The organism is Pantoea sp. JGM49, from assembly GCF_018257655.1.
Classification (GTDB): Bacteria; Pseudomonadota; Gammaproteobacteria; order Enterobacterales; family Enterobacteriaceae; genus Pantoea; species Pantoea communis.
This window is the reverse complement of the sequence record NZ_JAERJM010000010.1, coordinates 1-57,671: the sequence shown is the minus strand read 5'-3', so window position 1 is coordinate 57,671 and position 57,671 is coordinate 1. Positions and strand designations below refer to the sequence as shown.

Annotated in this window: 51 protein-coding genes and 1 pseudogene (1 of these 52 running past the window's edge); 34 read left to right on the top strand and 18 right to left on the bottom strand. The window is 53.9% G+C overall.

Annotated features, from left to right (window positions below; translation table 11 throughout):
• The 6 genes from hrpB to fhuB all read left to right on the top strand — a co-directional run.
• On the top strand, window positions 1–772 hold the 3' portion of the coding sequence (hrpB, locus tag JK231_RS17300) for an ATP-dependent helicase HrpB (protein ID WP_097118378.1). It extends 1,700 nt beyond the left edge of the window; the window shows 772 of its 2,472 coding nt (coding positions 1,701–2,472); its start codon lies beyond the left edge, outside the window; it ends in the stop codon at window positions 770–772.
• A gap of 98 nt (window positions 773–870) precedes the next feature.
• Entirely contained in the window at window positions 871–3,417 is a 2,547-nt protein-coding gene (mrcB, locus tag JK231_RS17295; protein ID WP_058960863.1) for a bifunctional glycosyl transferase/transpeptidase, read from the top strand.
• Between the two features lie 213 nt (window positions 3,418–3,630).
• On the top strand, window positions 3,631–5,844 hold the full coding sequence (fhuA, locus tag JK231_RS17290) for a ferrichrome porin FhuA (protein ID WP_211729120.1): 2,214 nt from the start codon (window positions 3,631–3,633) through the stop codon (window positions 5,842–5,844).
• A 93-nt stretch (window positions 5,845–5,937) separates the two neighbouring features.
• On the top strand, window positions 5,938–6,732 hold the full coding sequence (fhuC, locus tag JK231_RS17285) for a Fe3+-hydroxamate ABC transporter ATP-binding protein FhuC (protein WP_038648971.1): 795 nt from the start codon (window positions 5,938–5,940) through the stop codon (window positions 6,730–6,732).
• Window positions 6,733–6,741: 9 nt separating this feature from the next.
• The gene (gene fhuD, locus JK231_RS17280; protein ID WP_097118381.1) at window positions 6,742–7,620 is read left to right on the top strand and encodes a Fe(3+)-hydroxamate ABC transporter substrate-binding protein FhuD; all 879 of its coding nucleotides are present in this window, start codon (window positions 6,742–6,744) and stop codon (window positions 7,618–7,620) included.
• Entirely contained in the window at window positions 7,620–9,596 is a 1,977-nt protein-coding gene (gene fhuB / locus JK231_RS17275; RefSeq protein WP_211729119.1) for a Fe(3+)-hydroxamate ABC transporter permease FhuB, read from the top strand. Before fhuD ends, fhuB begins: the two co-directional genes overlap by 1 nt.
• Before the next feature lie 240 nt (window positions 9,597–9,836).
• Here the strand turns inward: fhuB and hemL are convergent, their stop codons facing one another.
• Complete coding sequence (hemL, locus tag JK231_RS17270; protein WP_097118383.1) at window positions 9,837–11,117, bottom strand: glutamate-1-semialdehyde 2,1-aminomutase; 1,281 nt, start codon at window positions 11,115–11,117, stop codon at window positions 9,837–9,839.
• Window positions 11,118–11,339: 222 nt separating this feature from the next.
• On the opposite strand from hemL, the gene erpA reads away from it, so the two are divergent.
• Window positions 11,340–11,687, top strand: coding sequence for an iron-sulfur cluster insertion protein ErpA (gene erpA, locus JK231_RS17265; RefSeq protein WP_034829523.1), 348 nt, complete (start codon window positions 11,340–11,342; stop codon window positions 11,685–11,687).
• A 36-nt stretch (window positions 11,688–11,723) separates the two neighbouring features.
• Here the strand turns inward: erpA and JK231_RS17260 are convergent, their stop codons facing one another.
• The 3 genes from JK231_RS17260 to mtnN form a co-directional block, all read right to left on the bottom strand.
• A complete protein-coding gene (locus JK231_RS17260; protein ID WP_034829521.1) occupies window positions 11,724–11,975 on the bottom strand; it encodes a hypothetical protein in 252 nt (83 codons plus the stop codon).
• Between the two features lie 107 nt (window positions 11,976–12,082).
• Window positions 12,083–12,892, bottom strand: a complete 810-nt coding sequence (btuF, locus tag JK231_RS17255) for a vitamin B12 ABC transporter substrate-binding protein BtuF (protein ID WP_211729118.1) — start codon at window positions 12,890–12,892, stop codon at window positions 12,083–12,085.
• Window positions 12,885–13,583, bottom strand: coding sequence for a 5'-methylthioadenosine/S-adenosylhomocysteine nucleosidase (gene mtnN / locus JK231_RS17250; protein WP_045813812.1), 699 nt, complete (start codon window positions 13,581–13,583; stop codon window positions 12,885–12,887). The genes btuF and mtnN overlap by 8 nt, the downstream gene beginning before the upstream one ends.
• Before the next feature lie 98 nt (window positions 13,584–13,681).
• Between mtnN and dgt the strand changes: the two genes are divergently transcribed.
• From dgt to JK231_RS17230, 4 genes are all read left to right on the top strand, one after another.
• Window positions 13,682–15,175 (top strand): dGTPase, encoded by a 1,494-nt coding sequence (gene dgt / locus JK231_RS17245; RefSeq protein ID WP_160833511.1) that lies wholly within the window; start codon window positions 13,682–13,684, stop codon window positions 15,173–15,175.
• 136 nt (window positions 15,176–15,311) lie between these two features.
• The gene (gene degP / locus JK231_RS17240; RefSeq protein ID WP_211729117.1) at window positions 15,312–16,757 is read left to right on the top strand and encodes a serine endoprotease DegP; all 1,446 of its coding nucleotides are present in this window, start codon (window positions 15,312–15,314) and stop codon (window positions 16,755–16,757) included.
• A 241-nt stretch (window positions 16,758–16,998) separates the two neighbouring features.
• Window positions 16,999–18,156, top strand: coding sequence for a CdaR family transcriptional regulator (locus JK231_RS17235; RefSeq protein ID WP_034829508.1), 1,158 nt, complete (start codon window positions 16,999–17,001; stop codon window positions 18,154–18,156).
• Window positions 18,157–18,181: 25 nt separating this feature from the next.
• Entirely contained in the window at window positions 18,182–19,453 is a 1,272-nt protein-coding gene (locus JK231_RS17230; RefSeq protein WP_211729116.1) for an alginate lyase family protein, read from the top strand.
• An 8-nt stretch (window positions 19,454–19,461) separates the two neighbouring features.
• Here JK231_RS17230 and JK231_RS17225 read toward each other — a convergent pair whose 3' ends face one another.
• The 5 genes from JK231_RS17225 to map form a co-directional block, all read right to left on the bottom strand.
• Window positions 19,462–20,166: a FadR/GntR family transcriptional regulator gene (locus JK231_RS17225; protein WP_211729115.1), complete on the bottom strand. Its 705-nt coding sequence runs from the start codon at window positions 20,164–20,166 to the stop codon at window positions 19,462–19,464.
• 142 nt (window positions 20,167–20,308) lie between these two features.
• Window positions 20,309–20,701, bottom strand: a complete 393-nt coding sequence (locus JK231_RS17220; protein WP_034829501.1) for a DUF3461 family protein — start codon at window positions 20,699–20,701, stop codon at window positions 20,309–20,311.
• Between the two features lie 294 nt (window positions 20,702–20,995).
• The gene (dapD, locus tag JK231_RS17215; protein WP_038648942.1) at window positions 20,996–21,820 is read right to left on the bottom strand and encodes a 2,3,4,5-tetrahydropyridine-2,6-dicarboxylate N-succinyltransferase; all 825 of its coding nucleotides are present in this window, start codon (window positions 21,818–21,820) and stop codon (window positions 20,996–20,998) included.
• Between the two features lie 76 nt (window positions 21,821–21,896).
• Entirely contained in the window at window positions 21,897–24,551 is a 2,655-nt protein-coding gene (gene glnD, locus JK231_RS17210; protein WP_211729114.1) for a bifunctional uridylyltransferase/uridylyl-removing protein GlnD, read from the bottom strand.
• A 67-nt stretch (window positions 24,552–24,618) separates the two neighbouring features.
• A complete protein-coding gene (map, locus tag JK231_RS17205; RefSeq protein WP_034829494.1) occupies window positions 24,619–25,413 on the bottom strand; it encodes a type I methionyl aminopeptidase in 795 nt (264 codons plus the stop codon).
• Between the two features lie 320 nt (window positions 25,414–25,733).
• Between map and rpsB the strand changes: the two genes are divergently transcribed.
• The 21 genes and pseudogenes from rpsB (at window position 25,734) to JK231_RS17100 (ending at window position 50,064) form a co-directional block, all read left to right on the top strand.
• Window positions 25,734–26,453, top strand: coding sequence for a 30S ribosomal protein S2 (rpsB, locus tag JK231_RS17200; protein WP_034829491.1), 720 nt, complete (start codon window positions 25,734–25,736; stop codon window positions 26,451–26,453).
• Between the two features lie 181 nt (window positions 26,454–26,634).
• Window positions 26,635–27,486 (top strand): translation elongation factor Ts, encoded by an 852-nt coding sequence (gene tsf / locus JK231_RS17195; protein WP_034829489.1) that lies wholly within the window; start codon window positions 26,635–26,637, stop codon window positions 27,484–27,486.
• A 154-nt stretch (window positions 27,487–27,640) separates the two neighbouring features.
• Window positions 27,641–28,366, top strand: coding sequence for a UMP kinase (pyrH, locus tag JK231_RS17190; protein WP_034829488.1), 726 nt, complete (start codon window positions 27,641–27,643; stop codon window positions 28,364–28,366).
• Window positions 28,367–28,509: 143 nt separating this feature from the next.
• On the top strand, window positions 28,510–29,067 hold the full coding sequence (frr, locus tag JK231_RS17185) for a ribosome recycling factor (RefSeq protein WP_034829486.1): 558 nt from the start codon (window positions 28,510–28,512) through the stop codon (window positions 29,065–29,067).
• A gap of 115 nt (window positions 29,068–29,182) precedes the next feature.
• The gene (ispC, locus tag JK231_RS17180) at window positions 29,183–30,385 is read left to right on the top strand and encodes a 1-deoxy-D-xylulose-5-phosphate reductoisomerase (protein WP_176505770.1); all 1,203 of its coding nucleotides are present in this window, start codon (window positions 29,183–29,185) and stop codon (window positions 30,383–30,385) included.
• Between the two features lie 166 nt (window positions 30,386–30,551).
• Window positions 30,552–31,304, top strand: a complete 753-nt coding sequence (gene ispU / locus JK231_RS17175; protein ID WP_034829480.1) for a (2E,6E)-farnesyl-diphosphate-specific ditrans,polycis-undecaprenyl-diphosphate synthase — start codon at window positions 30,552–30,554, stop codon at window positions 31,302–31,304.
• A gap of 18 nt (window positions 31,305–31,322) precedes the next feature.
• A complete protein-coding gene (gene cdsA / locus JK231_RS17170) occupies window positions 31,323–32,180 on the top strand; it encodes a phosphatidate cytidylyltransferase (RefSeq protein ID WP_034829478.1) in 858 nt (285 codons plus the stop codon).
• A 12-nt stretch (window positions 32,181–32,192) separates the two neighbouring features.
• Entirely contained in the window at window positions 32,193–33,542 is a 1,350-nt protein-coding gene (gene rseP, locus JK231_RS17165; RefSeq protein ID WP_038648921.1) for a sigma E protease regulator RseP, read from the top strand.
• A gap of 51 nt (window positions 33,543–33,593) precedes the next feature.
• Window positions 33,594–36,005, top strand: a complete 2,412-nt coding sequence (gene bamA / locus JK231_RS17160; protein WP_211729168.1) for an outer membrane protein assembly factor BamA — start codon at window positions 33,594–33,596, stop codon at window positions 36,003–36,005.
• A 95-nt stretch (window positions 36,006–36,100) separates the two neighbouring features.
• On the top strand, window positions 36,101–36,601 hold the full coding sequence (locus JK231_RS17155; protein ID WP_034829472.1) for an OmpH family outer membrane protein: 501 nt from the start codon (window positions 36,101–36,103) through the stop codon (window positions 36,599–36,601).
• Between the two features lie 3 nt (window positions 36,602–36,604).
• Entirely contained in the window at window positions 36,605–37,630 is a 1,026-nt protein-coding gene (gene lpxD, locus JK231_RS17150; RefSeq protein WP_045813806.1) for a UDP-3-O-(3-hydroxymyristoyl)glucosamine N-acyltransferase, read from the top strand.
• Between the two features lie 196 nt (window positions 37,631–37,826).
• Entirely contained in the window at window positions 37,827–38,282 is a 456-nt protein-coding gene (gene fabZ / locus JK231_RS17145) for a 3-hydroxyacyl-ACP dehydratase FabZ (protein WP_013507953.1), read from the top strand.
• Window positions 38,283–38,285: 3 nt separating this feature from the next.
• Window positions 38,286–39,074 carry an acyl-ACP--UDP-N-acetylglucosamine O-acyltransferase gene (gene lpxA / locus JK231_RS17140; RefSeq protein ID WP_034829465.1) on the top strand — a complete coding sequence of 263 codons (789 nt, stop codon included), beginning with the start codon at window positions 38,286–38,288 and terminating at the stop codon, window positions 39,072–39,074.
• Window positions 39,075–39,077: 3 nt separating this feature from the next.
• Window positions 39,078–40,226, top strand: coding sequence for a lipid-A-disaccharide synthase (gene lpxB, locus JK231_RS17135; protein WP_211729113.1), 1,149 nt, complete (start codon window positions 39,078–39,080; stop codon window positions 40,224–40,226).
• Window positions 40,219–40,845: a ribonuclease HII gene (rnhB, locus tag JK231_RS17130; protein ID WP_034829460.1), complete on the top strand. Its 627-nt coding sequence runs from the start codon at window positions 40,219–40,221 to the stop codon at window positions 40,843–40,845. Before lpxB ends, rnhB begins: the two co-directional genes overlap by 8 nt.
• Window positions 40,846–40,876: 31 nt before the next feature.
• Window positions 40,877–44,359 carry a DNA polymerase III subunit alpha gene (gene dnaE, locus JK231_RS17125; protein WP_097118391.1) on the top strand — a complete coding sequence of 1,161 codons (3,483 nt, stop codon included), beginning with the start codon at window positions 40,877–40,879 and terminating at the stop codon, window positions 44,357–44,359.
• Window positions 44,360–44,371: 12 nt separating this feature from the next.
• A complete protein-coding gene (accA, locus tag JK231_RS17120) occupies window positions 44,372–45,331 on the top strand; it encodes an acetyl-CoA carboxylase carboxyl transferase subunit alpha (protein WP_034829454.1) in 960 nt (319 codons plus the stop codon).
• A 442-nt stretch (window positions 45,332–45,773) separates the two neighbouring features.
• Window positions 45,774–47,924: pseudogene (locus JK231_RS17115) on the top strand (lysine decarboxylase LdcC).
• Between the two features lie 72 nt (window positions 47,925–47,996).
• Window positions 47,997–48,386, top strand: a complete 390-nt coding sequence (locus JK231_RS17110) for a VOC family protein (RefSeq protein ID WP_058962058.1) — start codon at window positions 47,997–47,999, stop codon at window positions 48,384–48,386.
• Between the two features lie 53 nt (window positions 48,387–48,439).
• Window positions 48,440–49,741, top strand: a complete 1,302-nt coding sequence (tilS, locus tag JK231_RS17105) for a tRNA lysidine(34) synthetase TilS (RefSeq protein WP_182057906.1) — start codon at window positions 48,440–48,442, stop codon at window positions 49,739–49,741.
• 14 nt (window positions 49,742–49,755) lie between these two features.
• Window positions 49,756–50,064, top strand: a complete 309-nt coding sequence (locus JK231_RS17100) for a cytochrome c (RefSeq protein ID WP_034829444.1) — start codon at window positions 49,756–49,758, stop codon at window positions 50,062–50,064.
• Window positions 50,065–50,104: 40 nt separating this feature from the next.
• Here JK231_RS17100 and rof read toward each other — a convergent pair whose 3' ends face one another.
• Window positions 50,105–50,368 carry a Rho-binding antiterminator gene (gene rof, locus JK231_RS17095; RefSeq protein WP_038648888.1) on the bottom strand — a complete coding sequence of 88 codons (264 nt, stop codon included), beginning with the start codon at window positions 50,366–50,368 and terminating at the stop codon, window positions 50,105–50,107.
• Window positions 50,355–50,555, bottom strand: coding sequence for a YaeP family protein (locus JK231_RS17090; RefSeq protein ID WP_211729112.1), 201 nt, complete (start codon window positions 50,553–50,555; stop codon window positions 50,355–50,357). The genes rof and JK231_RS17090 overlap by 14 nt, the downstream gene beginning before the upstream one ends.
• A gap of 216 nt (window positions 50,556–50,771) precedes the next feature.
• Here JK231_RS17090 and arfB point away from each other — a divergent pair, with 216 nt between their 5' ends.
• On the top strand, window positions 50,772–51,182 hold the full coding sequence (arfB, locus tag JK231_RS17085) for an alternative ribosome rescue aminoacyl-tRNA hydrolase ArfB (protein WP_097118394.1): 411 nt from the start codon (window positions 50,772–50,774) through the stop codon (window positions 51,180–51,182).
• A gap of 30 nt (window positions 51,183–51,212) precedes the next feature.
• Here the strand turns inward: arfB and proS are convergent, their stop codons facing one another.
• The 6 genes from proS to metN form a co-directional block, all read right to left on the bottom strand.
• Complete coding sequence (proS, locus tag JK231_RS17080; protein ID WP_097118395.1) at window positions 51,213–52,931, bottom strand: proline--tRNA ligase; 1,719 nt, start codon at window positions 52,929–52,931, stop codon at window positions 51,213–51,215.
• A 90-nt stretch (window positions 52,932–53,021) separates the two neighbouring features.
• Complete coding sequence (gene tsaA, locus JK231_RS17075; protein WP_097118396.1) at window positions 53,022–53,726, bottom strand: tRNA (N6-threonylcarbamoyladenosine(37)-N6)-methyltransferase TrmO; 705 nt, start codon at window positions 53,724–53,726, stop codon at window positions 53,022–53,024.
• A complete protein-coding gene (gene rcsF / locus JK231_RS17070) occupies window positions 53,723–54,124 on the bottom strand; it encodes an Rcs stress response system protein RcsF (protein ID WP_058962053.1) in 402 nt (133 codons plus the stop codon). The genes tsaA and rcsF overlap by 4 nt, the downstream gene beginning before the upstream one ends.
• A 115-nt stretch (window positions 54,125–54,239) precedes the next feature.
• Window positions 54,240–55,055, bottom strand: coding sequence for a MetQ/NlpA family lipoprotein (locus tag JK231_RS17065; RefSeq protein WP_034829430.1), 816 nt, complete (start codon window positions 55,053–55,055; stop codon window positions 54,240–54,242).
• A gap of 37 nt (window positions 55,056–55,092) precedes the next feature.
• On the bottom strand, window positions 55,093–55,746 hold the full coding sequence (locus JK231_RS17060; protein WP_034829428.1) for a methionine ABC transporter permease MetI: 654 nt from the start codon (window positions 55,744–55,746) through the stop codon (window positions 55,093–55,095).
• Window positions 55,739–56,770, bottom strand: a complete 1,032-nt coding sequence (gene metN, locus JK231_RS17055; protein WP_097118397.1) for a methionine ABC transporter ATP-binding protein MetN — start codon at window positions 56,768–56,770, stop codon at window positions 55,739–55,741. The genes JK231_RS17060 and metN overlap by 8 nt, the downstream gene beginning before the upstream one ends.
• 188 nt (window positions 56,771–56,958) lie before the next feature.
• Here metN and gmhB point away from each other — a divergent pair, with 188 nt between their 5' ends.
• Window positions 56,959–57,519 (top strand): D-glycero-beta-D-manno-heptose 1,7-bisphosphate 7-phosphatase, encoded by a 561-nt coding sequence (gene gmhB, locus JK231_RS17050; protein ID WP_097118398.1) that lies wholly within the window; start codon window positions 56,959–56,961, stop codon window positions 57,517–57,519.
• Here the strand turns inward: gmhB and JK231_RS17045 are convergent.
• Window positions 57,487–57,671: hypothetical protein (locus JK231_RS17045; protein ID WP_211729111.1), on the bottom strand; the 185-nt coding region annotated here is incomplete at its 5' end. The genes gmhB and JK231_RS17045 overlap by 33 nt on opposite strands.

The window sequence follows — 57,671 nt, the reverse complement described above, 5'->3', positions numbered from 1 at the left end:
AGAGATAAGTGCGTTACGCCAGCAATGTCCTGAACTGGTGTCGCAGCGCATTGATGTGGAATGGGATGAGGAGAAAGGGACATTGCGCGCCTGGAAACGGGAACTCGTGGGTGCGCTGGTCCTAAAAGCACAGCCGCAGGCGCGACCGGAACCGGAGATTTTACACCCGGCGATGTTGCGCTGGATCCGCGAAAAAGGGCTCTCGGTACTCGGCTGGACCCCCGAAGCGGAACAGCTGCGTTTGCGTTTGCATTGTGCCGCCGAGTGGCTGCCGGAAGAGGCGTGGCCGCCATTGGACGATGAGAGCCTGCTCGACTCGCTGGAGCGTTGGCTGTTACCCGAGATGGGTTCCGTGCGCGATCTCAAGAGCCTGCAGGCCGTCAATCTTGTCAGCGCATTATTACATTTGCTGACATGGTCACAACGTCAGCGGCTGGATACTGTGCTGCCAACTCATTACACTGTGCCGACCGGAAGTCGCCTGCCTATTCGTTACGATGCTGAAAAGCCTCCAGCGTTGGCAGTGCGTATGCAGGAGATGTTTGGGGAAGCGCAAAATCCCGCGGTGGCCGAAGGCCGCATTCCGCTGGTGCTGGAGTTGTTGTCACCGGCGCAGCGTCCGTTGCAGATCACCCGTGATCTCGCTGCGTTCTGGCGCGGAGCGTATCCAGAAGTGCAGAAAGAGATGAAAGGGCGCTATCCCAAACATCCCTGGCCCGACGATCCGGCAAACGCCTTACCGACAAGGCGCACCAAGAAATTTTCATCGTGACACTCTGTGGATCGAATTCAGAGGGTTCTGCCATGCGCAGCACGAGAAAGCAGTTAGAGTAACGGCCGTAGCCGTAGCTATGCCTGGAGAATAAAAGCATGTCTGGGAACGATCGCGAACCTATTGGGCGTAAAGGAAAAGCGCCAAAGCCGCCGCGCAGCACTGCGCGCCGGGGTCGCCGCAGGGAGCTTGATGATGATATCGATCAGGACGATTTTGACGAAGACGATGAGGAGAGCACACCGGTGCCACCAAAAGGTAAAGGGAAAGGAAAACGTCCGCCACGCGGCAAACGTCGTTGGTTAGGCTGGTTAATTAAGCTTTTCCTGGTCTTTGTGGTCGTGATGGTGGCCTGGGGCATCTATCTCGACTCTGAAATCCGCAGCCGCATCGACGGTAAAGTGTGGCAGTTGCCTGCTGCTGTCTACGGCCGCATGGTGAGCCTTGAGCCGGGGATGTCGTACGACAAAAAAGAGATGATTGCGCTGCTGGAAGGCACGCAGTATCGCGAAGTGTCGCGCATTACCCGTCCGGGCGAATTTAGCGTCAAAGGCAACACCATCGATCTGCTGCGTCGTCCGTTTGACTTCCCGGACAGCAAAGAGGGGCAGATCAACGCCCGTCTGACGTTCAGCAACAACGAACTGAGCGAGATTAAAAACCTCGATACCGGACGTGATTTTGGCTTCTTCCGCCTTGATCCACGTTTGATCACCATGCTGCAATCGCCGAACGGTGAGCAGCGTCTGTTCGTGCCGCGTGCGGGCTTCCCGGATCTGCTGGTCAGTACGCTGATCGCGACCGAAGACCGTCACTTCTATGAGCATGATGGTATTAGCCCGTATTCGATTGGCCGTGCATTCCTTGCCAATATCACGGCAGGTAAAGCGGTACAGGGCGGCAGTACCTTGACGCAGCAGCTGGTGAAAAACCTGTTCCTGACCAACGAGCGTTCACTGTGGCGCAAAGCGCGTGAAGCTTACATGGCAGTGATCATGGATGCGCGTTACAGTAAAGATCGCATCCTTGAGCTGTACCTCAACGAGGTTTACCTCGGTCAGGCGGGCAACGATCAGATCCGTGGCTTCCCGCTGGCGAGTTTGTATTACTTCGGTCGTCCCGTCGATGAGCTGAGCCTCGATCAGCAGGCGATGCTGGTCGGTATGGTGAAAGGTGCTTCGCTGTATAACCCGTGGCGCAACCCGAAACTGGCCCTCGAGCGCCGCAACCTGGTGCTGCGTTTGCTGCAACAGCAGAACGTCATCGATCAGGAGCTGTACGATATGCTCTCGGCGCGTCCGCTGGGTGTGCAGCCGAAAGGGGGCGTGATCACGCCGCAGCCTGCCTTTATGCAGATGGTACGTAACGAGTTGCAGGCCAAACTGGGCGACAAGATTAAAGATCTGTCTGGCGTGAAGATCTTCACCACGCTCGATCCTATCTCTCAGGATGCGGCGGAAAAAGCGGTCGAAGATGGCATCCCGGCGCTGAAAAAACAGCGTGGCTTGAAGGATCTGGAAACCGCGATGGTGGTGGTGGATCGCTTCAGTGGTGAAGTGCGTGCCATGGTGGGCGGTGCCGATCCGCAGTTCGCGGGCTATAACCGTGCGCTGCAGGCGCGTCGTTCTATTGGCTCACTGGCTAAACCGGCGACCTATCTCACCGCATTGAGCCAGCCGAATACCTATCGGCTGAACACCTGGCTGGCGGATGAGCCGATTGCGCTGAAACAGCCGAACGGTTCCATCTGGAAACCGATGAACGACGACAAGCGTTTCAGCGGCAAAGTGATGCTGGTGGATGCCTTAACCAACTCCATGAACGTGCCTACCGTAAATCTGGGGATGACATTGGGTCTGCCTTCGGTGGTGGATACCTGGACGAAGCTGGGCGTGCCGAAAGATCAGCTGAATCCGGTGCCAGCGATGTTACTGGGAGCACTTAACCTGACACCTATCGAAGCGGCACAGGCGTTCCAGTCGATCGCCAGCGGCGGTAACCGCGCCGACCTGTCGGCGGTACGTTCGGTGATTGCTGAAGATGGCACGGTGTTGTACCAGAGCTTCCCGCAGGCGCAACGCGTTGAGCCGGCGCAGGCTGCTTATATGACCTTGTACACCATGCAGCAAGTTGCCGATCACGGCACCGCCCGTGCGCTGGGCGCGCGTTACCCGAATGCTCATCTGGCGGGTAAAACCGGTACCACCAATGATTTAATCGATAGCTGGTTTGCGGGTATTGATGGCAAAGAGGTGGCGATCACCTGGGTTGGCCGCGACAACAACCAGACGTCGAAGCTGTACGGTGCGAGCGGTGCGATGCAGATTTATCGCCGTTATCTCGACAACCAGGCGCCAATGCCGCTGGTGCTGACACCGCCAGAAGATATTACGCAGATGAACGTCGACTCTGCCGGTAACTTCGTGTGTGGTTCTGGCAGCAGCACTTGGCGTTCGCTGCCGGTGTGGACGTTGGATCCTAACGCGCTGTGCCAGCAACAGCAGCAACAGATCCAGCAACAGCAGCAGATCCAACAGCAGCAAGAGTCGCAACCTCAGCAGCAGTCACCTCAGCAGCAGCAGGGTGAGCAGAAAGATGCTGACGGCGTGGCGGGCTGGATTAAGGATATGTTTGGCAGCAAATAGTTAGCTGCAGAAAACAGAGGGCGCTTCGGCGCCCTTTTTTACGTCTGCACGATTGTTATTCGCGATCATGGATATGCACGATCTGGTGGCAAACGCACCGCCATCAGGCATTACATCTTGCGGATCTCGCCAAACTTCGCCTAAAATCCGTGCGTCTAATAATCATTCTCGTTTGTATTCACCTGCGTCGTTTTCTTTCCGAGAGATCCTTTTATGAATACGCGAATTTCAAATCCTTGTTCTGCCCGTGCTGCGACTTCCCGCCGTCCGCTCGCTTTATTAATTTCTTTAACTCTGGGTACGCTGAACGCACAGGCGCTGGCAGAAGATACCGTGGTGGTCACCGCCAATGGCGGCAACACCGTCAAGCAGGAAAGCGCATGGGGTCCGGCTCCTACCATTGCCGCGAAACACAGTGCTACCGGCACCAAAACCGATACGCCGATTGAGAAAAACCCACAGTCGGTTTCGGTGGTGACGCAGGAAGAGATGGCGATGCACGCTGTAACCAGCGTAAAAGGTGCGTTTAACTACACGGCTGGCGTGCTGACGGGTAACCGCGGCAGCTCAAGCGTAATCGATGCGCTGTCGATTCGTGGCTTTAGCGAAACCAACACTAACCAATATCTTGATGGCCTGAAGCTGCAGGGGGATAACTACTCCGAGTTCGCCATTGATCCTTACTTCCTTGAGCGTGCGGAACTGCTGCGTGGCCCGGTTTCGGTGCTGTACGGCAAAAGCAACCCAGGCGGCGTGGTGTCGCTGGTGAGCAAGCGCCCGACGCAGGAAACACTGCGTGAAGTGCAGTTCCAGATGGGCACCGATAACCTGTACTCAACAGGCTTCGATTTTGGCGGTTCGCTGGATGATGACGGTGTATACAGTTACCGCCTGACGGGTCTGGCTCGCAGTGCAGACGCGCAACAGGAGATGAACAAAGAGAAGCGTTATACCATCGCGCCGTCGTTCAGCTGGCGTCCGGATGCCAATACCCGCTTTGATTTGCTGACCTATTTCCAGAACGAGCCGGAAACCGGTTATTACGGCTGGTTGCCGCGTCAGGGCACCGTGGTGGGCATTACCCGCCCGGACGGCAGCAGCTACAAACTGCCAACCAACTTTGATGAAGGCGAAGACAGCAACAAGATTTCGCGCAACACCAAGATGGTGGGTTACAACTTCGAGCACAGCTTTAACGATACCTGGACGGTGCGCCAGAATCTGCGTTATGCGGATTTAAGAACCAATTACCGCAGTATTTATGGTAATGGCTTCAACGCTGCCACCAATGAAATTACCCGTGGTTCGGCGGTGTCAGATGAGAAGTTAAATCAGTTTGCGGTAGATACGCAGGCACAGGCCAAATTTGGCACTGGCGCAGTGGATCATACTTTGCTGATGGGTGTGGATTACCAGCGCACCCGTAATGATATTGATGCGGCGTTTGGATCAGCATTCCCAATTAGTGCGTTCAATCCTCAGTATGGTAACGATGCGCTAGATGGTGCTGCGTTCCCTTACCAATATCTGAATCGCCAAGAGCAAACCGGTCTGTACTCTCAAGATCAGATGGAATGGAACCGTTGGGTGCTGACCTTAGGTGGACGTTACGATTATGCGATGACTTCAGCACTGAATCGTAACGGCAATACCGAAGTGAAAAATCACGATCAGGCCTTCACCTGGCGTGGTGGTCTGAACTATGTGTTTGATAACGGCATTGCGCCGTACTTTAGCTACAGTGAGTCCTTTATTCCGAATTCTGGGACTACCGCCTCGGGCCAGCCGTTTGATCCATCGCGTGCTAAGCAGTATGAAGCCGGTGTGAAGTATGTTCCTAAAGATCGTCCGGTTGTCGTAACTGCTGCGGTGTATGAGCTGACCAAAACCAAAAACCTTACCGCCGATCCAAACAACCTTAACTTCAGCGTACAGAGCGGTGAAATCCGTTCTCGCGGTGTTGAATTGGAAGCCAAGGCAGCACTGAACGCCAACATCAACATGACTGCGTCTTACACCTATACCGATGCCGAATACACTGAAGACACAGTGCTGAAAAGTAGAACACCAGTGCAGGTGCCGAAGCATATGGCATCGCTGTGGGGGGATTACACCTTCCACGAAACGGCATTGTCAGGTGTGACACTGGGTGCGGGTGTGCGTTATGTAGGTGAAAGCAAAGGGTTATATGCAGAGAATACGCAGAATGGCAGTAACTCAAACCAAAACTTCGACGTAGCGGGTTACACCACCGTCGACGCAGCGCTGAAATATGACCTCGGCCGTTTCGGTCTGCCGGGCTCTTCTGTGGGTGTTAATATCAACAACCTGTTCGATCGTGAATACGTTGCCAGCTGCTACCGTGATTACGCTTGCTACTGGGGCGCTGAACGTCAAATCGTTGGTACCGCCACCTTCCGCTTCTGATTCGTCAGGGCGAATATGTTGTGATTTTGGGCGGCCTCAGGGCCGCCCCCTTCAGAATCAGATCGGTTTTGTGCTAATTAACCAGGGATCACCATGCAGCATCCGCACCACGAAGAAACCACCTTCACGCTGGATAATGTCAGCTTTCGCGTACCTGGACGCACGTTGCTGCATCCACTTTCACTCACCTTTGCGCCGGGTAAAGTGACGGCGCTGATTGGCCACAACGGCTCGGGTAAATCCACCTTGCTGAAAATGCTGGGGCGTCACCATGCGGCAAGTGAAGGTCAGGTGCTGTTGAACCGCGATGCGGTGGAGAACTGGGGCAGCAAAGATTTTGCGCGCCAGGTGGCCTATTTGCCGCAGCAGTTACCGGCGGCAGAAGGGATGACGGTGCGTGAGCTGGTGGCGATTGGTCGTTATCCGTGGCACGGGGCGCTCGGGCGCTACGGCCAGGAAGATCGCGATCGCGTGGAAGAAGCGATTACGCTGGTGGGCTTGAAACCGTTCGCCGGGCGTCTGGTGGATAGCCTGTCAGGCGGCGAACGCCAGCGCGCGTGGTTAGCGATGCTGGTGGCGCAGAACAGCCGATGCCTGCTGCTGGATGAACCCACTTCCGCACTGGATATTGCGCATCAGGTGGATGTGCTAGCTCTGATTCAACGTCTCAGCCGCGAGCGTGGCTTGACGGTGATTGCGGTACTGCACGACATCAACATGGCGGCGCGCTATTGCGATCGCCTGGTGGCGCTGCGCGGCGGCGAAATGATTGCGGAAGGCGGGCCTGATGTCATCATGCAGGCCGATGTGCTGGGCAATATCTACGGTATTCCGATGGGCATCTTGCCCCATCCACAAGGCGGTGCTCCCGTCAGTTTTGTTTACTGAGGCCTCGCCATGTTCGACATTTCACGCCGTCGCTTGCTGACGGCGCTGGCACTGACGCCACTGATGAACGTTGCCCCATTGCGTGCGGCAACACCCGATCTGCAGCGCATCCTGGCGCTGGAATGGCTACCTGTTGAGCTACTGATGGCGCTCGGTGTATCGCCGCTCGGTGTGGCTGATTTGCGCAACTACAACATCTGGGTTGGCGAGCCGATGCTATCCGCCAGCACCATCGATCTCGGCTTGCGCACCGAACCCAATCTGGAACTGATGACGCAGCTCGAACCTTCCTTAATCCTGCACTCCAACGGCTACGGTCCGGGATTAGATAAACTCGATCGCATCGCGCCGACCATGGGCTTTGATCTGAATAGCGGGGACGGTAAACCGTTAAGTACTGCCCGTAAATCACTGCATGCGCTCGGTGCCCGGCTGGGCCGGGAAGCGCAGGCGGTACAGCATCTGCAATTCCTGGATGAGCAGCTAGCGGCAGCGCGCGAACGTCTCAAACCCTGGGCAGATCGTCCGGTGCTGCTGATGTCATTGATGGACAGCCGTCACGCCATCACGTTTGGCACCAACAGTCTGTTCCTCGAAGTGATGGAAATCCTTGGCCTGAGTAACGCCTGGCAGGGTGAAACCAATTTCTGGGGCAGTGCCGTGGTTGGGCTTGAGCGGTTAGCCGATGTCGGCGATGTGCAGGTGATCTGTTTTGATCACGATAACGATCGTGACATGCAGCAGGTGATGAAAACTGCGCTGTGGCAGGCGCTGCCGTTTATCCGCGCGGGCCGCTTCAAGCGTGTGCCTGCCGTCTGGTATTACGGCGCGACCTATTCAGCGCTGAAATTTGTTCGCGTGCTGGAACACGCGCTGGAGTCGCACTGATGCGCCATCGTCTCTTTCCTGTGATGCTGTTAAGCAGCATGTTTTTACTGGCGCTGGCGCTGACCTTTATCAATCTGCGTGACGCGCTGCCAACGGCGCAGTGGTCACAAGCCTTCTTTGCGCCGGACATCAACAGTATCCAACAGGTGGTGTTCCATCACAGCCTGTTATCGCGTCTGGCGCTGGCGCTGTTGGTGGGGGCGGGTCTCGGATTGGCCGGTTTACTGTTTCAGCAGGTGCTGCGTAATCCGCTGGCGGAACCGACCACGTTGGGTGTGTCATCCGGTGCACAGCTCGGTATTACGGTCGCCACGCTCTGGCATTTACCGGGTGGTGAGCTGACACAGCAATTTGCTGCGATGGCGGGCGCAGTGCTGGTGGGCATCCTGGTATTTGGCGTGGCCTGGGGCAAACGGCTGTCACCCGTGACACTGATCCTCGCCGGGCTGGTCCTGAGCCTGTATGCCGGTTCGGTGAATCAAATCTTTGCCATCTTCAATCATGATCAGCTGCTGAATATGTTCTTGTGGAGCACCGGCACACTGAATCAGATGGATGGGCACAACGTCGCCATGCTGTGGCCGCGTCTGCTGTTGGCTTTTGTCGTGGCGCTGGCATTGCTGCGCCCCTTGACGCTCATGGGGCTTGATGACGGCGTAGCAAAAAATCTCGGTCTGGCACTGTCTGCTGCGCGTGTCGGCGCACTCGCTCTGGCGATTCTGTTAAGTGCGCAATTGGTGAACGTCGCCGGGATTATCGGTTTTATCGGGCTGTTTGCACCACTGCTGGCGAAAATGCTCGGGGGGCGTCGCTTACTCAGCCGTATGCTGCTGGCTCCGCTGATTGGTGCCTTACTGCTGTGGCTGGCCGATCAGTGCGTATTGTGGCTGACCAGCCACTGGCGCGAGGTTTCCACCGGCACAGCGACCGCGTTAATTGGCGTACCGATTCTGCTGTGGCTGTTGCCGCGTTTACGTACCGGCTCGGTTCCACCGGCGATGAATATGGGCGACAAGGTGCCGGCAGAGCGCCAGAAGGTGGTGCTGTGGTGTGGCATTGGCCTTGGGGTGCTGGCGCTGCTGAGCGTTATCGGCATCTCCTTTGGTCGTGATGCACACAGCTGGACGTGGGTGAGTGGTGAGATGCTGCATCAACTGCTGCCGTGGCGTGCACCTCGCGTGCTGGCGGCGTTAGTCGTGGGGATGATGCTGGGTGTTGCAGGTGCGTTGATTCAGCGCCTCACTGGCAACCCGATGGCCAGTCCGGAAGTGTTAGGCATCAGTTCCGGCGCGGCCTGTGGTGTGGTTGTGATGATGTTCTTTGTGCCGGGTGACGCCGTGGCGTGGTTGCTGCCCGCTGGCGCATTAGGCGCGGCGCTGACGCTGCTGGTCATTATGCTGGTCGCCAGTCGCGGAGGTTTCTCACCGGAGCGTATGTTGCTGGCGGGCATGGCGCTTAACAGTGCGTTTGTCACCTTAATGATGGTGTTAATGGCGAGTGGCGATCCGCGCATGGGCGGCCTGCTAAGCTGGATTTCCGGTTCGACGTACAACATCAATATGCCGCAGGCAGTGCAAAGCGCCGTGGTGGGTATCGTATTTATTGCGCTCGCGCCACTGGCGAGCCGCTGGCTCACACTGCTGCCGCTGGGTAGTGCGACGGCACGTTCAGCGGGGATGGCATTAACAGGTTCGCGTCTGGCCCTGCTGCTGCTGGCGGCGGCGTTAACGGCTACGGCGACCTTGACCATCGGCCCGTTGAGTTTTGTCGGTTTGATGGCGCCGCATATCGTGCGCATGCTGGGCTTCAGGCGCGCATTACCGCAGGTGTTGATGGCGGGATTATTAGGCGGCGGATTGATGGTGTTTGCAGACTGGTGCGGCAGGATGCTGGCCTTCCCGGATCAGATCCCTGCAGGTTTAATGGCGACCTTCTTCGGCGCGCCGTATTTTATCTGGCTGTTGCGTCGCGCATAAACGCGCAGCCTACGTCAATCGGTGCTTACAGGGCAGCTGCGCATAAACGCGCAACCTACGTCAATCGGCGCTTACAGGGCAGCTGCGCATAATTGTGCAACCTAACGGAAATGGGTGTATGCGTGTAGCTGAGCATTACGATGCGAACGAACGGCAAGGGTGCCTTTAGGGGACGTTGTGCCTCAAGGGACAGCCGGGCACATCAATGAAGGGGCGCCATTCCTGGCGCCCGCTAATGGCTTACAGCTTCGCAAAGCTGCGGCGTGCCGCATCAATGGTGCGCTGAATATCTTCCTGGCTGTGTGCCAGCGACATAAAGCCCGCTTCAAAAGCAGAAGGTGCGAGGTAAACACCTTCTTCCAGCATCAGATGGAAGAAGCGCTTAAAGCGCTCAACGTCGCATTTTGTCACGTCGGCATAGCAGGTTACGCTTTCGGCATCGGTAAAGAAGATACCGAACATGCCGCCAACGTGGTTGATCACAAGCGGAATGTTTTCTGCTTTTGCCGCTGCCAGCAAGCCTTCAGACAGTTGGGTGGTGAGGTCGGTCAGAGTGCTGTGCGTGCCCGGTTGAGCAATCTGCGTCAGGCAAGCAAAACCGGCCGCCATGGCAATCGGGTTACCGGAAAGCGTGCCCGCCTGGTAAACCGGACCCGTTGGTGCCAGTGCAGCCATCACATCACGACGACCACCAAATGCGCCCACCGGCATGCCGCCACCGATGATTTTGCCGAGACAGGTCAGATCCGGCGTGACATCGTAATAAGCCTGAGCACCGCCCAGCGCCACACGGAAGCCGGTCATCACTTCATCGATGATCAGCAGCGCACCAAACTCATCACAGAGTGCACGCAGGCCCGGCAGGAAGTCCGGTTGCGGTGGGATGCAGTTCATATTGCCCGCAACGGGTTCAACGATGATACAGGCGATATCTTCTGGATATTGCTCGAAGGCTTCGCGTACTGACGCCAGATCGTTGTAAGTGCAGGTCAGGGTGTGTTTAGCGAAATCAGCCGGAACACCCGGCGAGTTCGGTTGGCCCAGGGTCAATGCGCCGGAACCCGCTTTCACCAGCAGACAGTCGGCGTGGCCGTGGTAGCAGCCTTCAAATTTGACGATCTTGTCACGATGGGTAAAGCCACGAGCCAGACGAATCGCGCTCATGGTGGCTTCGGTGCCGGAGTTCACCATGCGCACCATATCCATACTTGGCACCAGCTCACACACCAGCTCGGCCATTTTCACTTCCATTTCGGTTGGGGCACCGAAACTTAAACCACGAGATGCCGCTTCAATCACCGCATTGCGGATATTGGCGTTGTTATGCCCCAGCACCATTGGGCCCCATGAACCGACGTAGTCGATGTAGGCTTTGCCATCGGCGTCATACAGATAAGCGCCGTCGGCGCGTTCGATGAACAGCGGCACGCCGCCCACACCGGTAAAAGCACGTACCGGGGAGTTCACACCGCCAGGGATCAGGCGTTGCGCTTCGGCATACAGGTTTTCAGACTTACTCATTGCTCGGCTCCTGCTGTTCTGGAAAAAAATTCTGGCGCCATTCTAAGGGAAGAGTCGCCCGATTAGAAAGGCAAGCGGGTGCGAAAGCCTTTTAAAGCTATACTTTAGCGCAGCGCAGGCGGCACACAGTGTCAAGCGCAGTACTTGATTGCACTGGGCGGCTGGCAGATAATAGTGAAATTAAGGTCGTTTTCTGACCTGGACGTTTACCCGGAGTAAAACATGAGTGACGACGTAGCAGCGCTGCCTTTGCAATTCACTGAAGCAGCAGCGAAAAAAGTGAAAAATTTGATCGCGGATGAAGAGAATCCTGAGCTGAAACTGCGCGTGTACATCACCGGTGGCGGTTGCAGTGGTTTCCAGTACGGTTTTACTTTTGACGATCAAATGAATGACGGCGACATGACCATTGAAAAGCAAGGCGTGGCGCTGGTGGTTGATCCAATGAGCCTGCAGTATCTGGTGGGCGGTTCGGTTGATTATACCGAAGGTCTTGAGGGTTCACGTTTTATCGTGACAAACCCGAACGCGAAAACGACTTGCGGTTGTGGTTCTTCCTTCAGCATCTGATCCCCTTTTCTGACCGCCGTTCTGGCGGTCAGAACGTTACCACTCTACGGTCACTAATCGTGACGACTCACGACGCTTCGCATCGCGCTTTAACACGCTTTCGGTCACGCGCGGCTGTGCACTGAAGTGACGTCCACAATCAATCGATGGCAATGTTTGTTCGCTTTGCCGTGAGATATCGCAGCGGGAAAATATGGTCAACGTGACGGCAATAGAGCCGGTGGAGGTCGCCGCGCCAATTGGCGCAGCCATCGCAAGCCCTATGGCCAGGAGCAGTGCTCTGGTCATTGATAATTCCTGGTGAAGTCAAAAGTTGCGCGTTGCGCAAAAAGGGCACTGAGCATACGTGGCCGCAGTGCCTTGTATTTTGATTTTCGACAATTTTTGCCGAATCTTTAATCTTTTTTGGTGCTATTTTTCGCCGGATGTAAATCTGCACACAGCTGTTTGGCTGCCAGCAGGATACGTGGACCCGGTCGACTCAGCCAGTCATCGTTAATGGCAATCACCGGCACCGTCAGTTGTGGCTGCCAGAATTTCACGATATTCGCGGCTTGCGCGGGGCCACCGCCGATCACAATCGCCTGAGGATGACGTGCTAATACTTGCTCACGACTCACCTGCGGCCAGCTGACACGGCTGTCGGCAAAGATATTTTTGCCACCGCACAGGGTGATTACCTCGTTTTGCAACGTATTACGCGATGCAGTAAACAGCGGCTGTTGACCAAACTGCAAAAACAGAGGGATCGGCGTGCGTTGTTGATACTGTTTACGCAGATCATCCTCTTGCTGGCGCAGCGCCTGTGCGGCAGCCGCCGCCTGCTGAGGTTGTGGACTCCACGGTTTGAGCGCTGCTAACGCATCAATCATCTGATCAATGGTCTGCGGATCAATCCATTCGACTTTAATGCCCAGACGTTGCAGTTGATCGATCTGCCGCTGCGGATTGCCGCCGCGCCAGGCCAGCACCACATCCGGTTTCAGTTGCAGGATGCGTTCAACGTTGATGCCCTGCCAGTTTGCCACCTGCTCCAGCTGATTGGCCTGCGCCGGGAAATCCGAATAAGCACTCACCGCCACCGGCGTAATGCCCGCTGCAAAAGCCAGTTCAGTGAGATGGGGCGATAGCGTGATAACGCGTGGGGCAGCAGCAAACAGGCTATTGCCGATCAGCAATAGCCCCAGTAGCCAATATTTAGCCACGCGCCAGCTGTGCCAGCAGGTTTTCAACCATCAGTGACGATTGTTTAGCGGCAACGACGAGGAACTCATCAAAGCTCAGGTGGGATTCTTTGTCCGCGACATCGGAAATTGCACGCACCACAACAAACGGCACCTTGAACTGATGGCAAACGTGACCAATGGCGGTGGCCTCCATCTCCACGGCGATCGCCTGTGGGAAGGTGGTGCGAATGCGTGCCAGAGGTTCAGCACCGTTGATGAAGGCATCACCGCTGACCACTAAACCGCGCACTGCGTTGAGATCCAGCTGCTTAATCACTTGCTCCGCAGCGGCGATCAGTTTTTCATCCGCCACAAAGGCGGCCGGGCAACCGGCCATCTGGCCAGGTTCGTAACCAAAAGCGGTGACGTCGGCATCGTGATAGCGCACTTCATCGGAAACCACGATATCGCCCACTTTCAGTGAAGCGGCCAGACCACCCGCAGAGCCGGTATTGATCACCAGGTCGGGTTTGCACAGCTCCAGCAACAGGGTCGTGCCGAGCGCCGCCGCTGTTTTACCAATGCCTGATTTCAGCAGAGCAACCTCAACACCGTTCAGCGTGCCGGTATAAATTTCACAACCAGCCAGCGTCAGCGTCTGACGGTTTTCGATTTTGTCACGCAGCAGGGTGACTTCCTGCTCCATCGCGCCAATAATGCCTGCTTTCATAAAGAATCTCGCTGTAGTTATGGATGTAAAGCTTAAAAGTGAGGCATAGTCTACCATGGCTGGCAGAGGATGAATTCACCAAAAAATAAGGGGTAATGATGGCGACGATCAATTTCAAAAATAAGATCAGTTTCACCCGCCCTTATACCAGCCGCAAAGATCCAGAGGGCGAATACTTTATTACACGGCACTTTGAGAGTGACCGTGGCCGCATCATCAATTCTGCCGCGATCCGCCGCCTGCAACAAAAGACTCAGGTTTTTCCTCTGGAGCGTAATGCAGCGGTGCGTTCACGTTTGACCCACTCGCTGGAAGTGCAGCAAACCGGGCGCTATATCACCAAAGAGATCCTGCAATACCTGAAAACGCAGGGCGGTGGACTGGCAAATTACGGGCTGGAGGAGTTTGAAGGCGCGTTTGAGAGTCTGATTGAGATGGCCTGCCTGCTGCATGATGTGGGTAATCCGCCGTTTGGTCACTTTGGTGAAGCCGCGATCAATGACTGGTTTGACGACAATCTGCCTCTTGAACTCGTGGACCCGCTGGTGGCGGGCGTGGCAGATGAGCATCAGCGCACTGATTTTGACCAGCTAAATGCAATGATTCGTCAGGATTTGTGCCACTTCGAAGGCAATGCGCAGGCGATTCGCCTGGTGCATACGCTGCTGCAGCTTAATCTTAGCTATGCGCAGGTGGCCTGTATTTTAAAATATACCGCCCCCGCATGGTGGCAGGGCGATAAGCCGGCAGAATTTAGCGTGCTGATGAAGAAGCCGGGCTTTTATTTGTCCGAGCGTGAATATGTCGCTGACTTACGCGCAGCCACCGATATTAAAGAGCATCATCGCTATCCACTCACCTGGATTATGGAAGCCGCTGACGATATCTCATACTGTATTGCCGATTTAGATGATGCGGTCGAAAAAGACATTTTTGATGTTGAGACCTTGTATAAGTCTCTGCTCAAAGCCTGGGGGACGGTAAATAGTGGTGATGCGTTCAGTCGCACAGTGAGCGAGGCATGGAAAGAAGCCAACCAGAAAAAACGCCGTAGCCTGAGCGATCAATTTTTCATGTCATTACGGGTTAACGTGCAAAATGTGTTGGTTAGCCATGCCGTGCGCCGTTTTGTCGATAATCTCCCGGCTATTTTTGAAGGAAACTTCAATCATGCGCTGCTGGAAGATGACGGTGATGAAGGCCGTCTGTTGAAATTATTTAAAACCGTGGCGCGCCAGCAGGTATTTAATCATCCGGAAGTTGAGCAACTCGAATTACAAGGTTATCGGGTAATAAAAGGGTTGCTGGAAATCTATCAGTCATTAATGTTGCTGGATTATGAACAATTTACTACGCTGATGAACGACGATTTTCTGCCGAAATATCCGATAGAAACGCGACTGTTTCATAAGCTTTCAGGAAAACATCGCAAAGCTTATCAGCAGCAGATGCGTACACTGATTGTCGAGCATAAATATCAACGTTTGTTGTGGGAACGTTATTACCGTTCGCGCTTGATTCAGGACTATATCAGCGGAATGACAGACAATTATGCGTGGGATGAGTATCGTCGTTTGATGGCCGTGGAATAAGCCGAGTTTTGTAAAGATGAAGAATAAATTTTTACCTTTGCCCAAAACTTTATTAGGAACTTCGCGCTAAAAACTTAATCTCATCATCACGACCACAGCAATGGTCTGGCCGTAAATCTTAGAGAGACACAGACAAATGAAAAAAAGCACATTAATGTTAAGTGCGCTGGCGCTTAGTCTGGGCATGGCATTGAGCCCTGTCAGTTTCGCGGCGGAAAGTGCTTCCTCCTCGAACCAACAGTTGCCAAGCCTGGCGCCGATGCTGGAAAAAGTGATGCCTTCCGTGGTGAGTATTAGCGTTGAAGGTAGCACCACGGTGAAAACCCCGCGCATGCCGCAGCAATTCCAGCAATTCTTTGGTGACAACTCGCCATTCTGCCAGGACGGTTCGCCATTCCAAAGCTCGCCAATGTGCCAGGGCGGCGGTGATGGCAGCCAGGGCGTTGACAACGGCGGCGCCAATACTCAACAGCAAAAATTCCGTGCACTCGGTTCGGGTGTCGTGATTAATGCCGATAAAGGCTATGTCGTCACCAACAACCATGTGGTAGATAACGCCACCAAAATTCAGGTGCAGCTGAGCGATGGTCGTCGCTATGACGCCAAAGTGATTGGCAAAGATCCACAGTCTGATATCGCTCTGATTCAATTGCAGGACGCGAAAAACCTGACGGCAATTAAGATCGCGGACTCCGATGACCTGCGCGTCGGTGATTACACTGTCGCAATCGGTAACCCGTACGGACTCGGTGAAACAGTAACCTCCGGTATCGTTTCAGCGTTGGGCCGCAGCGGCTTGAACGTCGAGAACTACGAAAACTTCATCCAGACCGATGCTGCCATCAACCGCGGTAACTCCGGTGGTGCGCTGGTGAACCTGAACGGTGAACTGATCGGGATTAACACCGCGATTCTGGCGCCAGACGGCGGCAATATCGGTATCGGCTTTGCTATCCCAAGCGCGATGGTGAAAAACCTGACGGCGCAGATGATCGAGTATGGTCAGGTGAAGCGTGGCGAGCTGGGCATTATGGGTACCGAGCTTAACTCTGAGCTGGCGAAAGCGATGAAAGTCGATGCCCAGCGCGGTGCCTTTGTGAGCCAGGTCCTGCCTAACTCGTCAGCGGCAAAAGCGGGTGTGAAAGCCGGCGATGTCGTGGTGTCGATGAATGGCAAACCGCTGACCAGTTTTGCCGCGCTGCGTGCAGAAGTGGGTTCACTGCCGGTAGGCACTAAACTGCAGCTGGGTCTGTTACGTGATGGTAAACCGGTGACGATTACGGTTGAACTGCAGCAGAGCTCGCAGGAAAAAGTACAGTCCGCCACGATTTACACCGGCATTGAAGGTGCCGACCTGAGCAACATCGACAGCAACGGCCAGAAAGGCGTGCGCGTGGATAATGTGAAGGCAGGCAGTGCTGCAGCGCGTATTGGTCTGAAGAAAGGTGACGTGATTAGGGGCGTTAACCAGCAGGCGATTGCCAACCTTGGTGAACTGCGCAAAATCCTCGACACCAAACCGTCCGTGCTGGCCCTGAACGTGCAGCGTGGCGACAACAGCCTCTATCTGCTGATGCAGTAAGTCTGAGATGATTGAACACTGGCGAGCTTCGGCTCGCCTTTTTTGTTTTTGTCTGGCGCAGCTGCGCGATTGGCTAGCATCAACACCTTTTTAGTGTGGTCCACATTGTGCAGATGTCCGTTTCGCAATGTGACGCCTACCGCAATTCCCGTATTCTCTATCCGGCTATGTGCAGTTGCACAATGCCAGGCGTGCGTGGGATGCGTATTCTGTCACTTCTTCCCTTTCTCTGGAGTGATTGATGGCCACCTATCATCTCGATGCGCGACTGGCTCAGGATATTGTTGCCCGCACCATGCAAATTATTGACAGTAATGTCAACGTGATGGATGCACGCGGCCGCATTATTGGCAGCGGCGATCGTGAGCGTATTGGCGAATTGCACGAAGGTGCGTTGCTGGTGTTATCGCAGGGAAGGGTAGTGGACATTGATGAGGCCGTGGCGAAACATCTGCACGGCGTGCGTCCTGGTATTAACCTGCCGTTGCGTATTGATGGTGAGATTGTCGGTGTAATTGGCCTGACCGGCCAGCCGGCAGCGCTGCGTCACTACGGTGAACTGGTGTGTATGACCGCCGAAATGATGCTGGAACAAGCGCGGCTGTTGCATATGCTGGCGCAGGATAGCCGTCTGCGCGAAGAGCTGGTGCTGAACCTGATTCGCAGCGATACGCTTTCACCGGCGTTGAGCGAGTGGGCGCAGCGCCTGGGCATCGATCTCAATCAACCGCGCGTGGTGGCGGTGGTGGAAGTCGACAGCGGCCAGCTTGGCGTTGACAGTGCGATGTCGGAATTGCAGCATTTACAAACTCTGCTGACAACGCCGGATCGTGACAACCTGATTGCTATCGTTTCACTCACTGAAATGGTGGTGTTGAAGCCGGCGCTCAACGCCCACGGCCGTTACGATCAAGACGATCACCGCCGTCGCGTGGATCAGTTATTACAGCGTATGAAAGAGAGTGGGCAGGTGCGAATGCGCATCGCGCTGGGTAATTTCTTTACCGGTCCCGGCAGTATTGCGCGTTCCTACCGTACGGCGCGCACCACCATGATGGTGGGTAAACAGCGCATGCCGGAACAGCGCAGTTTCTTCTATCAGGATTTGGTGCTGCCCGTACTGCTGGATAGCCTGCGCGGTGGCTGGCAAGCGAATGAACTGGCGCGCCCGTTGGCGAAACTCAAAGCCAATGATAATAATGGATTATTGCGACGTACGCTGGTGGCGTGGTTCAGTCATAACGTGCAGCCCAGCGCCACGGCACGCGCACTATTTATCCATCGTAATACGCTCGAGTATCGCCTGAACCGCATCTCCGAGCTGACCGGATTAAACCTCGGCAATTTTGACGATCGATTGTTGCTGTATGTGGCGCTGCAACTGGATGAACAGAGCTAACCCTTAGCAGGGCCGGGAGAGGAAGATGCCCCGTTTGAATGTGCGCCTGATCTGGCTGTTGGCCGGCTTGCTGATGACCGCGACCTGTCATGCCAAAGCTGTTTCGCTGGCCTTTTTATCTGGCGAAGAGATGCAACAGACGCGAACTGCGCTGCAAAATCATCAGGCTGCGCCACAGACTGAGCAGGCGTGGCAGCAACTCAAGCAGGCTGCCGATCGTGCGCTTAATCAGCCCAATCCCAGCGTGACGCAGAAAGGGATGTTACCTCCCAGCGGTTCCCGCCATGATTATCTCAGCCTGAGTGCCTACTGGTGGCCGAATCCCGACAAGCCCAATGGCTTGCCATGGGAACGCCGTGATGGTGCGGTCAATCCGGCGAGTAAAAACGACCAAAGCGATGGTGTGCGTCTGGCTCGTTTCACCGCAGACGTGCAGGCATTGGCGCTTGCCTGGTATTTCTCCGGCGAAACCCGTTATGCAGCCAAAGCCCAATCGATGATTCGCAGCTGGTTCATCGATCCCACCACCCGCATGAATCCCAATCTTAATTATGCTCAGGGTGTGCCGGGTAAGGCTGAGGGCCGACACACCGGTGTGCTGGATGGGCGTTACTTTGCCACGCGCATAGTGGATGCACTGCAGCTACTGCACGATTCGCCCGGCTGGCACCCGCAGGATCAGGCTGCGATACATGCATGGTTTAGCGATTATCTCGGCTGGCTATTGCACAGTCAGTTGGCACAAGGCGAGCGTGATGCACCTAATAACCATGGCAGTTGGTATGCCGCACAGGTGGCGGGCATCGCGTGGTATTTGCATCAACCTCAGGTGATTAAGCAGATGGTGGTTTTAGCTCAGGATAAAATCGCCGGGCAAATTCGTACGGACGGAACGCAGCCAATGGAACTGGCACGCACACGCTCGTTCCACTATAGCTATTTCAATTTGCAGGCTCTGACCAGCCTCGCGCAACTGGCACAGCGAAGCGGCGCGGGCGATCTTTGGCACTATCAACAGCAGAGCGGTTCATTGTTGAGTGCGCTGAATTATATGGCACCGTTTAGTGATGACAGCAAAACCTGGCCATGGAAAAATCGCGATCGTGTCAGTCTGCGCTTGATTCCACTGCTCTCGCTCACGGACCGCAGCCTGAACAGCGACCGCTATCAGCGTTGGATCCATCGTGCAATCAAAACGCAGTCGACAGCCGATATCAGCACAGCAGAATCGCGAGGTGCGGAAAGAGAAGCGCTGCGTGATATTTGGTTACTTGCGCGGCCTCCCGCGCATCTGTGAAGGGAAGATTACATCCGAGGCTGCGTGCTATTTAGCATTAATCCCATCGACGCCCTGTGTGCAGCATCAGCATCGCCAATCATGATCGCTTCATAAATTTTGCGGTGTTCATCCAGAAAAATATCCTGCGCGCTGGAGGGCCAGGTGAAGAAGCACTTAAAGATGGTTTCCAGCAAATTGCCCAACGGGATGTAGAAACAGTTGTCAATGGAGTGGAAGATCAGACGATGAAAGGCGCTATCCACCTCTAGCCAGCGAGCAAGATCGAATGAACTTGCGGCGCAAACGGCGATCATTTTGCGGAATAACACAGAGAGTTCAGTGCGTTGTGCCTGAGTGGCGTGTAGCGCAGCCAGTCGGGCGGCCTGCGGTTCTATGGCCTCACGGAAGGCCAGAAACTGTTGGTACATCTCCGCCGTTGATTCAATGCCCTGCATCCATTCCAGCAGTTGCACATCAAGCAAATTCCAGTAAGTGCGGTCGCGCACGTGCGTGCCGAGTTTAGGCCGCGATTCTAATAATCCCTTTGAAGATAACAGTTTGAGCGCTTCACGCACGGCAGTTCTACTGACGCCAAAGTGGCTACATAGCTCGACTTCGCTGGGCAGAACATCACCAGCCTTTAGCGTTCCAGAGAGAATTTTTTGCGCGAGGTCACCGGCGATATGAACATCCAGACCGCGCTGTCCTGAGGTGATGGCTGCAAATTGCATGGTTTTTGTGATACCTGAAGTCAGACATAACCCGATACTAGCCAGGGATTATGAATTCAGATAGGTGAAACAGGCCCAGATAAAACTGAATTAAGGCAAAAAAAGGCCAGCATAAGCTGGCCCTGGGAACGCGGGGAGGAAATTAACGACCGTTGCGGGTCAGTTGATCCAGATCGGATTCAATTTCAGCGATCTTATTGGATACCACGTTTTCCAGATGACGCAGATCAGCAAGGATTTTGCGTTTCAGATCGACTTCGACTTGATCGCGCTGGCAAATCTGGTCCAGTTCGTCGATCACGTAACGCAGGTTCGGGCTGATTTCCTGTACTTCTTTATAGCCCTGGCTGGTGTGATCGGCGACGACAGTTTTGCGCTGACGCGGGTATTTGAATTTCACGCTTTTGGCGAAGAATTCACCTTTGTCTTTGCGGAAGTAGATTTTCAGAATGTCGTTGCTGGCTTCCTGACGCAGGCTGTAACGGTCGATGTCTTCAGGAGAGCTGATACCTAAGCTTTTCAGGTTGTCGTACATAGCGTTTATATTCCATCTAAGAGTGGGTGAGCGCGCAGGACTATCATCATCATTCGGGATGCGGCAGATACGCAGCAACCGGAACGCTTACGGCATACTTAATCAACTGTAGACACAAAAACCGGGATGAACAGTGCGCGACCGGAGTTAACTGGCGCGGATTATGAACTGTTTGAAAAATAAACGCACCAGTTAATTCGCGGCGCGAAGCAGGTAGTTTGGGTGAGAGTGTAAAGAAAAAATTACGGGCCTGAATACAGGCCCGTTGGCAGAGTAACCGAACTAATTTCTAACTTAGTCGATGGTACGCAGCAGTTCGTTGATGCCGGTTTTCGCCAGCGTTTTAGCGTCCACTTTCTTCACGATTACGGCACAGTACAGGCTGTAGCTACCATCTTTAGACGGCAGGTTACCCGATACCACCACGGAGCCCGCTGGTACGCGGCCGTAATGCACTTCGCCAGTTTCACGATCGTAGATTTTGGTGCTCTGACCGATGTAAACGCCCATGGAGATCACTGAACCTTCTTCCACGATCACGCCTTCAACGATTTCAGAACGTGCGCCGATGAAGCAGTTGTCTTCGATGATGGTTGGGTTAGCCTGCAGTGGCTCCAGAACACCGCCGATGCCGACGCCGCCAGACAGGTGAACGTTTTTGCCGATCTGCGCACAAGAACCCACGGTGGCCCAGGTGTCAACCATGGTGCCTTCATCAACGTAAGCGCCGATGTTGACGTAAGAAGGCATCAGCACGGTGTTACGTGCAATGAAAGCGCCCTGACGCACGGCAGCAGGTGGGACAACGCGGAAGCCCGCATTTTTGAAGCGTGCTTCATCCCAGTTCGCGAACTTCATTGGGACTTTGTCGTAGAAACGGGTTTCTGCGCCTTCCATCACCTGGTTGTCATTGATGCGGAACGACAGCAGCACTGCTTTCTTCAGCCACTGATGCGTTACCCACTCTCCGTTGATCTTTTCAGACACGCGCAGTTCGCCGCTATCCAGCAGGCCAATAACCTGTTCGATGGCTTCACGGGTCACGCTGTCCACGCTGGCTGGCGTGATATCGGCGCGGCGCTCAAAGGCAGATTCAATAACGCTCTGTAACTGTTGCATAATAATTTCCTGAGTCTGTCATACGGGTGCCAGCGTCGCGCTGACACAGAGAATTAAGTCGATAAATCGATTGCGGTCACACTTTATCGTTTGGATTGAGGGCCTCTGTCAACCGTTGTTGCAGCACATTGCGCATTTCGACATCAAGTGCGCGCCGTTCGCTGTCCGCCAGGATGAAAAGATCCTCAACTCGTTCGCCAATCGTACTGATGCGCGCGCCGTGCAGAGAAACGCCGAGGTCGGCAAACACTTCCCCTACACGCGCCAGCAAGCCTGGTTGATCCAGCGCGACCAGTTCCAGATAGCTACGACGATCGGTGTGCGTCGGCAGGAAATTCACTTCGGTATCGACACTGAAGTGCTTGAGGCGAGCAGACTGGCGACGTGTTCGCGGCGGCACCCATTCGGTTTGGGTAATCGCTTGCTCCAGTGCCTGCATAATCATCGGATGACGATCGGCGGCCAGCGGACTGCCATCCGGTTCCAGCACAATAAAGGTATCCATCGCCATGCCGTCGCGGCTGGTAAAGATCTGAGCATCGTGCACACTCAGGTTTCTGCGGTCGAGTTCACCGGCTACTGCGGCAAACAGGTGAGGGCGGTCCGGGCTCCAGATAAAGATTTCGGTCCCGCCGCGAGTGGCCTGCGGGCTGACCAGCACCAGAGGTTTGGTGAGGTCGTGGTCGATCAGGTGACGTGCGTGCCATGCCAGCTGATTCGGCGTGTGACGCAGGAAATAGTCAGCACGGCAGCGACTCCAGATATGGTGCAGGCGCTCTTCGTTAAGGTTTTCCATCCGCAACAGCGCGAGAGCCTGTAAGCGATGATGACGCACGCGTTCGCGCAAGTCCGGGCTGTTTTCCATACCGCGACGCAGCTGTTTTTCGGTCGCGAAGAACAATTCACGCAGCAGGCTTTGCTTCCAGCTGTTCCACAGACTTTCGTTGGTGGCGCAGATGTCGGCCACGGTGAGACACACCAGATAACGCAGGCGGTTTTCATTCTGCATGACTTCAGCGAATTGCTGAATCACCGTCGGGTCCTGAATATCACGGCGCTGGGCGGTGACCGACATCAACAGATGATGGCGCACCAGCCAGGCCACCAACTGCGTTTCCCGCGAGTTGAGCCCGTGCAATTCGGCAAAATCAAGCGCGTCCTGCGCCCCCAGAATCGAGTGGTCACCGCCGCGCCCTTTGGCAATATCGTGCAACAAGGCAGCCATCAGCAGCAGTTCGATCTGTGGCAAACGCGGCCAGAGTTCTACACACAATGGGTGCATCGGACGCGTGGCTTCGTTGGCGAAACTTTCCAGCTTTTGCAGGACGCGAATGGTGTGCTCATCCACCGTGTAAGCATGGAACAGGTCAAACTGCATCTGGCCGACAATATTGCCCCACAGCGGCGTATACGCCCAAAGGACACTGTGGCGATGCATCGGCACCAGCGCCCGCTTTACCGCGCCCGGATGGCGCAGAATCGCCATAAAGGTGTCACGCGCTTCGGCAATCTGGCACAGCGGCTGCTTCAGATGACGACGCGCATGGCGTAAATGACGTAGCGTGGTGGAGTAAATGCCGGTGATGTTCTCATTACGTACCATCACATAAAACATGCGCAGAATGGCCTGCGGTTCACGTTCGAACAACGTGGGGTCACGCAGATCAATCAAATTGCCGCGCAGTTGGAAATCATCATCAACGCTGCGCGGTTTCTCGGTGGTGGAGAGCGCGAGGATCGCTTCATCAAACAGCTGCAGCAGCATCTGATTGAGCTCACCAATGCGGCGCGTCACCCGGTAAAAATCTTTCATCATGCGCTCAACCGGCTCATTGCCTTCGCCGAGATAGTTGAGCCGCTGTGCCACAGTGAGCTGGCGATCAAACAACAATCGATTGTCGTAGCGTGTGAGCGTTAAGTGCAGCGCGAAGCGAATTCGCCAGAGGAACTCCTGGCATTCATTAATTTCATTACGCTCGGCCTCCGTGATAAAGCCAAAACCGACCATTTCATCCATGGTGGTGGCACCGAAATGGCGGCGCGCCACCCACTGTAAGGTGTGGATGTCGCGCAGGCCGCCCGGGCTGCTTTTAATATCGGGTTCGAGATTGTAGCTGGTACCGTGATAGCGCTGATGACGTTCCTGCTGCTCTTCAATCTTGGCCGCGAAAAAGCGAGAGGACGGCCAGAAGCCATCGCTGAAAATGTTCTTCTGCAACTCAAGGAACAGGGCGACATCGCCTGTCAGCATGCGGGATTCGATCAGGTTGGTCGCGACGGTAAGATCGGACAACCCCTCCAGTAAACACTCTTCCAGCGTGCGCACACTGTGGCCAACTTCGAGTTTTAAATCCCACATCAGCGTCAGGAGTTCGCTGGTGCGTTGCGCGGCCGCATCATCCAGTGGCTGGCGGCTGAGTATCAAGACATCGATATCGGAGAGCGGATGCAGTTCACCACGGCCATAGCCGCCCACCGCAACCAACGCAATCTCTTTCATTTTATCGAAGCCGTAGAAGCGCCACAGTCGGCGCAACAGACGATCGATAAATAGCGTGCGGGCATCAATCAGTGATTCAACGTCAGTACCGGCATCAAAGGCCATACCGAGATGCTGCTGGAATTGCTCCAGATAGAGTTTTAATTTGTCACGCGTCAGGGCTTCATCGGGCCAGCTGGCGGGGGAATCAGTCAGGCCTTTGTGTACTGCTTCGGTCACGCTACCACTCATCGACATGCCTCGTAAGCGCCATAAAAAAGGCCGGCATTATGCCGGCCTGGTACTGTCTTGAAGAACGTTACGCGTTGTTTTCGAGCACCGCAGCAATGGTGTCATCTTCACGCAGCGTAAGAATCTCACAGCCGTTTTCTGTCACCACAATAGTATGCTCATACTGCGCGGACAAGCTGCGATCTTTGGTTTTTACGGTCCAGCCATCCTTCATGGTGCGGATACGATAATCACCGGCATTGACCATCGGCTCTACGGTAAAGGTCATCCCCGCCTGCAACACCACGCCGCCGTCATCGGCATCATAGTGCAACACTTGTGGTTCTTCGTGGAAACCTTTGCCGATACCGTGGCCGCAGTATTCACGTACCACAGAGAAATCCTGTGCTTCAACATATTGCTGAATCGCACGGCCCAGCTCGCGCAGGCGGATGCCCGGTTTAACCAGACGCAGTGCAATGTAGAGGCTTTCCTGGGTGACACGGCACAAGCGCTCGCCTTGAATAGTCGGTTTGCCGACGATGAACATCTTCGAGGTATCGCCGTGATACTCGTCTTTGATCACCGTGACGTCAACGTTGACCACATCGCCATCTTTTAAAACGCGGTCATCGCTCGGGATGCCGTGGCACACCACTTCATTAACCGAAATACACACCGATTTCGGGAAGCCGTGATAGCCAAGGCAGGCTGAGATAGCCTGCTGCTTATTCGTGATGTGATCGTGGCAGAGGCGGTCGAGTTCACCTGTGGTCACACCCGGCACCACGTGCGGGGCGATCATTTCCAGCACTTCAGCAGCCAGACGGCCCGCCACGCGCATTTTTTCGATTTCTTCAGGGGTTTTGATTGAAATGGCCATTAAATAATCCGCAATTGCCGACATTTTCGACAATAATGAGTTCTGTGGCAGTCATGTTAGCAGTCAGTCATTAGGCTGCCAAATCGGGATGACTCCTCGCTCACGCTGCTAACAACTGTTGGCGTATTCCTGCGCGTTATGGTATAAAGCGCGCCGACGATTCTCTGTCACCTTCGTTTCGTTGGCTGGCAGGAAACGCATAAAACTCATTATGTGTACTAAAACACACATGTATCGACACATACGCCGGGGTGCCTTGAAAGAGGTCGGTTGTATGGGATACATGGAGGCCCAACCCCAATCATACTTTAGAGGTAATCATGGCAACTGTTTCAATGCGCGACATGCTCAAGGCTGGTGTTCACTTTGGTCACCAGACCCGTTACTGGAACCCGAAAATGAAGCCATTCATCTTCGGTGCTCGTAACAAGGTTCACATCATCAACCTTGAGAAAACTGTACCAATGTTCAACGAAGCTCTGGCTGAGTTGCAGAAGATCTCTTCACGTAAAGGCAAAATCCTTTTCGTTGGTACTAAGCGCGCTGCTGCCGAAGCGGTAAAAGAGTCAGCTCTGAGCTGCGACCAGTTCTTCGTTAACCACCGCTGGTTGGGTGGTATGCTGACCAACTGGAAAACTGTTCGTCAGTCAATCAAGCGTCTGAAAGATCTGGAAACTCAGTCTCAGGACGGTACTTTCGACAAACTGACCAAAAAAGAAGCACTGATGCGTGCTCGTGAACTGGCCAAGCTGGAAAACAGCCTGGGCGGTATCAAAGATATGGGCGGTCTGCCGGATGCACTGTTCGTTGTTGACGCTGACCACGAACACATCGCAATCAAAGAAGCAAACAACCTGGGTATCCCAGTATTTGCTATCGTTGATACCAACTCTGATCCAGATGGCGTTGATTTCGTTATCCCAGGTAACGACGATGCGATCCGTGCTGTAAGCCTGTACCTGACTGCTGTTGCGACCACCGTGCGCGAAGGCCGTTCACAGGATCTGGCTGAGCAGGCTGAAGAAGCTGCTGAAGCTTAATAAGGTTCGCTCTTTCTAAGAGCCCTTAGACATCAGATGTTATCTGTTAAGGGGGCCGCACAGGCCCCTTTTATTTATCTAAGTTTGTCACGCTTCTTTCGGGTAAGCGGGGCAGAGTAAATTTTCCGCAACAAGTTTCTGACAGTGTTAACGCACACAGAGACGAATCGAGGATTCTGGAATGGCTGAAATTACCGCTGCATTGGTAAAAGAACTGCGTGAGCGTACTGGCGCAGGCATGATGGATTGCAAAAAAGCGCTGACCGAAGCGAACGGCGACATCGAGCTGGCGATTGAGAACATGCGTAAATCTGGCGCGATCAAAGCCGCTAAGAAAGCAGGCAACGTTGCTGCTGACGGCGTGATCAAAACCAAAATCGCTGATGGTTTCGCAGTGATTCTGGAAGTTAACTGCCAGACTGACTTCGTTGCTAAAGATGCTGGATTCCAGGCTTTCGCTGACAAAGTGCTGGATGCAGCTGTTGCTGGTAAAGTGACTGATGTTGAAGCTCTGAAAGCGCAGTTCGAAGAAGAACGCGTAGCGCTGGTTGCTAAAATCGGTGAGAACATCAACATCCGTCGTGTTGCTATCCTGGAAGGTGCTCAGCTGAACAGCTACCAGCACGGCGCACGTATCGGCGTAGTGGTTTCTACCACCGGTGCTGATGAAGAGCTGAGCAAGCAAGTTGCGATGCACGTTGCGGCAAGCAAGCCAGAATTCGTTAAGCCAGAAGACGTGTCTGCTGATGTGGTTGAGAAAGAGTACCAGGTTCAGCTGGACATCGCCATGCAGTCTGGCAAGCCTAAAGAAATCGCAGAGAAAATGGTTGAAGGCCGCATGAAGAAATTCACCGGCGAAGTTTCTCTGACCGGTCAGGCTTTCGTTATCGATCCAAGCAAAACTGTTGGCCAGGCTCTGAAAGAGAAAGGCGCAGACGTGATTAACTTCATCCGCTTCGAAGTGGGCGAAGGCATCGAGAAAGTTGAAGCTGACTTCGCAGCAGAAGTTGCTGCAATGTCCAAACAGTCTTAATGCTCCGAAAGAACCGCCGGAAGGCGGTTCTTTTTTGTCTGCGTTTTGCGTGGACCACTTTTCAGTCTCATCCCAATAGCTTTTTTCGTTCGCTAAGCGGATGATCGATCAGATTTAACTTCTCATTCATCATATCTTCCAGGAAGAATTGACCATGGCGACCAACGCAAAACCTGTATATCAACGTATCCTGCTAAAACTGAGTGGCGAAGCACTGCAAGGTGCCGAAGGTTTTGGTATTGACGCGAGCGTGCTTGACCGTATGGCGCAAGAGGTGAAAGAGCTGGTTGAGCTGGGCATCCAGGTGGGTGTGGTTATTGGTGGCGGTAACCTGTTCCGTGGCGCTGGCCTGGCACAGGCAGGCATGAACCGTGTGGTCGGCGATCACATGGGTATGCTGGCAACCGTGATGAACGGTCTGGCAATGCGAGACGCATTGCACCGTGCGTATGTTAACGCGCGTCTGATGTCCGCGATTCCGCTGAATGGCGTGTGTGATAACTACAGCTGGGCAGAAGCGATCAGCCTGCTGCGCAATAACCGCGTGGTGATTTTCGCCGCCGGTACTGGCAACCCGTTCTTTACCACTGACTCCGCCGCTTGTCTGCGTGGCATCGAAATCGAAGCCGATGTGGTATTGAAAGCCACCAAAGTTGACGGTGTTTATTCAGATGATCCGGTGAAAAACCCGGACGCGACGCTGTATGAACAGCTGACCTATGGCGAAGTACTGGATAAAGAGCTGAAAGTGATGGATCTGGCGGCCTTTACATTGGCTCGCGACCATCAACTGCCGATCCGCGTCTTCAACATGAACAAGCCTGGCGCACTGCGTCGCGTAGTGATGGGTGAAAAAGAAGGCACTCTGATTACGCATTAATACCCGACGCAAGATAAAATAAGGTATATTCTGTTGGCGCGATGCAGTGGCATCGCGCAGCTTTCAGGATGATCGATGTTTATCGATACCACTTCCGGGCTGCCCGGAGATGGCCAGGTCAAACCGAATCCAAGGGTTTTAACGTGATTAACGACATTAAAAAAGATGCCGACACGCGCATGGAAAAATGCGTGGAAGCATTCAAAAACCAAATCAGCAAAGTGCGCACCGGTCGTGCTTCGCCTTCACTGCTCGACGGCATTATGGTGCCTTACTACGGTACACCTACGCCATTGCGTCAGCTGGCTAGCGTCACGGTAGAAGATTCTCGTACGCTGAAAATCAACGTGTTTGACCGCTCACTGAGCCCGGCCGTTGAAAAAGCGATTATGGCATCTGACCTGGGTCTGAACCCAAGCTCAGCAGGTACCGATATTCGTGTGCCACTGCCAGCGCTGACCGAAGAGCGTCGTAAAGATCTGATCAAGGTCGTGCGTGGTGAAGCGGAGCAGGGGCGTGTTTCTGTTCGTAACGTGCGCCGCGATGCTAACGACAAGATCAAAGCGCTGCTGAAAGACAAAGAGATCAGCGAAGACGACGAACGTCGCTCGCAGGATGAGATCCAGAAAATGACCGATGGCTATATCAAAAATGTTGATGTCGCATTGGCCGAAAAAGAAAAGGAACTGATGGATTTCTAATTCCATCTACTGCCTTTAAAAACGCCGTTCAGAGACGTTGTGCGACTCTGGCGGCGTTTTACATTGTGCCTGGCGCTGTTGCAGGCACGATCCACGACGTCACAGGGATAGCATGATGAAGCGATTAACTCTGCTGGGTTCCACCGGCTCGATTGGTACCAGCACACTGGCAGTCATCGCAGCCAATCCAGACTTGTACCAGGTCACCGCGTTGGTGGCGGGTCAAAACGTAGCGCTGATGGCTGAACAGTGTCAGCAATTTACCCCACGCTATGCGGCGATGTCTGATGAAGCCTCCGCACAAGCGCTGCGTGAGCGACTGAGAGCATTGAATCTTCCTACCGAAGTGCTCTCCGGCGTTCAGGCGGCTTGCGAGCTGGCGGCACTCGATGAAGTGGATCAGGTGATGGCGGCTATTGTTGGCGCCTCTGGGCTGCAACCCACACTTGCCGCAATTCGTGCTGGCAAAACCGTTTTACTCGCGAATAAAGAGTCACTTGTCACGTGCGGCCGCCTGTTTATGGAGGCTGTGCGTCATCACAAGGCACAGCTGTTGCCGGTCGACAGCGAGCACAACGCCATTTTTCAGAGTTTACCCGCTTCCATACAGCATCAGTTGGGGTACGCTGATCTGCGAGAGAATGGCATTGATTCTATTCTCCTTACGGGATCGGGTGGTCCTTTTCGTGACACGCCATTAGCGGATTTGGCCGCTATGTCGCCAGATCAAGCGTGCGCACATCCGAACTGGTCAATGGGGCGTAAAATCTCCGTTGATTCGGCCACCATGATGAATAAAGGTCTTGAATACATTGAAGCCCGCTGGCTATTTAATGCCACTGACGCACAGATGGAAGTCATCCTGCATCCGCAGTCGGTGATTCACTCCATGGTGCGTTACTGCGATGGCAGTGTGCTGGCGCAGCTAGGGTCGCCTGATATGCGAACCCCTATCGCGCACAGCATGGCATGGCCAGCACGTATTTCGGCCGGCGTAACGCCACTCGATTTCACGCGAATGAAGTCACTGACGTTTGCTGAGCCGGACTATGAGCGCTATCCCTGCCTGAAGCTGGCAATCGATGCTTGCTCAACAGGGCAGGCCGCCACCACCACGCTGAATGCGGCAAACGAAGTGGCCGTTGCGGCATTTCTGCAGCATCAGATTCGCTTTACCGACATCGCCGCCATCAACAGCGAAGTGCTGGCGTCCCTGATATGCCAGGAGCCGGGCAGCATTGAGGATGTGATGGAGATCGATCGGTTAGCGCGTATCTGTGCCACAGAATTGCTACCACGCTTTCGTTTAGCAGGTTGATACTTCCCGCTATTTGTTCGCTCAGGGTGAAAATGGTATAGTCGCTCGCTCGCGTTTTTCGGCCCGACATTGTTTCGATGTCATCTGGTAGCGATGCCGGGGTTTGCCGCAGGCGCAATGTATTCAGAAACCACAGCATTTCTGATGAAAGGAATTATTACGCGTTATGTCGTCCAACAATCACAACACAATCGATGACGAGTCGTACTGCACGCCACGTCACGTGGCCATCATTATGGATGGTAATGGTCGCTGGGCAAAAAATCAGGGCAAACTGCGTATTTCAGGCCACAAAGCCGGGGTAAAATCAGTACGCCGGGCCGTCAGCTTTGCGGTCAGCCATAAACTGGAAGCGCTCACGCTCTATGCGTTCAGCAGTGAAAACTGGAGCCGACCGGTACAGGAAGTGACGGCCTTAATGGAATTGTTTGTCTGGGCGCTCGACAGCGAAGTCAAAAGCCTGCACAAGCATAACGTGCGTCTGCGCGTGATTGGCGATATCAGTCGTTTCAATAATCGTATTCAGGAACGCATTCGTCGCGCCGAGGAACTGACTCAGCAAAATAATGGACTCACCCTCAACATTGCTGCCAACTATGGCGGCCGTTGGGATATTATCCAGGGTGCCAGAAAACTGGCTGAACAGGTTCAGGAAGGTTTATTACGTCCTGACCAGATAACCGAAGAAAGTCTGGCTCCCTATCTGTGTATGCAGGAGCTGGCGCCGGTGGATTTAGTGATAAGGACCGGGGGAGAGCATCGGATTAGCAACTTCCTGCTGTGGCAGATTGCCTATGCTGAGTTTTGGTTTACCGATGTTCTTTGGCCTGATTTTGATGAACACGTTTTTGAAGGTGCACTGAATGCATTCTCTTCGCGGGAGCGACGCTTTGGCGGCGCGGCACCAGGCGGCGCCTGAGCAATCTGGGGGTAACCTTTGCTGAAGTCTCGTCTGATCACCGCGTTTATTCTGATTCCGCTGGTGATCGCTGCTCTGTTTTGGTTACCGCTGTCCGGATTTGCGATTACCACTATCATCATCTGTATGCTTGCCGCCTGGGAATGGGGGCAGCTGGCGGGTATGAAGACACGTCAGCAGCGTATCTGGCTCGCCGTGTTATGCGGTTTATTGCTCTCAGTGATGCTGTTCACCCTGCAACCCTATCAACGCAATCTGCACCAGTTCCAGATGGAGGGCTCACTTTGGGCCGCGCTGGGATGGTGGATTGTCGCCCTGTTTCTCGTGCTGTTTTATCCTGCCTCTGCGGCGTTGTGGCGCACTTCGCGCCCACTCCGCGTGTTATTCGGCATCCTGACCGTGATTCCCTTCTTCTGGGGCATGATGGCGCTGCGCCAGTATCATTACGATACCGATCACTTTGCGGGAGCATGGTGGTTGCTGTTTGTGATGCTGCTGGTCTGGGGCGCAGATTCTGGCGCTTACATGTTTGGCCGTTTGTTTGGTAAACATAAGCTGGCGCCAAAAGTGTCACCGGGTAAAACCTGGGAAGGCTTCTTTGGCGGCCTGCTGTCATCCGCGATTATCGCCTGGCTGTTTGCGCTGCTGGCTCCGCTTTCTGTGGCGCCGGGTACGCTGATTATCTGTGCCGTTATTGCTACGCTGGCTTCGGTTCTGGGGGATCTGACCGAGAGCATGTTCAAACGTGAAGCGGGCATCAAAGACAGCGGTAACTTGATTCCGGGTCACGGTGGTATCCTCGATCGTATCGACAGCCTGACCGCTGCGGTGCCGGTTTTTGCCTGCCTGCTGCTGCTGGTGTTCCGCACCCTCTGAGGATTAGCGACAATGTTGAGCATACTCTGGAGTTTTGTCGCCTTTATCGTGGCACTTGGCGTACTGATCACCGTGCACGAATTCGGCCACTTTTGGGTCGCCCGCCGCTGCGGTGTTAAAGTCGAACGTTTCTCGATTGGCTTTGGCAAAGCGTTGTGGCGTCGTAGCGACCGTCAGGGCACGGAATACGTCATTGCCCTGATCCCGCTCGGCGGCTACGTCAAAATGCTCGACGAACGCGTAGAGAGCGTTCCCGCTGAACTCCGCCATCAGGCCTTCAACAATAAAACTGTGCTGCAGCGTGCTTCGATCATCGCGGCCGGCCCCATTGCTAACTTTATCTTTGCCGTCTTCGCTTATTGGGTCGTCTTTATCCACGGCGTACCCGGTGTGCGTCCGGTTGTTGGCGAAATTCTGAACGGTTCCGTCGCGGCTGAAGCGCAAATTACCTCCGGTATGGAACTTAAAGCGGTAGATGGTATCGAAACGCCTGATTGGGATGCAGTGCGCATGGCGCTGATCGGAAAAATCGGCGACAGCAGTACCACGCTTACCGTCTCGCAATTCGGTGAAGATGCCACGCAGCAGAAGCAGGTCGATTTGCGCGAATGGCAGTTCGAACCGGATAAACAGGACCCGGTTGTGGCATTAGGGATTCGTCCTCGTGGGCCACAAATCGAAACGACCTTAGCTGAAGTGCAGGCAAATTCGCCGGCCAGCGCTGCCGGTTTGCAAGCAGGCGACAGGATCGTTAAAGTCGATGGTCAGCCGTTAACACAATGGCAGGCTTTTGCGGCGCAGGTGCGCGATAATCCGCGCAAAAACATGGCGCTGGATGTGGAACGTAACGGCGAACTCGTGGCGTTGACGTTAACGCCAGAAGCGAAACCGGGCAATGAAGCGGAAGGCTTTGCGGGAGTGATTCCGCGCGTCATTCCGCTGCCGGATGAGTATAAAACGGTTAGGCAGTATGGGCCCTTTGCCGCTATCGGTGAAGCCAGTGTCAAAACCTGGCAACTGATGAAGTTAACGGTCTCAATGCTGGGCAAGTTGATTACCGGGGATGTGAAGCTGAATAATCTGAGCGGGCCAATTTCGATTGCGCAAGGTGCAGGGTTATCAGCGGAATACGGGGTGATTTATTATCTGATGTTCCTGGCGCTGATCAGCGTCAATCTGGGGATCATCAACCTGTTCCCTCTGCCGGTATTAGATGGTGGACATCTGCTCTTTCTGGCGATCGAAAAGATCAAAGGTGGACCGGTGTCCGAGCGAGTTCAGGACTTCAGTTATCGCATTGGCTCAATTCTGCTGGTGTTATTAATGGGGCTTGCACTTTTCAATGATTTCTCACGTCTGTAATAGCTGGACTGCGGACAGGCGCGGGATGTGTTAGGAAAACGCATAACAACGATGGCGATGAAAAAGTTGCTCATAGCGTCGCTGCTGTTTAGCAGCGCCACCGTTTACGGTGCAGACGATTTCGTAGTGAAGGACATTCATTTCGAAGGTCTCCAGCGAGTCGCCGTCGGCGCGGCTCTGCTCAGCATGCCCGTACGTGTCGGTGATACCATTTCTGACGATGACGTCAGAAACACCATTCGCTCTCTGTTCGCCACCGGCAACTTTGAAGATGTTCAGGTTCTGCGTGATGGAACAACCCTGATTGTTCAGGTGAAAGAGCGTCCGACCATTGCCAGCATCACTTTCTCCGGCAACAAAGCGGTGAAAGAAGATCAGCTGAAGCAGAACCTTGAAGCTTCTGGTGTGCGCGTCGGTGAAGCACTCGACCGCACCACGCTTTCTTCGATTGAGAAGGGCCTGGAAGACTTCTACTACAGCGTCGGTAAATACACCGCCAGCGTGAAAGCGATTGCGACACCGCTGCCCCGTAACCGCGTGGATCTGAAATTCGTCTTCCAGGAAGGCGTGTCTGCTCAGATTCAGCAGATCAACATCGTTGGCAACAAAGCCTTTAGCTCTGACGAATTGATCTCGCGCTTCTCACTGCGTGATGAAGTGCCATGGTGGAACGTGGTTGGCGATCGTAAATACCAGAAACAAAAGCTGGCCGGGGATCTTGAGACCCTGCGTAGCTTCTATCTGGATCGCGGTTATGCGCGCTTCAACATCGATTCCACTCAGGTGAGCCTGACGCCAGATAAAAAAGGCATCTACATCACTGTGAACATCAACGAAGGCGATCAGTATAAGATTGCCGGCGTGATCGTGAACGGCAGCATGGCTGGCCATTCTGCTGAAATCGAAAAAATGACACGTATTCCATCGGGTGAGCTGTATAACGGCACCAAAGTTACCCAGATGGAAGACGACATCAAAAAACTGCTGGGTCGTTATGGCTATGCCTATCCGCGTGTGGTGACACAGCCGGAAATTAACGATGCAGACAAAACCGTTAAACTGCATATCAATGTGGATGCCGGTAACCGTTATTACGTGCGCAAAGTGCGCTTCGAAGGTAACGATACGTCGAAAGATTCCGTGCTGCGCCGTGAGATGCGTCAGATGGAAGGCGCATGGTTGGGCAGCGACCTGGTTGACCAGGGTAAAGAGCGTCTGAACCGTACCGGTTACTTTGAAACCGTCGATGTGGACACGCAGCGTGTGCCAGGTTCTCCGGACCAGGTGGATGTAGTTTATAAGGTTAAAGAACGTAACACCGGTACCTTCAACTTTGGTGTGGGTTACGGTACTGAAAGTGGCGTCAGCTTCCAGGTAGGTGTGACACAGGAAAACTGGCTCGGCACCGGTAATACCGTTGGCATCAGCGGTACTAAAAACGATTACCAGACCTATGCTGAATTCTCACTGACCGATCCGTATTTCACGGTCGACGGTGTGAGCCTGGGTGGCCGCGTATTCTATAACGACTTTAAAGCGGACGATGCTGACCTGTCTGACTACACCAACAGAAGTTATGGTGTGGATGGCACTTTGGGCTTCCCGGTTAATGAAAACAACACATTGCGTGTCGGCCTGGGTTATGTGCATAACGACCTGTCCAACATGCAGCCGCAGGTTGCGATGTGGCGTTATCTGGACTCGGTTGGACGCCATCAGGGTCTGAATGATGATGGTGATTTCTCTGCAGATGACTTCACCTTCAACTACGGTTGGACGTATAACACGCTGGACCGTGGATTCTTCCCAACCAAGGGTAACCGTACCAACCTGAACGGCAAAGTGACCATTCCGGGTTCCGACAACGCCTTCTACAAAGCGACGTTGGATAGCCAGCAGTACGTGCCACTGAACCGTGATGGCACCTGGGTGGTGCTGGGACGTGGCCGTGTCGGATATGGTGACGGGCTCGGTGGAAAAGAGATGCCGTTCTATGAGAACTTCTACGGCGGTGGTTCAAGTACGGTTCGTGGCTTCCAGTCCAATACCATTGGTCCGAAAGCGGCTTATCTGAACGATCACTCGTCCACCTGTAATCTGACCGATGCTAACGGTATCTGTAAGTCAGATGACGCGGTGGGTGGTAACGCTATGGCGATTGCCAGCCTTGAGCTGATCACGCCAACGCCATTCCTGAGCGAGAAATACGCTAACTCAGTCCGTACTTCGGTGTTTATGGATGCCGGTACCGTCTGGGATACCAAATGGCAGAACACTGCAGAAACGCGTGCGGCGGGCATTCCGGACTACAGCGATCCGAATAACATTCGTGTCTCTGCGGGTGTCGCCCTGCAATGGATGTCGCCATTAGGTCCGCTGGTATTCTCATATGCTCAGCCGATGAAGAAAGTCGAGGGAGACAAGTCAGAGCAGTTCCAGTTTAACATTGGTAAAACCTGGTAAGGCTCTGAACAAGGAAGTGAAAATACCGTCTTGCATCCGTGTCGCGCTCTGTCGTGACACGCTGCAAACACACACGTTGAGGTAAGGAGTTTATAGTGAAAAAGTTGTTCTGTGCTGCTGCTCTGGGTGTTGCTTTAGCTGCTTCTGCGGGTGCCCAGGCGGCCGATAAAATCGCCGTTGTGAACCTGAGCCAGGTATTCCAGCAGTCTCCGCAGCGTGCCGCTGTTGCTAAACAGCTTGAGGGCGAGTTCTCAAGCCGTGCTTCTGACCTCCAGGCGCAGCAGCAGAAAATCCAGGGTGAAATCCAGGATCTGCAGCGCAATGCGTCAACCATGAAGGCCAGCGACCGTACCAAGAAAGAGAAGCAGATTGCTTCTGAGCGTGCTGCTTTTGAACAGAAAGCGCAGGCTTTCGACAAAGACAACCAGACTCGTCAGATGCAGGAGCGTAACAAGCTGCTGGCTAAAATCCAGACCGCTGTTCAGTCTGTAGCGAAAAGCGATGGTTACGATCTGGTGCTGGATTCTCAGGCCGTTCTGTACTCTTCTGCTGATGCTAAAGACATCACTGCTGACGTTGTAAAACAGGTTAAATAATCGATGTCATCAATTCGACTGGCTGATTTAGCCCAGCAGTTGGATGCAGAATTGCACGGAGATGGCGATATCGCCATCTCCGGCATTGCTTCTATGCAATCCGCCACCACTGGTCAAATCACTTTTCTTGCAAACAGCCGCTACCGCGAGCAGCTCGCTCATATCCAGGCTTCAGCCGTGGTGCTGACGGAAGCGGATCTGGAGTGGTGTAAAACCGCTGCCCTGGTGGTGAAAAATCCTTACTTAACGTACGCTCGCATGGCACAACTGCTGGACACAACGCCGCAGCCCGCGCAGAATATCGCGCCCAGTGCGGTGATCGATCCGACAGCGACGCTGGGTAAGAACGTTTCGGTGGGCGCGAATGCGGTGATCGAGTCTGGCGTTGAGCTGGGCGACGACGTCGTGATTGGCGCAGGATGTTTTGTCGGTAAGCAGACGCGTATCGGTCGCGGCTCACGTTTGTGGGCTAACGTGACGATTTACCATGAGATCGAGATTGGTCAGGATTGTCTGATTCAGTCGGGTACCGTGATCGGTGCCGATGGTTTCGGGTATGCTAACGACCGTGGCAATTGGGTGAAAATTCCACAGCTGGGAACCGTGGTAATTGGTGATCGCGTTGAAATTGGTGCTTGTACCACCATCGATCGCGGTGCACTGGATAACACTCTGATCGGCAATGGTGTTATCATAGACAACCAGTGTCAGATTGCGCACAACGTTGTGATTGGAGATAACACGGCCGTTGCGGGTGGTGTGATCATGGCGGGTAGTCTGAAGATTGGACGTTATTGTATGATTGGCGGCGCCAGCGTCATTAACGGCCATATGGAAATCTGTGACAAAGTGACCGTAACGGGCATGGGCATGGTAATGCGCCCGATCACAGAGCCTGGGGTATACTCATCGGGTATCCCACTGCAACCCAACAAAACCTGGCGTAAAACGGCAGCGCTGGTGATGAATATCGATGAAATAAGCAAACGCTTAAAAGCCATCGAACGTAAGGTCGGCAAAGACGACTAAACGCATCGCTCGCGACCCGCTTTCATAATAAAGCAGCGTGCCTTCTTGCGACTTCGGCTTACCCCGAATGCGTGTGAGGAGGTCTCTCAGGAAAGCGTTACGCCACCGAACTGATTTGCGGCCTGCGGAGGATCATTTTGATCTGTGCAGGCCGTGTTATTATTGCCATCAGATTTTTTAGGACAGGAAGAGTATTTTGACAACTGAAACGCATACTCTGAAAATCGAAGAGATTTTAGAACTGCTGCCGCACCGCTATCCGTTCTTGCTGGTTGACCGCGTGCTGGAATTTGAAGAGCATAAATATCTGCGTGCGGTGAAGAACGTTTCTGTTAATGAACCGTTTTTCCAGGGACACTTCCCTGGTAAGCCGATTTTCCCAGGCGTTCTGATTCTGGAAGCAATGGCGCAGGCAACCGGTATTCTGGCGTTCAAAAGCGTTGGAAAACTGGAACCCGGCGAGCTGTACTACTTCGCCGGTATCGACGAAGCCCGCTTCAAACGTCCAGTGGTACCGGGCGATCAGATGATCATGGAAGTGACCTTCGAGAAAACTCGTCGTGGTCTGACGCGCTTCAAAGGCGTGGCAACTGTAGACGGCAAGATTGTCTGTGAAGCGACCATGATGTGTGCCCGTAGCCGGGAGGCATAATTAGTGATTGATTCAACCGCCAATATTCATCCCAGTTCCGTTATTGAAGAAGGTGCCGTCATCGGCGCCAATGTTCACATCGGCCCGTTCTGCTTTGTCGGCGCTAACGTGGAAATTGGTGAAGGTACGGTGCTCAAATCGCACGTGGTGGTGAACGGCCACACGCGTATCGGCAAAGACAATCAGATCTATCAGTTTGCTTCGATTGGTGAAGTGAACCAGGACCTGAAATATGCCGGTGAACCGACCCGTGTTGAAATCGGCGATCGCAACCGCATCCGCGAGAGTGTGACTATTCACCGTGGCACTACGCAGGGTGGCAACCTCACTAAAGTCGGCAGTGATAACCTGCTGATGGTCAATGCGCATATCGCGCATGATTGCGTCATTGGTAACCGTTGCATCTTTGCCAACAACGCCACGCTGGGTGGCCATGTCACCGTGGATGATTTCGCGATTATCGGCGGGATGACGGCAGTCCACCAGTGGTGCACCATTGGTGCACACGTGATGGTTGGCGGTTGTTCAGGCGTCGCGCAGGATGTCCCACCGTACGTTATTGCGCAGGGTAACCACGCGACCCCGTTCGGTATCAACATCGAAGGCCTCAAACGCCGTGGCTTTAGCAAAGAAGCACTGCACGCGATTCGCAATGCTTACAAATTGCTGTATCGCAGTGGTAAAACGCTGGATGAAGTGAAACCAGAGATTGAAGAGCTGGCAAAACAACACAGCGAAGTGCAGCCTTTCTATGACTTCTTTGCCCGTTCGACGCGTGGATTGATTCGTTAATCCATGTCAGTGCGTCCCTTAACGATTGCCCTGGTCGCCGGAGAAACCTCCGGCGATATTCTTGGTGCAGGTCTTATCCGTGCGCTCAAAGCGCGTCATCCTGATGCCCGCTTTGTCGGCGTTGCCGGTCCGCTGATGCAGGCCGAAGGCTGTGAAGTCTGGTATGAGATGGAAGAGCTGGCGGTGATGGGCATTGTTGAAGTGCTCGGCCGCTTGCGCCGCTTGCTGAAAATTCGCAAGGATTTAACGCAGCGCTTCACCGAACTCAAGCCTGATGTCTTCGTCGGCATTGATGCGCCAGATTTCAATATCACATTGGAAGGCACCCTGAAGCGCGCAGGAATTCGCACCATTCATTACGTCAGTCCTTCCGTCTGGGCGTGGCGACAAAAACGCGTGTTCAAAATTGGCCGCAACACCAACCTGGTATTGGCGTTTCTGCCGTTTGAAAAAGCGTTTTACGATCGATTCAACGTACCTTGCCGCTTTATCGGCCACACCATGGCAGATGCCATGCCGCTGCAGCCAGACAAATCTGCGGCGCGACGTGAGTTAGGCATCGCGGAGGATGCGATCTGTCTGGGCTTGCTGCCGGGTAGCCGTGGTGCAGAAGTGGAAATGCTGAGTGCGGATTTCTTGCGTGCGGCGCAGTTATTGCGTCAGCGTTATCCCGCGCTGGAAATCGTGGTGCCGCTGGTCAATGCCAAACGCCGCGAACAGTTTGAACAGATTAAAGCTGAAGTGGCGCCCGAGCTACCGATGCATTTGCTGGATGGCAAAGGCCGTCAGGCGATGATCGCCAGCGATGCGGCGATTCTCGCATCCGGCACTGCTGCGCTGGAGTGCATGCTGGCGAAGTGTCCGATGGTGGTCGGTTACCGCATGAAACCCTTTACCTTCTGGCTGGCGAAGCGTTTGGTGAAAACGCCTTACGTTTCACTGCCCAATCTGCTGGCGGGTCGGGAGTTGGTCAAAGAGCTGTTGCAGGAAGAGTGCCAGCCAGAGGCACTGGCGGCTGCGCTGGAACCTCTGTTGCATGCCGGACCAGAGCGCGATGACCTGCTGAACACCTTCAACGAGTTGCATCAACAGATTCGCTGGAATGCTGATGAGCAAGCCGCGGACGCCGTACTGGAGATTGCCAATGACTGAGTTTATCTACCCAAACGCACAGCGCATTGCTGGCGTGGATGAAGTGGGGCGAGGTCCGCTGGTAGGCGCCGTTGTCACCGCAGCAGTCATCCTCGACCCCGCGAATCCGATTAAAGGGCTGGCCGACTCAAAGAAGCTTTCCGAAAAGCGTCGGCTGGCGCTGTATGACGAGATCAAAGAGAAAGCGCTAGCCTGGAGCCTCGGCCGGGCGGAGCCTGAAGAGATCGACCAACTCAACATTCTGCACGCCACTATGCTGGCGATGCAGCGTGCGGTAGCGGGTCTGCCTGTTACGCCTGATTTTGTGTTGATCGATGGCAACCGTTGTCCGGCATTGCCCATGCCATCGCAGGCGGTGGTGAAGGGCGATAGCCTGGTACAAGAGATCAGTGCAGCCTCGATCATCGCTAAAGTCACGCGCGATCGTGAAATGGCCGAGCTGGATCTGTTGTTCCCGGAATATGGATTTGCCCAGCACAAAGGCTACCCAACTGCGTTGCATATGGAAAAATTGACGCAGTTTGGTGCCACGCCACATCATCGCCGCAGCTTTGCCCCGGTGCGAAATGCCCTGATTGATGCTGATGTGCTGGCCGCGCGTCAGCCGACTGCGCTTTAATAGCCTGACGCTGTTTTAATCGGAAACTGATATGGCTGAACCTCGTTTTATACATCTGCGCGTACACAGCGACTATTCGATGGTCGATGGCCTGGCGAAAACTAAGCCATTGGTCAAGAAGGCGGCTGCGCTGGGTATGCCGGCGATTGCGATTACCGATTACATCAACCTTTGCGGGTTGGTGCGTTTTTACGGCAGTGCGCACGATGCAGGCATCAAACCGATTATTGGTGCGGATTTCCACGTCGCCAGCGAGTTGATGGGCGATGAGCTGACACAACTCACGGTCCTTGCCGCCAACAACACCGGTTATCAGAACCTTACGTTGTTAATTTCGCGTGCCTATCAGCGTGGATATGGCATTGCCGGACCGATTATTGACCGTGACTGGCTGGTCGAACTGGGTGAAGGCATCATTCTGCTCTCCGGTGGACGCAAGGGCGATGTTGGCCGCAGTCTACTGCGCGGCAACAGTGCGCTTGTGTCGCAGTGCCTCAGTTTCTATCAGGAACATTTCCCCAATCGTTATTACCTCGAGCTGACACGTACCGGACGCGCCGATGAAGAGGCTTATCTGCATGCCGCCGTTGAGTTAGCGATTGCCGAAGGTGTGCCGGTGGTGGCCACCAACGAAGTCTGTTTCCTCAACGAAGAAGATTTTGACGCCCATGAAATTCGCGTGGCGATTCATGATGGCTTCACGCTGGACGATCCAAAACGCCCACGTCATTACAGTCCTCAGCAATATATGCGCAGCGAAGAGGAGATGTGCGAGCTGTTCTCGGACATCCCGGAAGCGCTGGAAAACAGCGTAGAGATTGCTAAGCGTTGTAACGTCACGGTACGCCTGGGTGAATACTTCCTGCCGCAATTCCCCACCGGGGAAATGACGACTGAAGATTTCCTCGTCATGAAGTCTCGTGAAGGGCTGGAAGAGCGTCTGGAATTCCTGTTCCCGGATGACAAGGTGCGTGCAGAGAAGCGGCCAGAATATGATGAACGTCTTGAGATTGAACTCAACGTTATCAATCAGATGGGCTTCCCTGGCTACTTCCTGATCGTGATGGAGTTTATCCAGTGGTCGAAGGATAACGGTATCCCGGTTGGGCCGGGCCGTGGCTCGGGTGCTGGTTCTCTGGTCGCGTATGCGCTGAAAATCACTGACCTCGACCCGCTGGAATTTGACCTGCTGTTCGAACGTTTCCTTAACCCGGAACGTGTCTCCATGCCCGACTTCGACGTCGATTTCTGCATGGAAAAGCGCGATCAGGTGATCGATCACGTTGCCGAGATGTATGGGCGCGAAGCGGTTTCGCAAATCATCACCTTCGGTACCATGGCGGCGAAAGCGGTTATCCGCGACGTAGGACGTGTGCTGGGGCATCCGTATGGCTTTGTGGATCGCATCTCCAAATTGATCCCGCCGGATCCCGGCATGACGCTGGAAAAAGCCTTTGAAGCGGAACCGCAGCTGCCGGAAATCTACGAGGCAGATGAAGAGGTCAAAGCGCTAATCGATATGGCGCGCAAGCTGGAAGGTGTCACACGTAACGCCGGTAAACACGCCGGTGGGGTGGTTATCGCACCGACCAAAATCACTGATTTTGCGCCGCTTTACTGTGATGAGAATGGCCAATTCCCGGTAACCCAGTTTGATAAAAATGATGTGGAATACGCCGGCCTGGTGAAGTTTGACTTCCTCGGCTTGCGCACGCTGACCATCATTGACTGGGCGCTGAAGATGATTAACCCGCGCCGCGCCAAAGAAGGGTTGGAGCCGATTGATATCGCCGCCATCCCGCTGGATGACAAGAAAAGCTTCGATATGCTGCAACGCTCGGAAACCACAGCGGTTTTCCAGCTTGAATCACGCGGCATGAAAGATCTGATCAAGCGTCTGAAGCCGGACTGCTTTGAAGATATGATTGCACTGGTGGCACTGTTCCGCCCGGGACCGCTGCAATCGGGCATGGTTGATAACTTCATTGACCGTAAGCACGGCCGTGAAGAAATTTCGTACCCGGATATTCAGTGGCAGCACGAAACCCTGAAGCCGGTACTGGAACCCACCTACGGCATCATCCTGTATCAGGAACAGGTGATGCAGATCGCTCAGGTGCTGTCGGGTTATACCCTGGGTGGCGCGGATATGCTGCGCCGTGCAATGGGTAAAAAGAAACCCGAAGAGATGGCCAAACAACGTTCGGTGTTCCAGGACGGTGCAGAAAGAATGGGTGTTGACGGTGAACTCTCGATGAAGATCTTCGATCTGGTAGAGAAGTTTGCGGGTTATGGCTTTAACAAGTCGCACTCTGCAGCCTATGCTTTAGTGTCTTACCAGACGCTGTGGCTGAAAGCGCACTACCCGGCAGAATTTATGGCAGCAGTAATGACCGCCGATATGGACAACACCGAGAAGGTCGTTGGCCTGGTGGATGAGTGCTGGCGCATGGGCCTGAAAGTGCTGCCGCCCGATATCAACTCCGGCTTGTATCCGTTCCATGTGAATGATGAAGGCGAAATCGTCTATGGTATCGGCGCCATTAAAGGCGTGGGTGAAGGGCCGATTGAAGCCATCATCGAAGCACGTAACGAAGGCGGCTACTTCAAAGAGCTGTTTGATCTCTGCGCTCGCACCGACACGAAAAAGATTAACCGTCGTGTGATGGAAAAACTGATCATGTCGGGAGCTTTTGATCGCCTCGGTCCGCATCGTGCAGCCTTGATGAGCGCGCTCAGCGATGCATTGAAAGCTGCGGATCAGCACGCAAAAGCGGAAGCGACCGGACAAGCAGATATGTTTGGCGTGCTGGCCGAAGAGCCTGAACAGGTGGAGAAGTCATACACCAACATCACGCCATGGCCGGAACAGATTCAACTGGACGGTGAGCGTGAGACGCTGGGTTTGTATCTCACCGGCCACCCAATTAATCAGTATCTTAAAGAAATTGATCGCTACGTTGGCGGTATGCGCCTGAAGGACATGCATCCGACGGATCGTGGTAAAGTAACCATCGCGGCGGGGCTGGTGATTGCCGCTCGCGTGATGGTCACGAAACGCGGCAACCGAATTGGTATTTGTACTCTCGACGATCGCTCTGGTCGTCTGGAAGTGATGTTATTTACCGATGCGTTAGATAAATACCAGCAGTTGCTGGAGAAAGACCGTATCCTGATCGTCAGTGGACAGGTCAGCTTTGATGACTTTAGCGGTGGCCTTAAAATGACCGCTCGAGAAGTGATGGACATCGACGAAGCGCGGGAAAAATACGCGCGCGGACTTGCTATCTCGCTGACGGACAGGCAAATTGATGACCAGCTTTTAAACCGTCTCCGCCAGTCTCTGGAGCCTCATCGCTCCGGGACCATTCCGGTGCATCTCTATTATCAGAGAGCAGATGCGCGGGCGAAGCTGCGCTTTGGTGCAGCGTGGCGTATTTCGCCCAGCGATCGTTTACTCAACGATTTGCGGTCGTTAGTAGGATCGGAGCAGGTGGAACTGGAGTTTGACTAAAACAGGAACATTATGAGTCTTAATTACCTGGATTTTGAACAGCCAATCGCAGAACTGGAAGCGAAAATCGACTCGCTGAAGTCAATTGGCCGTTCGGATGAGAAACACGATATTAATCTGGATGAAGAAGTGCAGCGTCTGCGCGAAAAAAGCGTTGAGCTGACACGTAAAATCTTCTCCGATTTAGGTGCATGGCAGGTTGCGCAGCTCGCGCGTCACCCGCTGCGCCCTTACACGCTGGACTATGTCCGCAACGCGTTTGATGATTTCGATGAGTTGGCTGGCGACCGCGCTTATGCCGATGACAAAGCGATTGTCGGCGGTATTGCCCGTCTTGATGGTCGTCCGGTGATGGTCATTGGCCATCAGAAAGGCCGTGAAACCAAAGAGAAAATCCGTCGTAACTTCGGTATGCCAGCACCAGAAGGCTATCGTAAAGCGCTGCGACTGATGGAAATGGCTGAACGCTTCAAAATGCCACTGATCACCTTCATCGACACCCCGGGTGCATACCCTGGTGTGGGCGCCGAAGAGCGTGGACAATCAGAAGCCATCGCACGCAACCTGCGTGAAATGTCAGGTCTGAAAATTCCGGTCATTTGTACCGTGATTGGCGAAGGCGGTTCCGGTGGTGCGCTGGCAATTGGCGTGGGCGACAAAGTGAACATGCTGCAGTACAGCACCTACTCGGTGATTTCACCGGAAGGCTGTGCTTCTATTCTGTGGAAAAGCGCTGATAAAGCGCCATTGGCTGCGGAAGCGATGGGCATCACCGCCGATCGCCTGAAAGAGCTGAAGCTGATCGACTCGATCATCCCTGAACCATTGGGCGGCGCGCATCGTCAACCAGTGGATATGGCGGCAAGCTTGAAAAAGCAACTGCTGGCGGATCTGGCCGATCTCGACGTGTTGAGCACGGAAGAGCTGCTTAACCGTCGTTATCAGCGCCTGATGAGCTATGGCTACGCGTAAGCCAGCCTGTGCATGAAGAGAAGCGGACTCCGGTCCGCTTTTTTTATGCCAGCTGATTACCGAGCGAGATCGTTCAAACTGCTATGCATTGGGCAGTAAAGAGAATCTAATCAGCCAAAAAAACCTTTTTATTATCAAGGTGCTCATTCAATCATGAACTCACCTGAATATTGAGTGGGATCAAACAGACGACGATGAATTGGTCAGCCATGACGTTCTAACCGGGCTGAGAAGGCCAGCCCGAAGAGCAAAGCGTCCGGGCCATGGACGGCCCGGCCGATCTGCATGGATGCGTTGTTCCTTTGCGATCGGGCTGGCCTTTTCTGGCCCTCGCACCCAATTAACAGCAATCCCCCCTAAACAACAACACCGCATTCCAGAACATTCACCTCTCACTTTTCGCTATCCTTATTCAGTGCCATAACACCACAGGAGGTGAGCATTGAATATTATCGCGATCATGGGACCGCACGGCGCGTTCTACAAAGATGAACCGATTCGTGAACTGGACGCAGCCCTCAAGCTGCAAGGGTTCCAGACCGTCTATCCCAACAATGCCAGCGACCTGCTGAAACTGATAGAACACAACCCGCGTATCTGCGGCGTGGTTTTTGACTGGGACGATTACAGTCTGGCGCTGTGTAGCGACATCAACCAGCTCAACGAATATCTGCCGCTGTATGCCTTTATTAACACCCATTCGCAGATGGATGTCAGCATTAACGAAATGCGCATGGCGCTGCAATTCTTTGAGTACGCGCTCAATGCCGCTGACGACATCGCATTACACATTCGGCAGTACACCGATGAGTACATCGATAAAATCATGCCGCCGCTCACCAAGGCGCTATTCACCTATGTGAAAGAGGGCAAATACACCTTCTGTACGCCGGGCCACATGGGCGGCACCGCCTTCCAGAAAAGCCCGGTGGGCAGCCTGTTCTATGACTTCTTTGGTGCAAACACGCTCAAGGCGGATGTCTCCATCTCCGTCACCGAACTGGGGTCTCTGCTCGATCACACCGGCCCGCACCTCGAAGCAGAAGAGTATGTGGCGCGTACTTTTGGCGCTGAACAAAGCTATATGGTGACCAATGGCACCTCAACCTCAAACAAAATTGTTGGGATGTACGCTGCACCCGCAGGAAGTACGGTGCTGATTGACCGTAACTGCCACAAATCACTCACCCATTTGCTGATGATGAGCGACATCATCCCGATTTGGCTCAAGCCTACGCGTAATGCGCTGGGCATTCTAGGGGGGATCCCGCAGCGGGAATTCACACGCGACAGCATTCAGCAGAAAGTTAATCAGACACCACGCGCCAGTTGGCCGGTGCATGCCGTCATCACCAACTCCACTTACGATGGCCTGTTGTATAACACCCAGTACATCAAAGAGACGCTGGATGTGCCGTCGATTCATTTCGATTCGGCTTGGGTGCCGTATACCAACTTTCATCCCATCTACAGCGGCAAAAGTGGTATGAGCGGGGAGCGTATTCCCGGCAAAGTGATTTATGAAACGCAGTCAACGCACAAACTGCTGGCGGCGTTTTCGCAGGCCTCGCTGATTCACATCAAAGGTGATTACGACCACGACACCTTTAATGAAGCCTAGATGATGCACACCACCACATCGCCGAGTTACGCGATTGTCTCATCGATCGAAACGGCGGCGGCGATGCTGCGCGGTAATCCGGGAAAGCGATTGATCAATCGCTCAGTTGAGCGCGCTTTGCACTTCCGTCGTGAGATTCAGCGACTGCGTGAAGAGTGCGATGGCTGGTTCTTCGACATCTGGCAGCCTGAGCAGATCGATGAAGCTGAGTGCTGGCCGATCCAGCCAGGCGAAGAGGACTGGCATGGATTCACCCATGCCGATCGTGATCACATGTACCTCGATCCGATCAAAGTCACCATCCTGACACCCGGAATGAGTGAATTGGGGAAAATGGCGGATGAAGGCATTCCGGCGGCGCTGGTGGCGAAGTTCCTCGATCAGCGCGGCGTGGTGGTAGAGAAGACCGGTCCGTACAATTTGCTGTTCCTGTTCAGCATCGGCATCGATAAAACCAAAGCCATGAGCGTGTTGCGTGGTCTGACTGAATTCAAACGCGCCTACGATCTTAATTTGCGGGTGAAAAACATGCTGCCGGATCTCTATGCCGAAGATCCCGATTTCTATCGTAATATGCGCATCCAGACATTGGCGCAGGGCATTCATAATCTGATTCGACAACACGATCTGCAACGCCTGATGCTTAAGGCTTTCGACGTTTTACCTGAATCAAAAATGACGCCGCATCAGGCCTTCCAGCGCCAGGTGCAGGGGCAAGTCGAAACCGTCGATATCCGTGAGTTAGTGGGCCGGGTCTCTGCCAACATGATTCTGCCTTATCCACCGGGCGTGCCGTTGGTGATGCCGGGCGAGATGATCACGGAGGAGAGTCGCGCGGTGCTCGATTTTCTGCTGATGCTCTGCACGATTGGACGGCACTATCCTGGATTTGAAACCGATATCCATGGTGCAACGCTCACCGACGATGGGCGCTATCTGGTGCGCGTGCTCCGTGAGGAAAACAGCCGTTAACTTCGGACAATTGCCTCTTTTCAGCGCGCTACCGAGCACGTAGGCTTAGCGGCTGATTCTTTAGGAGCCGCTATGCTGCAGATAAAACAGATCCACCACATTGCCATTATTGCCACCGATTATCAGCGCAGTAAGGCGTTTTACTGTGACGTGTTAGGTTTTGATTTGCTGGGTGAGTATTACCGCGCCGAGCGTGATTCGTGGAAAGGCGATCTGGGACTGAACGGGGTTTATACCATCGAACTGTTCTCGTTCCCCTCGCCGCCGCCACGCGTCAGTGGGCCGGAAGCCTGCGGTCTGCGTCATCTGGCGTTTTGTGTTGATGATGTTGAACAGTCGATTGCCGCGTTGGCTGCGAAAGGCGTGGTGTGCGAACCCATCCGCATTGATGCCCTGACTGGCAAAGCGTGCACTTTCTTTCCGGATCCAGACGGTTTGCCGCTGGAGCTGTATCAAGCGTAAACTAGCCACCGCTGCGGGCCGCAATCAGGCGGTTCGCGTTGACGGATTACGCTATGTCCTTTTCCCATCTTGCTTCGTTACTGAAACCCGACGCCCGCTGTGTGCTGGCGTTCAGTGGCGGGTTGGATTCCACCGTACTGCTGCATCAGCTGGTGAGTTGGCAACGCCTGATGCCACAGCTGCAGGTGCGCGCGTTGCACGTCCATCATGGATTAAGCCCAAATGCGGAGCGCTGGGCGTCACATTGCCTGCAAATCTGTCAGCAGTGGCAGATTCCCTGCGAAGTGTTGCGCGTTCAGGTGGATGGTCGTGTAAAGGGCATTGAGGCGGCGGCCCGTGAAGCACGCTATCAGGCGTTATTGCAACAGCTGCAACCCGGTGAGCACTTACTTACGGCTCAGCACCTTGACGATCAGTGTGAAACGCTGTTGTTGGCGTTAAAAAGGGGCAGTGGTCCAGCAGGATTGGCGGCGATGCCCATCCAGCGTCAGGTGGGAAAACATTCGCACCTGCGCCCGTTGCTGGATATCAGTCGTCAGCAACTCGAAACCTATGCGACGGAGCACCGCTTACGCTGGATCGAGGATGAAAGTAACGCCGACAGCCGCTATGACCGTAATTTTCTTCGTCAGGACATTCTGCCGTTGCTGCAGACGCGCTGGCCACATTTTAGCGCCGCCAGCGCCCGCAGTGCCGCGTTGTGTGGTGAGCAGGAACAATTGCTGGATGAACTGCTGGCAGAACAGTTGGCCCAGCTCACTGATGAACAGGGCGCACTGCATTTTCCGCCATTGCTGACGATGAGCGAAGCGCGGCGCCATGCGCTTTTGCGTCGCTGGATTGCACAGCAGGGCGGCGCGATGCCTTCACGTGATGCCTTAAAACGTATCACCGATGAAGTGATGTGTAGCCGTGAAGATGCCAATCCCAGCCTGAGTTTTGCTGCCTTTACACTCCGCCGGTATCGACAGCGGCTGTATTGGCTTAACGCGCATGCATCGCTGAGTCAGCACTCGCTAACCTGGCATGATCGTGAACAACTGCTGCGGCTGCCCGAGAATTTAGGCGTATTACAGGCAAACCCGGCGATCGCCACCTTGCGTCATCCCACCGAGGACGAATCGATCAACGTTCGTTTTCAGGCCAGCGGCTATTATCATCTGCTGGGCCGCGCCGGAGGCCGCGAGATAAAAAAATTGTGGCAGGAATTAGGTGTGCCACCCTGGCAGCGGGAGCGTATCCCCTTGATTTACTACAACCAGACGCTGATCTGTGCACCGGGAATCTTTGTCACCCACGAAGGTGCGGCCAGTCATGAGCAAGGCTGGCAAGCGATCTGGTTACAACAACAATAAGATGGAGAGCAATGATGAAACACTGGATGGCGGCAGCATTGCTGGCCGCAGCGTTGCCGGCTTTTGCCGACGGCGATGTGAATGCAGGCGCGCAAAAAGCAGCAACCTGCCTGGCGTGTCATGGTGCGGAAGGGAAAAGTGCTGTGCCGCTTTATCCCAATCTTGCCGGGCAACATGCGCCTTACCTGCTGCACTCCTTGCAGGCATATAAAAAAGGGGAGCGTAGCGGTGGTCAGGCAGAAGTGATGAAAGCGTTTGTGGCAGGATTGAGCGATCAGGATATGGAAGATTTATCGGCGTATTACAGTTCGCTGAAGCCGTAAGCGAGGGGGGCGGGATAGCATTCCCGCCCGAATGTGGTAGTTATTCGTCTTCGCTAACGATGACGGTGCCCAGCTCGGGATGACTGAAGCTGGCGATATGGTCAAGACGCAGTTCGCGGGTTTCACCGGAGAGATCGACCGTCAGGTACTCCACGTTTTTACGTGAGACCATGTCAACGGCTTTCGCCTTAAGCTGATCGCCGTTTTTTAACTCCAAAGACAGCGTCCAGTGTTTGGTGCAGGCGAGCTCGAGGCTATCGTAGTCATCGCAGTTGATGGGTTTGTAGGCTTCATTCGTCAACATAGTCGCTCACCAATAAGTTAGAAGCAGCATAAGCTGCTTGTTCCCTGACAGAAGAGTTTAGCGCAGAATTAGCGGCAATATCGTTGAGTGCGTTTAGCGCGCAACCTATCGCGTCTGGCACATACCCCAGGTCGCCACTGCCGATTTCGGCATACTTCTGGCGAACTAACTCACAATACTTTTGCACATACACCTCCTCAGCAGAGCTTAAATACTCTGGTTGATAAGCGACTATATCACAGGATTTTCATGGAAATCAGCCAGGGGAAGCCGCGATCTGTACAAAGAAAAGTGTAAAAGTGACACACAGCGCTGGCCTTAAGCAGGAAGGCGGCGCACAAAAGGTTAAGTTGATGAACAGGTTATTCCGCGACACAACATCGTTCTTAAAGGCAGGTGACAGATGATCGTGCTGTCGCGTTCAGTTTCACTTGCAGACAACGAGGTCGAGCTCAGTGCCATTCGTGCACAAGGTGCGGGCGGGCAGCATGTGAATAAAACGTCTACTGCTATCCATCTGCGTTTTGATATCCATGCCTCTTCGCTGCCACCGTTCTACAAGGAACGCCTATTGGCTGCGAGCCACCATTTGATTACGACAGAAGGCGTGGTGATCATCAAATCTCAGGAGTATCGCAGCCAGGAAATGAATCGCGAGGCGGCCCTGCAGCGGCTGATCAATCTGATTCGTGAGTTAACCACGATGGAAAAAACCCGGCGGGCGACACGACCCACGCGTGCATCTAAAGAGCGGCGGCTCGAGGGGAAATCACGGCGCAGTAATGTGAAAGCGATGCGGGGAAAAGTGCAATGAAAAACGCCTCCAGCTGGAGGCGTTTTAGTCTTACTTGTTCAGCGCTTTTGCCAGGAACTCGACAATATCGTGTTGTTTGATCATTTGCTTCTCGCTGGATGAACGCGACTTGTACTCGATCTCTTCGTTATCGAGGTTACGGTCACCGATGACGATAGTATGTGGCACGCCAATCAGTTCCATATCAGCGAACATCACGCCTGGGCGCTCTTTGCGGTCATCCAGAATCACATCAATGCCTTTGGCACGCAGCTGGCTGTAAAGCTCTTCAGCCAACTCTTTCACACGGAACGATTTCTGCATGTTCATTGGCAAAATCGCCACTTCGAACGGTGCCAGCGCGGCTGGCCAGATGATGCCGCGTTCGTCATGGTTCTGCTCAATGGCCGCGGCGACAACACGGGTGATACCAATGCCGTAGCAACCCATGGTCATGATCTGGTTGCGGCCCTCTTCACCCTGTACTGCCGCTTTCATTGCGTCAGAGTACTTGGTACCCAGCTGGAAGATGTGACCGACTTCGATACCACGTTTGATTTGCAGCGTGCCTTTGCCATCCGGGCTTGGATCGCCTTCAACCACGTTACGGATATCTTCTACGCGCGCTTCTGGCAGATCGCGCAGCCAGTTGATGCCGGCAAAGTGCTGACCATCAATGTTGGCGCCTGCAGAGAAATCGCTCATCTTGGCAACGGTGCGGTCAGCAATCACAGGCATGCTTAGACCAACCGGGCCGATAGAACCAAAACCTGCGCCAACGGCGGCGCGAATCGCTTCTTCGCTGCCCATCTCCAGCGGAGAGGCAACGATATCCAGATGCTCGGCTTTGATTTCGTTGAGTTCATGATCGCCGCGAACCAACAAGGCAACCAGCGCATGGCCGCTCTCTTCCGCACCTTTCACAATCAGCGTTTTCACGGTTTTTTCTACCGGGATCTGATGTTGCTCAACCAATTCGGCAATCGTTTTGGCATTTGGCGTCGCGAACTGCGTCATCGCCTGAGTCGCAGCCGGACGTTCGCCCGCTGGCGCCAGTGCTTCGGCTTTTTCGATGTTAGCGGCGTAATCGGATTCGCTGGAGAAGATCACATCATCTTCACCGCTCTGCGCCAGCACCTGGAATTCGTGAGAGCCGCTACCGCCAATCGAACCGGTATCCGCTTGCACCGCACGGAAATCCAGCCCCATACGGCTGAAGCTCTGGCTGTAAGCGCGATACATTGCATCATAGGTTTCCTGTAAGGATTCCTGTGAGGTGTGGAAGGAGTATGCATCTTTCATGATGAACTCACGTGAGCGCATCACACCAAAACGAGGGCGCACTTCGTCACGGAATTTGGTCTGGATTTGATACAGATTCAGCGGCAGCTGCTTGTACGAGCTCAGCTCGTTGCGGATCAAATCGGTGACCACTTCTTCGTGAGTTGGACCTAACACGAATGGACGCTCGTGGCGATCTTTAATGCGCAGCAGTTCTGGGCCGTACTGCTCCCAACGGCCGCTCTCTTCCCATAAATCGGCAGGCTGAACCACCGGCATGGAGATCTCAATCGCACCCGCGTTGTTCATCTCTTCGCGTACGATGTTTTCAACTTTTCGCAGCACGCGAACACCGGTCGGCAGCCAGGTATAAAGACCAGAAGCCAGTTTACGGATCATACCGGCGCGCAGCATCAGCTGGTGGCTGATCACTTCCGCATCGGATGGCGTCTCTTTCAGAGTAGAGAGCAGATATTGAGTAGTACGCATTGATTACGATTCCAGTTGTACGGAAGGACACGGACAAAAAATTTTCTGGCGGCTAGTGTACCAGCGAGATCATTCACTCAAAAGCTTGTTTTAGCGTGGATCGAGAGCGATCACTTCTGTGCCGATCTCATCGATACGCCAGCGCACGTTAAAGTCGAGTAGCCAGGCAGCATATTCACGATCTTCCGCTTCACCTTTACGGTAAGCGGGGCGGGGATCCTGCGCTAAAACGTCAGCGATAAAACGTGCCAGATGGGGATAGTTGTTCTGCTGCTGGATTTGGTTTTGCGCCAGAGCAGAGAAACGCACGGGCATGGTGGCATCCGGTGCGCTCTGCGCGAAGCCGGCGCGGGCATCGGGCAGGGCTTCAGCAAACGGCAGGTAGGGTTTGATATCGACTACCGGTGTGCCATCGACTAAATCCAGACTACCGAGTTGCAGAATCACCTGCTGCTTTTCACATCGAATGCCTTTCAATTCGACCAGCGACATGCCGATGGGGTTAGGGCGAAAGGTGGATCGGGTGGCGAAGACTCCCATGCGTGCGTTGCCGCCTAAGCGAGGAGGGCGCACGGTTGGGCGCCAACCGCCTTCCATGGTCTGATGGAAAACAAACAGCACCCAAAGATGGCTGAAGGCTTCAAGCCCGCGCACCGCTTCTGGCTGATTATAAGGCGGCAGGAGATGCAACTCGCCGCCGCCATCCTGAACTAGCCCAGGCTGGCGCGGTACGGCAAATTTTTCTTTCCACGGCGAACGAATGACGCCGATTTGCGCAAAGGCAAAATCACTCATTGATTGGAAACTTTCAGTGCTGAGCCCTGGCAAATCGCCTGACGATAACAGCCCGGCGTGCTGGTGACGATTTCGCATTTATGCAGCAATATCGCGTTCGCTTTCATCCCGGCTGCTTTAATCTGCAGGCGCTTACGCGCGGTATTGATATTCGGTGGCGAATCCTGGCTGCTGCTTTGGCAATCATCGGCAGAGACTTCGCCCAGATCGCGGAACGGATTACTGACCAGATCGGTGGCATCGGTATAAATTTTTACCGGTGCAGGACGTGGAGCAGGCTTACGTTCTGGTTCGCTGGATGATGGTTGCGGGCGGGCGGGAGCACTGCTTATTGGGTGATATTCACGGACACACCCGGTTAGCATCAATGCTAACAAGCAGAGCGGTAAAAAACGCATGGCAACATCCTCAGTAGTAAAAAGTGGCGTTATTGAAACAAGGACGGGATTAAATAACAAGTCAGCAAAAAGAAAGGGCGGCCGAAGCCGCCCTGGATGGCATCAAAGGCGAAAATTACCAGCCTTTAACTGCACCACCGTTGAAGATTTTGTTCGCGGCTTCAGAAACTTCATCAGACTGATATGCCTGAACAAATTTCTTCACGTTTTCCGCATCTTTATTATCTTCACGGCTAACGATCAGGTTCACGTAAGGAGAATCTTTATCTTCGACAAAGATGCCATCTTTCGCAGGTGTCAGGCCAATCTGGCTGGCGTAAGTGGTGTTAATCACCGCCAGCGCAATCTGCTGATCGTCCAGTGAACGTGGAAGCTGTGGCGCTTCCAGCTCAACAATCTTCAGGTTTTTAGGGTTCTCAACAATATCCAGAGAGGTTGGCAGCAGGCCCACGCCATCTTTCAGTTTGATCAGGCCGACTTTCTGCAGCAGCAGCAGTGAACGACCGAGGTTGGTTGGATCGTTAGGAATCGCAACCTGTGCACCGTTTTGCAGTTCATCCAATGATTTGATTTTCTTTGAATAGCCAGCAATCGGATAAACGAAGGTGTTACCCACTGGCACAAGCTTATAGCCACGGTCTTTGATCTGCTGATCCAGATAAGGCTTATGCTGGAAGGCGTTAACATCGATATCGCCTTTGCTTAATGCTTCGTTCGGCAGCACGTAATCGTTAAAGGTCACCAGCTCAACATCCAGACCGTATTTCTCTTTAGCGACCTTCACTGCGGTTTCAGCAACCTGCTGCTCAGCACCGACAATCACACCCACTTTGATGTGGTTTGGGTCTTTAGCTTTCTGATCGCATCCTGCCAGCGCAATTGCGCCAATCAGAGCACCCACAGCGGCAATCTTCTTAAATGTGAAAGACATATCCCTTCCTTAATAGAGGACTATTGATGTTGTTTACTTATTTATGTGACACAGCACGGACAATGCGGTCGCCACAGAATTGAATGAGATACACCAGAACAACCAGCAAAATCAGCACAGTATTCATCACAGTGGCGTTATAACCAATGTAACCATACTGATAGCCAATCTGACCCAAGCCACCTGCGCCGACCGCGCCACCCATGGCGGAATAGCCGACCAGCGTAATCAGAGTAATTGTAGCGGCATTCACCAGACCAGGCAGGGCTTCTGGCAGCAGCACTTTACGTACGATCTGCAGGGGAGTCGCGCCCATCGCGCGTGAGGCTTCGATTAAACCGGTTGGCAACTCTAACAGCGCATTCTCGACCATGCGCGCAATGAAAGGTGCGGCGCCGACTGTCAGTGGCACGATTGCAGCCTGCAAACCAATGGAGGTGCCGACAATCATGCGCGTGAAAGGAATCATCCACACCAGTAATATAATGAAGGGGATTGAACGGAAGATATTCACCACCGCTGAGAGCACGCGATAGAGTGTGCCATTGGCCAGAATTTGCCCTGGGCGAGTGACATACAGCAGCACGCCGACGGGCAGGCCGAGTACAAAACCAAAGAAACCAGAGACGAAGGTCATCATCAGCGTTTCCCAGACGCCACGCGTCAGTAACCACAGCATCGCTTCAGACATAACCCAGTACCTCTACTTTCACATGATTTTCTTTCAGCCAGGCAATCGCTGCCTGTGTGTCTGTTTCACTGCCATCCATCTCGGCCAGCATGATGCCGAACTTCACGCCGCCGGCATAATCCATCTGGGCACTGATGATGTTGTTATTCACATTGAAGCGACGAGCAGCTTCTGACAGCAGCGGCGCATCTACTGATTTGCCGGTGAACTCCAGACGCAACAGCGGGACGCTTTCAGCTGTGGCTTGCGGTGTCATACGTTGCTGGTAATCGTCTGGGATATCCAGATGCAGCGTCGATTGAATGAATTGCTGAGCCAGTGGCGTTTTAGGATGTGAGAACACTTCACTGACGCTGTCTTTCTCAATCAGTTCGCCATTACTGATAACAGCAACCTGATCGCAGATGCGTTTCACCACATCCATCTCATGAGTGATCAGCAGAATAGTGATCCCCAGACGGCGGTTGATGTCTTTCAGTAACTCTAAAATGGAACGCGTGGTTGCTGGGTCGAGGGCGCTGGTGGCTTCGTCGCACAGCAAAACTTTTGGATTCGTGGCCAGCGCACGCGCAATCGCCACACGCTGTTTTTGTCCACCCGAAAGATTCGCAGGCCAGCTGTCGTGCTTGTCCGCCAGTCCAACTAACTCCAGCAGTTCAGTTACGCGGTTTTTAATCTGCTCACGTGACAGGTCGCCCAATTCAAGCGGCAGCGCAACGTTACCGGCTACGGTACGTGAGTTCATTAGATTGAAGTGCTGGAAAATCATGCCAATCTGACGGCGTGTCAGCGTCAGTTTTGAGGAGGAGAGGGCAGTCAAATCCTGACCATCAACCAGAACGCGTCCTGATGTTGGACGCTCAAGCAAGTTAACGCAGCGGATCAGCGTACTTTTACCGGCACCGGAAGAACCGATGACGCCATAAATCTGTCCAGCAGGCACATGCAGGCTGACGTTGGAAAGCGCCTGAATGGTGCGTGAACCTTGCTGGAACACTTTGGTAATGTTTTCGAGTTTAATCATTAGTTTAATAGTTATCGTGTTGCGTTATCCGTGGTGTATCGGGTTTCACGCGATTGCGCTGCGTGAAATTTGGATGGATGTTAAGGCATCCAGACGGCTAAATCAATCGAAGTCATTCAATCTGCCATTCTCTCTATATATGCAATCATGCGATACTGTGCGGCATTATTTGCAGCAGGAGTTTCTACGTGTCGAATAAAGTCCCCGCTATTTTCCTGGATCGTGATGGCACCCTGAATGTCGATCATGGTTATGTTCACGAAATCGATAATTTTGAATTCATCGATGGCACCATTGAAGCGTTACAGGTGCTAAAGAAGATGGGCTTCGCGCTGGTACTGGTGACCAACCAGTCCGGTATTGCGCGCGGCATGTTTACCGAAGACCAGTTTATGCAGCTCACCGAATGGATGGATTGGTCGCTGGCGGATCGTGATGTCGATCTTGATGGCATCTATTTCTGTCCTCATCTGCCAGATGCAACTGTAGAAGAGTATCGCCAGGTATGTGATTGCCGTAAGCCGCAGCCGGGTATGCTGCTCTCTGCGCAGAAGCATCTGAACATCGATATGACTGCTTCTTATATGGTAGGTGACAAAATAGAAGATATGCAGGCAGCTGCAGCAGCAGGTGTGGGCACGAAAGTGCTGGTGCGTACTGGTAAGCCGGTCACCGCTGAAGGCGAAAATGCAGCAGATTGGGTGCTTAACAGCCTGTCAGAGCTGCCTGGACGCATTAAAAAGGGCTGATTTAGGCGGTTTTGTGCAATTTTCAAGCGAACGAATAAAAACTTGAAAATTGCCCTTGCGCTTCCTCAGAACCTGCCTATAATGCGCCACCACTGAGACGGCAAAGCGGCAACGCAGACGGCTCAGCAGGGAGTGAAGAAATTCATCCCGCC

Bases quoted from the DNA above. Each gene is read 5' to 3' on its own strand.
- mrcB (WP_058960863.1), top strand. From the start codon at position 871: ATGTCTGGGAACGATCGCGAACCTATTGGGCGTAAAGGAAAAGCGCCA.
- fhuA (WP_211729120.1), top strand. From the start codon at position 3,631: ATGAATACGCGAATTTCAAATCCTTGTTCTGCCCGTGCTGCGACTTCC.
- fhuC (WP_038648971.1), top strand. From the start codon at position 5,938: ATGCAGCATCCGCACCACGAAGAAACCACCTTCACGCTGGATAATGTC.
- fhuD (WP_097118381.1), top strand. From the start codon at position 6,742: ATGTTCGACATTTCACGCCGTCGCTTGCTGACGGCGCTGGCACTGACG.
- fhuB (WP_211729119.1), top strand. From the start codon at position 7,620: ATGCGCCATCGTCTCTTTCCTGTGATGCTGTTAAGCAGCATGTTTTTA.
- hemL (WP_097118383.1), bottom strand. From the start codon at position 11,117: ATGAGTAAGTCTGAAAACCTGTATGCCGAAGCGCAACGCCTGATCCCT.
- erpA (WP_034829523.1), top strand. From the start codon at position 11,340: ATGAGTGACGACGTAGCAGCGCTGCCTTTGCAATTCACTGAAGCAGCA.
- JK231_RS17260 (WP_034829521.1), bottom strand. From the start codon at position 11,975: ATGACCAGAGCACTGCTCCTGGCCATAGGGCTTGCGATGGCTGCGCCA.
- mtnN (WP_045813812.1), bottom strand. From the start codon at position 13,583: ATGAAAGCAGGCATTATTGGCGCGATGGAGCAGGAAGTCACCCTGCTG.
- dgt (WP_160833511.1), top strand. From the start codon at position 13,682: ATGGCGACGATCAATTTCAAAAATAAGATCAGTTTCACCCGCCCTTAT.
- degP (WP_211729117.1), top strand. From the start codon at position 15,312: ATGAAAAAAAGCACATTAATGTTAAGTGCGCTGGCGCTTAGTCTGGGC.
- JK231_RS17235 (WP_034829508.1), top strand. From the start codon at position 16,999: ATGGCCACCTATCATCTCGATGCGCGACTGGCTCAGGATATTGTTGCC.
- JK231_RS17230 (WP_211729116.1), top strand. From the start codon at position 18,182: ATGCCCCGTTTGAATGTGCGCCTGATCTGGCTGTTGGCCGGCTTGCTG.
- JK231_RS17225 (WP_211729115.1), bottom strand. From the start codon at position 20,166: ATGCAATTTGCAGCCATCACCTCAGGACAGCGCGGTCTGGATGTTCAT.
- JK231_RS17220 (WP_034829501.1), bottom strand. From the start codon at position 20,701: ATGTACGACAACCTGAAAAGCTTAGGTATCAGCTCTCCTGAAGACATC.
- dapD (WP_038648942.1), bottom strand. From the start codon at position 21,820: ATGCAACAGTTACAGAGCGTTATTGAATCTGCCTTTGAGCGCCGCGCC.
- glnD (WP_211729114.1), bottom strand. From the start codon at position 24,551: ATGAGTGGTAGCGTGACCGAAGCAGTACACAAAGGCCTGACTGATTCC.
- map (WP_034829494.1), bottom strand. From the start codon at position 25,413: ATGGCCATTTCAATCAAAACCCCTGAAGAAATCGAAAAAATGCGCGTG.
- rpsB (WP_034829491.1), top strand. From the start codon at position 25,734: ATGGCAACTGTTTCAATGCGCGACATGCTCAAGGCTGGTGTTCACTTT.
- tsf (WP_034829489.1), top strand. From the start codon at position 26,635: ATGGCTGAAATTACCGCTGCATTGGTAAAAGAACTGCGTGAGCGTACT.
- pyrH (WP_034829488.1), top strand. From the start codon at position 27,641: ATGGCGACCAACGCAAAACCTGTATATCAACGTATCCTGCTAAAACTG.
- ispC (WP_176505770.1), top strand. From the start codon at position 29,183: ATGAAGCGATTAACTCTGCTGGGTTCCACCGGCTCGATTGGTACCAGC.
- ispU (WP_034829480.1), top strand. From the start codon at position 30,552: ATGTCGTCCAACAATCACAACACAATCGATGACGAGTCGTACTGCACG.
- rseP (WP_038648921.1), top strand. From the start codon at position 32,193: ATGTTGAGCATACTCTGGAGTTTTGTCGCCTTTATCGTGGCACTTGGC.
- bamA (WP_211729168.1), top strand. From the start codon at position 33,594: ATGGCGATGAAAAAGTTGCTCATAGCGTCGCTGCTGTTTAGCAGCGCC.
- lpxD (WP_045813806.1), top strand. From the start codon at position 36,605: ATGTCATCAATTCGACTGGCTGATTTAGCCCAGCAGTTGGATGCAGAA.
- lpxB (WP_211729113.1), top strand. From the start codon at position 39,078: ATGTCAGTGCGTCCCTTAACGATTGCCCTGGTCGCCGGAGAAACCTCC.
- rnhB (WP_034829460.1), top strand. From the start codon at position 40,219: ATGACTGAGTTTATCTACCCAAACGCACAGCGCATTGCTGGCGTGGAT.
- dnaE (WP_097118391.1), top strand. From the start codon at position 40,877: ATGGCTGAACCTCGTTTTATACATCTGCGCGTACACAGCGACTATTCG.
- accA (WP_034829454.1), top strand. From the start codon at position 44,372: ATGAGTCTTAATTACCTGGATTTTGAACAGCCAATCGCAGAACTGGAA.
- JK231_RS17110 (WP_058962058.1), top strand. From the start codon at position 47,997: ATGCTGCAGATAAAACAGATCCACCACATTGCCATTATTGCCACCGAT.
- tilS (WP_182057906.1), top strand. From the start codon at position 48,440: ATGTCCTTTTCCCATCTTGCTTCGTTACTGAAACCCGACGCCCGCTGT.
- JK231_RS17100 (WP_034829444.1), top strand. From the start codon at position 49,756: ATGAAACACTGGATGGCGGCAGCATTGCTGGCCGCAGCGTTGCCGGCT.
- rof (WP_038648888.1), bottom strand. From the start codon at position 50,368: ATGTTGACGAATGAAGCCTACAAACCCATCAACTGCGATGACTACGAT.
- arfB (WP_097118394.1), top strand. From the start codon at position 50,772: ATGATCGTGCTGTCGCGTTCAGTTTCACTTGCAGACAACGAGGTCGAG.
- proS (WP_097118395.1), bottom strand. From the start codon at position 52,931: ATGCGTACTACTCAATATCTGCTCTCTACTCTGAAAGAGACGCCATCC.
- tsaA (WP_097118396.1), bottom strand. From the start codon at position 53,726: ATGAGTGATTTTGCCTTTGCGCAAATCGGCGTCATTCGTTCGCCGTGG.
- rcsF (WP_058962053.1), bottom strand. From the start codon at position 54,124: ATGCGTTTTTTACCGCTCTGCTTGTTAGCATTGATGCTAACCGGGTGT.
- JK231_RS17065 (WP_034829430.1), bottom strand. From the start codon at position 55,055: ATGTCTTTCACATTTAAGAAGATTGCCGCTGTGGGTGCTCTGATTGGC.
- JK231_RS17060 (WP_034829428.1), bottom strand. From the start codon at position 55,746: ATGTCTGAAGCGATGCTGTGGTTACTGACGCGTGGCGTCTGGGAAACG.
- metN (WP_097118397.1), bottom strand. From the start codon at position 56,770: ATGATTAAACTCGAAAACATTACCAAAGTGTTCCAGCAAGGTTCACGC.